Genomic DNA, 53,829 nt, shown 5'->3' on the forward strand with positions numbered 1-53,829 from the left:
AGCGCAAGCCCGGTACGCCCGGGGCGTTCTCACGGTGGATGCAGCAGAAAATGAACGCCCGGATGAACCGCAAAATCCGGCACGGCCGCGGCGGCTTCATGGGCATGGACGTGCTGATCCTGAACACGGTGGGCCGCCGAAGCGGGCAGCCGCGGGAGACGCCTGTGGCGTGGTTCGGCGACGGTGAGGACGCCTGGCTGATCGTCGCGTCGGGCGGTGGGAGCCGGCACCCGGACTGGCACGTCAACCTGATGGCGCATCCCGACCGGGCGTCGATCGAACTGCCCGGCCGCGACGCCGTGCCGGTGACGCCGCACCGGCTCGACGGCGCCGACCGTGAGCAGGCCTGGCAGCGCATCGCCGCCGCCCAGCCCCGCATCGCGAAATACCAGAGCAAATCGGAGCGCGAATACCCGGTGATCCGGCTCACCCCGCGGTGACCGCAGCGGATCTGGGGCAGTGGTCCAGCCGTGCTCGGCGTGCTGCTCACATCGCGCGTGACATGCCGGGATCGCGGCGGCTCGCGCGGTCTCAGCCGCCGGGGCCGGTGGGCTGGATCGGGGCGCCGTCGCCGTTCTCGGGAAGGTCGCCGCGCTCGACCGGGCTCGGCGGAGGAGCAGGCGTCCCCGTCCCGTCGCCGAGGGCCGGCCGGGCGCCCTCCGCGGCCTGCTTCAGCACGGCCCGGTCCACCTGCCCGGCGGGGCAGACCAGCCGGACATAATGGTCGGCACGCACCGCGACGTACTCCTGCCGGCCCTCGTGCTCGGTGTACCAGCCGTGGCCGTCCCGTTCGCACGTGCCGGCACACGTGTAGGGCCCTCGGTCGACCCGCATCTCCACCTGCCTGCCGTCAGGCGCGGTGTAGAAGGCGCCGAACCCCTCCTCGTTGACCGCGCCCACCGACTGGTCGGCCAGCTCGTATCCGGGCAGGTCCACCACGTACATCAGGTCGGGTGCCACGCCCTGCCGGGTGGCCTGGTCGATCACGGCCTGGCTCAGCGCCGAGCCGGAACCGCAGCCGGACAGCACGGTCAGCGCCAGCAGCGCGAGCAAAGGACGTGACGTCATCCTCCCAGTGTGGCGCGTGCAGACGTCGATCAGGTCACGCGCCAGATGTCGTCGGTGCGGCCTGCTCTGCCGATCGCCACAGCCGGAAAGGCCGGCGCGGGCCGATAGGGATAGGGTGGTCACCAGGTGAGCCGGGAAGCCTGGTCGGCACGTCCACTTCGCATCGAGTGAAGGATGTGCCCGTGCACCCCCGAAACCTGATGACGCCGTATCCGGGCCTGCGTCCCCGGCCATGACCGCGCATCCACTCCGCGGCGCGGCGACGCCGGTCATCGAGACCGTCCACCTCGGCAGGCGCTATCGCGACGTGCCGGCCGTCGACGACGTCACCCTGCACGTCGGGCAGGGGCAGATCTATGCCCTGCTGGGCCTCAACGGCGCCGGCAAGACGACCCTGATCCGCCTGCTGCTCGGCATGATCGCACCCACCGCCGGGACGGTGCGCGTCCTGGGCGCCGATGTCTCAGCCGGCGACCGCTCCGCCTGGGCGAAAGTGGGCTGCCTGGTGGAGGCGGCCGCCGCCTACCCCGAGCTGACCGTGCGCGAGAACCTGGATGTGGTCCGCCGGCTGCGCCGCCTGCCCGGCACCGCCGACGACATCATCGAACGGCTGGCGCTCACCCCCTACGCCGACCGCCGCGCCCGCACCCTGTCGCTCGGCAACCTGCAGCGCCTGGCCCTGGCCAAGGCCCTGCTGCACGCCCCCGGCCTGCTCATCCTCGACGAGCCCGTCAACGGCCTGGACCCCGCCGGCGTCGCCGAGATCCGCGCTCTGCTCGCCGACCTGGCCCACCAGCACGGCACCACCGTGTTCCTGTCCAGCCACCTGCTGGCCGAGGTCGCCCGCCTGGCCACCCGCATCGGCATCCTGCACGACGGCCGCTTGATCGGCGAACACGACGCCGGCGACCTGGACCGGCACCGTCGCCGCCACCTGCGCCTGGCCACCCGCGACGACGCCATCGCCCACGCGGTGCTCCGCGCCCACGGCTACCACCCCGAACCCGCCGCGCCGGCCGGCCTGCTGCTCACCGACGAGCGCGCCCTGGCCCAGCCGGAGCGGGTCGCCACCGTCCTCGTACTCGGCGGGGTGCCGCCTGCCGAGCTCCACCTGGAGGAAGAGGACCTCGAAGCCTTCTTCCTCCGCACGGTCGGACCGCGAACCGCGCCCGATGCCGACACAGAGACTGAAACACGGACTGAAACACGGGCTGAAACAGGGGCCGGGGATGCGTGAGGCGCTGTGGGCGGAGACGCTGAAGGTGCGGCGAAGCCGCCTGCCCTGGATCACCGCGCTGGCGTTCACCGTGGCCGCGCTGGTGTGCGGGATGTTCATGTTCATCCTGGCCGACCCCGCCCGCGCCCGGGCGTTCGGCCTGCTCGGCGGCAAGGCCCAGCTCTCCGGCGCCAGCGCCGACTGGCCCGGCTATCTCGCCCTGCTCGCTCAGGCCGTCGCGGTGGGCGGCCTGGGCATCTACGGGCTGATCGCCATCTGGCTGTTCGGCCGCGAGTTCAGCGACCACACCGCCACCGACCTGCTCGCCCTGCCCACTTCCCGCGCCGCCATCGTGGCCGCCAAGTTCACCGTCGCCGCGATCTGGGCGCTGCTGCTGGCCCTCCTGCTCGCCGGGCTCGGCCTGCTGATCGGCGCCTCGCTGGCCCTGCCCGGCTGGTCGGCGCCGATCGCGATCGAGGGTGCCGGACGCATCGTGGCCGCGGCCGCGCTGGCCGCGCTGACCACCACGCCGCTGGCCCTGGCCGCCAGCATCGGCCGCGGCTACCTGGCCGCCGTCGGCGTCCTGTTCGCCCTCGTGTTCGCCGCCCAGGTCATCGCGGCGCTCGGCTACGGCGTCGTCTTCCCCTGGTCGGTGCCCGGCCTGTTCGCCGGGATCGCCGGCCCCGACCAGGACCCGCCCGGCCTCGTCGGCCTTGTGCTGGTCGCGGCCACCGGCGCGGCCGGCGCCGTCACGACCGCCGTCTGGTGGAACCGCGCTGACCACACCCGATGACGCGCCGCAGCCGCGGCTGCCCACGGGAAGCGCGGCCGTCACGCCCCTCCGGGATCGCCTCGGTGGAGGCGGTGTTCTGCTTGATCGCCGCCGCTTACTCGATCATCCTTGATCATCAGGTCGTAGTTCTGCTCGATCAGCTCATCGAGGGGCCTTCGGCCGGAGTGTGAGTTCCTTCACGCGCCTCTTCACGGCGTCCTGCCGGTCGGCCCATGCGGGCTCGCGATCTATGTCAGGCCCTGGATCTGCCTGTCGTGCCGAAGATCTCGGACCAAGCCCCCTGACGATGCCTCCGCCTGCAGGCAACAGTGATCCGAGGAGGGTTTTGTCGGGACCGAACGCGATACTCCGCACATGAATCTCGTACTTTCAGGCGCCTGACGTGAATACTTTTGAGCGGTTCACCCTCCAGCCGGGCCACGAGAAGTGGCCGGGTGCGAGGATCGCTCGCGGAGAGCTCTGTGACCAGCGCTTCGCATTACCCATCGGCGTGACCGACCTCATCTTCGACCGGGCACGGCTGGTGAACGTGGACTTCACCGCGACGCGGTTCGCCGGCTTCAACGCACACGGCAGCGAGTTCGACGGATGCGACTTCTCCGGCGCCGCCTTCGATCAGCTGTTGATGGGCAGCACTGGCATCGGAGCAGAGAAGTGGGACGGTGCCACGTGGCCACAGACCGTCTTCCGCGACTGCACCTTCCGCCGCACCCGCTTCGCGGAGCGAACCTTCTTCGGCAACGTGCGGTTTGAGCGGTGCGTGTTCGACCGATCTCGGCTGCGGGAGCAGACGGCCACCTTCGAGGCCGAGTTCGTCGGCTGCGTCTTTCTCGGCCGCGTGCGGAGCATCAACTTCTGGGGCCGCCCGGCCGACCGTGACCAGGCCGTACTGGGCAGAGACCACAATGACTTCACCGGCAACGACTTCACTGCCGCCGAGCTCGACGACGTTTCCTTCCGCCACATCGATCTGCGGGTCCAGCGCTTCCCCGGCCTGCCCGGCTACGCGCTTGTCGACCGAGTCACCGAGCGGGCGAGGACGGTGCTGCCGCTGGTCGACAGTTGGCCGGACGAGCGGCACCGGGAGGAGGCCCGCTTCGCGCTGGGGTTCCTCGCCGGCACGGCCCGCGAATGGAACGACGATCAGGCCCTGGTGAGCCCGGCGCAGATGGGCCGCAAGCTGCCGCCCGCGATGCGTGAGGAACTGTTCGCCGCCTTCAGACGCACGACCAGCGATACATCCCCTGACTGAGCCGCCCCGCCTCGCGCGCCAGGTCCCGCAGGGCGGTGATGCGTTCGACCTCATACGCCTCGAGCAGCTCGTCCTCGGCATACTCGCGCAACCGCGTGTCGTCCACACCAGCCAGCGCGGCGACGACCTCCGGTGGCATCCGCTCCACCCCCGCCGCCTCGCCGTCGTCCACGACCACCTCGCTGTCGCCGAGCTCGCTGAGGTCGCGCCCGCTGAGCTCGGCGACCAGGGTGTCGAGCTCGTTGATCCACCCCTTGCAATCAACGTAAGGCAGGCGCACGGCTTCCGGCCCGTTGGACAGAGCTTGCCGGGCCAGTTGCTCGGAGTCCGCGGTGAAGTAGTCGACCAGAACGCCCATGGCCGATCACCTTATCGATCAAGCCCGGCCGCAGGGCGGTGTTGGTGAGTTCGGGAGCCACTCCGGCGGACCGGCCGGCGCAATGGCGGTCCCTGGTCGTCCTCGGCGGCTGCCGCCTATGCCGTCGACGAGGAAGACCAGAGCGGCTCCCGAACTGACCGACATGGGAGCGGTCAGAGAGACGCGGCGCGGCTCACACCGAGACCGACATCTGGCTCTCGTTTCACCGACGCAGCCGACCATGACGGCCTGGAGATCCTTGGGTCATGACGCCCGCCCGCCGAACTGCCAGTTGTGCACCTCGATGTCGGCGTACCGGTCCGGGGTCAAGGTGGCGCGTGCCGTGTCCGTGTCCGGTGCCCGGACCAGCACCGCCGTGCCCAGCCAGGTTTCGCCGTCGTCGGACAGCAGCGGCCCGTACGCGATCAGTTCGTCCTGATTGGCCGGCACGGCAAGGTCGGCGGCCTGCCCCGAACCGAGGCCGAGCACCAGATACCGGTTGCCACCGGTCCTACCGCCAGAGAAGTCCCACATGGTACGCCCCAACACGTTGCGCCACCGGCGCAGCAGCACGTCCCGGTACACGCCGGCCTGATAGTTGGGCTCGTCGAAGGCGAACGCGCGGGCAGCGGCGGGGTCGGGCAGATCGACGATATGCACGCTGCCGGTAGGCGTGTCGCCGTCACCGCCGAGGGTCGGGCCGCGAGCGATCATCTCCGCGGCGTACTGGTCCATGTAGGACCAGTGTTCTTGCAGCAACTCATGGCGTGATGCCATCGAGCCGGGCCGGTCGCGGTGGTAGCAGAAGAACTCCATGGTCCATTATCTCGATCACCATGCCCGCTCCTGATCAAGCCGGGATTCACCTACGGATATCGCCCGGCGCCGACAGCCTGGTGACCTCGGCCGTCGCTTGGGGAGGGGTTGACGTAGCGGCGCACGTTCTCGGCCTTCCCGTGACGGGACTTGGCCATGAGCGTCAGAGCCCGGGGAAAGAATTTCGCGGCAACTGTCACAAGCCCGGAAGCCGCCCTGTCTTAGCTGGCGACCGGCCGGCACGGGGGGTGCCCCGGCGAAACAGGAAGGTGTTGTCATGAAGATCGTCGTAGTCGGCGGGACCGGCCTGATCGGCTCGAAGCTGGTGGCGAAGCTGGGTGAGGACGGTCACGAAGCGGTGGCGGCGTCGCCGCGCACCGGCGTCAACACCCTCACCGGCCAAGGACTGGCCGAGGTGCTGACGGACGCGCAGGTGGTGGTCGACGTGTCGAACTCCCCGTCGTTCGAGGAAAGGGCGGTGCTGGAGTTCTTCGAGACCTCCACTCGCAACCTGCTCGCGGCGGAGGCGGCGGCCGGGGTCGGTCACCACGTCGCGATGTCGGTGGTGGGGACGGAGCGGCTGCCGGAGAACGGCTACTTCCGGGCGAAGATCGCCCAGGAGAAGCTGATCGAGAAGTCGTCGATCCCGTTCTCGCTCGTGCACGCGACCCAGTTCTTCGAGTTCGTCCGGAGCATCGCCGATGAGGCCACGGAAGGCGACACGGTGCGGATGGCGCCCGTGCTCTTCCAGCCCATCGCCGGCGATGAGGTCGCGCAGGCGGTCGGCAGAGTCTCGGTGGGCTCGCCGTTGAACGGCAGGATCGAGATCGCCGGGCCCGAGCAGTTCCGGATGGACGAGTTCTTCCGCGACGTGCTGGCCGGCTGGGGCGATCCGCGCGAGGTGGTCACCGATGTGCACGCGCGCTACTTCGGCAGCGAGGTGGGCGAGCGGACGCTGGTGCCGGGTGGCGGCGCCACCCTGGGCCGGATCCGTTACCGCGACTGGCCCGGCCGAACGGCCGCCAAGAAGTAGCGCGCCCTGGCCCGGACTTCATCACAAGGTGGCCCGCTTGTGGGCCGTCGCCTTGGACAAGGTCGGCGCCACGATGTCGCTCGAGCCGGTACAGATCAATGGCGGCCCGGCCCTGCTCATCCGGCTCAACGGGGAGATCGACGGTGTCGCGGCGGTGCGGGTCGAGAACGGCCTGGTCACTGGCCTCTACTACGTGCGCAACCCCGAGAAGCTGTCGCGTGTGGCGCGGGAGACCGCCATGAGCCGCTGACTCCGGGACTCCCTCGGAGCCGGCGAGGTGGCCCCTCCCCGAGGACACTACGGCGGCTGCTGTCGGTCAGGTGACGGATCGCGCCACCAAGGCCATGGCCTGCCGCATGGCGTTCCGTACCTCGTCGGGTCCGTCGCCGCGCTGCAGCGCGGTCAGCGCGGACGCGCTGACCGCGCCCACCATCGCGCCGACCAGGGCGGAGGCGGTGATCGTGTCGAGTCTGCCGGGGAATGCCCGCTGCAGCGCCTGGGCCAGCTCGGCCTGCGCGGTGAGGTATCGCTGCAGCAACCGGGCCTGCAACGCCGGCACCGAGGCCACCAGCCGTGCCCGAAGTGCCGCGAGCCCGCTGGGCAGGTCATGCTCCCAGGTGTTGGCGATCATGTGGTCCATCGCCCGCACCAACACCTCAGGCAGAGGTTCCTCGGCGCGGCGCTCGGCGATCGCCTGCAGTGCCAGATCGATGCGCACGTCGGTGTTGGCCAAGAGCACGTCCTCCTTGGCCTGAAAGTGGAGGAAGAAGGTGCGAGGGGACACCTCCGCGGCGTCGGCGATCTCGGCCACGGTCACGCGGTCGTAGCCCCTGTCCTCGAACAGGCGCACCGCCGCCTCGATCAGTGCCTGCCGGGTGCGCTGCTTCTTACGCTCCCGCAGTCCATGTTTCTCCACCATGCACGTCAGTTTAGTTCATCTTCCGAATTGATGCATACAATGAATAACTACAGAGACTGTAGTCGCTGAAGGGTGGTCATCATGGGAAGTCTGGACGGACGTGTCGTCCTCATCACCGGAGCAGGGCGCGGCATCGGGAGGGAGGAGGCGCTGTTCTTCGCCGCCGAGGGCGCCAAGGTCGTCGTCAACGACCCCGGTGTCGCCATCGACGGCACGGGCGGCGACGCCGGCGTGGCGGCGGAGGTCGTCGAGGAGATCGCTGCGCGCGGCGGGCAGGCCGTGGCCAACACCGACAGCGTCGCCGACTGGGACGGCGCCCGCCGCATGGTGGAGACCGCCCTGCGGTCCTTCGGCGACCTGCACGTAGTGGTCAACAACGCGACCATCGAACGGAACATGGGCCTGACCGACCTGTCGGAGGAGGACTTCGATGACGTCCTGGCCGTCAAGCTGAAGGGCACCTTCGCGGTGACGCGCTGGGCGGCCCGCCACTGGCGCGACCGGTTCTCGGCAGGCGTGCTCGCCGACCGCGCCGTCGTCAACACCTCCTCCGGCTCCGGACTGCTCAACCCGCTGCCCGCACAGGTCTCCTACGCGGCGGGCAACGCGGGGGTCGCGGCGCTGACCGTCGTGGCCGCCCTCGAGCTGGCCCGCTACGGCGTGCGGGTCAACTGCGTCTCGCCCTCGATGGCCCGCACCAGGCTCACCCTCGGCGTCCCCGGCATGAGCCAGGAACCGCCGGCGTCCCGGTTCGACCCCCTGCACCCGGCTGCCAGCGCGCCTGTTGCCGCCTACCTGGCCAGTTCAGCCTGCCCGCTCACCGGCCAGGTGCTGTCGGTGCGAGGCGGGAGGGTCGCGGTCAACCACGGCTGGTCCCTCGGCAGCCACATCCACAAGGACGGGCCATGGAGCGTGGAGGAGCTGGCCGAGAAGGTGAAAGAGCTGCCGATGGACGACCCCTTCGACAAGCTCGCCCAAGCCCTGACCGGCGCGCTCGGCACCGTGGGACGCGCCCAGCTCCAGGAAATGATCAACGCCCTGCTGGATCAGGGAGGCCAGTCCGTCACGGCCTCCGCGTGACGCGACGGCGCATGGTCGGGGTCGTCGCGCTCGTGGGCGGCGCCTTGCTCATGGTGGTGGGCACATCACTGGAGGGCATGGCTCAGCCTGCCCGCCTCAGCGCGCAGGTTTGCCCGGAAGGCGCGCACGGTTGCGGTTCTGGCAGGTCAGGGAGCAGTATCGACGGAAGATGCGGACCCGCAGACTTCAAACGCCATCCACCCAGCGGCTTGCCGTTCGCGCCCCGCGCCACGATCCCGGGCTCACCCTGGCCGACGTCAGGAGCTCGTGAGGATGACGAGTTGCCCGGTCGCTCGGGTCATGGCGACATAGCGGTCGACCGCTCCTTCGATGCCCTTGCCGAACGCCTCTGGGTCGATGAGGACGACCAGGTCGAACTCGAGCCCCTTCGACAGCTCCGGGGTCAGCGACCGGACGCGGGACGTCGTCTGGAATGTGGGATCGCCGATGACGCAGGCGATCCCGTCGGCATGTGCGGCGAGCCAGCTGTCGAGGATCGAGCTCAGATCCGAAACAGATCCGTGGACGACGGGGACGTCGCCGCTGCGGATGGAGGTCGGCACGTTGGCGTCGGGGAGCACGGCCCGGATGACCGGCTCGGCTTCCGCCATGATTTCTTCCGGCGTCCGGTAGTTGATGCTCAGGGAGGCCAGGTTGATCCGGTCGAGCCCGATCCGCTCGAGCCGTTCCTGCCACGACTCCGTGAACCCGTGCCTGGCCTGGGCACGATCCCCGACGATGGTGAAGCTCCGGGACGGGCACCGGAGCAGCAACATCTGCCACTCCGCGTCGGTCAGTTCCTGAGCCTCGTCCACGACGATGTGCGCGAACGGGCCGGCGAGCAGGTCCGGTTCGGTGCCGGGCGACGCGGATTCGTCGACCAGGGCGTCCCGTATGTCCTGTCCGCGGAGCATCGTCACCACACCTTCACCGTCGTCATCGGCCTCAAGCAGGTTGTCGACGACCCTGGCCATGCGCTCGCGTTCGGCGGCGACAGAGGCTTCACGGCGGCGCTTACGTCGCGACGCCTCCGGGTCGCCGAGCCGCTGCCGTGCTGCGTCCAGGAGCGGCAGGTCGGACACCGTCCAGGCCTGGGCGTTCTCGCGCTGCAGTTGCCGTACGTCATCAGGACTGAGCCAGGGAGCGCACAACCGCAGGTAGGCGGGCACCGACCACAGGTCTCCGACGAGGTCGGCCGCCTCGATCAGCGGCCACGCGCGGTTGACGGTCGTGAGCAGCTCCCTGTTCCGCAGCAGCGACTTGCGGAGCAGGTCAGCCGAGGCCTCGCCGTCGTGCTTGTCCACCAGGATCGTGAGCAGCTCGTCCCAGATCTGGTCGCGCGCCTCGTTGTGCGGAGTGCCGGGTTCCGGCGCTTCGAACGCCTCGGCCCAATCGTCGGCGCTCAGCCAGATGTCGGACCAGGGGGTCGTGACCGTCATCCCCTTGGTGGGCGGGTTCTCGTAGAACCTGACGGCCGGCTCGATCGCCTTCACCAGGTTCGCGGACGACTTCAGGCGGGCCACGTTCGGGTCGGCCTCGATCGCCGCCGCGGCGCCCTCGACGACGAGGTCTCGCAGGGTGCAGGTCTGCACGCCCTCCTCCCCGAGGCTGGGCAGGACGTCGGCGACGTAGGCCAGGTAGGGCTGGTGCGGCCCGACGAACAGCACGCCGCCCCGGCGGTGACCGAGGCGAGGATCGGAGTAGAGGAGGTAGGCGGAGCGGTGCAGGGCGACGACGGTCTTCCCCGTACCCGGACCGCCGTCGACGACGAGAGCACCCCGGGATCCCGCGCGGATGATGGCGTCCTGGTCGGCCTGGATGGTGCCGAGCACGTCTCGCATCCGTCCCGACCGGTTGCCGCCCAGGCTGGCGATGAAGGCGGACTGGTCGTCGAGCGCGGCGTGCCCTTCGAACCCGTCCGGGGTGAACACCTCGTCCCAGTAGTCGCTGATCCGGCCGCGGGTCCAGCGATACCTGCGGCGGCTTGCCAGACCCATCGGGTTGGCGTGGGTGGCTCCGAAGAACGGCTCGGCCGCGGGGGAGCGCCAGTCGAGCAGCAGCCGGCGACCCGCGCTGTCCGTGAGGCCAAGTCGTCCGACGTACACGGGCTCGAGGTTGTCTGCGCTGACCATGTGCCCGAGGCACAGGTCCAAACCGAAACGACGCAGGGCGCGCAGGCGAGCGGTCAGCCGGTGGACCTCCAGGTCCCGGTCCATCGCCTGCCGGCCTATGCCACCGGGCGCCTTGCGCTCGGCATCGAGGCGGTCGGACAGGTCGGCGATCGACTGCTCAAGGCTCTCCGCGATGGCCGCGAAGTGCTGCTCATCGCCGGCGATCAGCGTCGGGCCGGCCTTGGGGGAGAGGTGGTCGGGAAGGTCAAACGCGCTGGTAGTCAGCGGGTTCACGTCGTAAGCTCCGATCTGAGGTCGCTTGCGGCCATTGCGCATGGCAAGGCGTCTGGACCGACGTGACGAACCTGGTGGCCATGACGGGCAGCGCTCCGCCTGACGTGGATCCCGTGGCCGTTGTCGGTTCAGGTCGCCAGGGTTCGCAGGTTCGCGTGTTCTGGGTCCTGGCTCGACGATCCCGCGTGGTTCACGCGGACACGGGCGGCCTTTCTCGGCTGACCGCGTCGAGCAGCAGCTTCGCGGCCACCATCGTCCCATCTGTGCGGATCGTGGCGGCCACGGCGGTCGCTCGTGCGCGGGTCTCGGGGGTCAGGGCCGTTTCGAGCGCGGCTGACAGGGACTCGAAGGTCGGAGTCGGACCGTCATGTGCCGCGCCGATGCCCAGGTCGGCCACCCGGCCGGCCCAGTAGGGCTGATCCGCCGCCTGGGGTACCACCACCTGGGGCGCGCCGGCCCGGGTGGCCGTCGTCGTCGTGCCCGCGCCGCCGTGGTGCACGACGGCGGCCACCCGGCCGAACAGTGCCTGCTGGTTGACCTCGCCGACGACGAAGCAGTCGTCCCGGTCGTCGATCAGGGCCAGGTCGGCCCAGCCGCGGGCGACCAGCGCGCGGCGGCCCTGCGCTCGGATCGCCTCGATGGCCACCTGGGCGGCGTCCGTCGACGCGCGCATGGGCATGCTGCCGAAGCCCACGTACACCGGTGGTGCGCCGGCGTCCAGGAACGTCACCAACTCGGCCGGGAGCGGGCGAACGTCGGGCAGGATCCACGCGCCGGTCTGCACGACGTCGAGGCCCGGCGTCTCCCGCCACGGGTCCAGAGTCGGGTCCGTCGCCAGCCACGGCCGGTCGCCGATGACGTAGTCGCGAACGTTGACCACCGGGGGCAGGCCGATGGCCGCCCGGTTGGTGTTGAGCGCCTCACCGAACAGCGCGTTGATGCTCTGGGCGTCCAGGTCCCACAGCGTCCGGTTGTCGGTCACGTCCGGCGGGAACGGCCGGCCCTGATACGCCAGCGGCGCGTGGTGCGGCGACGGCAGGGTGAGCTGCTGGAAGGTCACGGACACGGAGCGGATGCCCAGTCTCTCGGCCACCGACCGCGCGCCGGCCGCGGCCGGCATCACGCCGGTCGCCACCAGCACGTCACAGCCCTCGGCCGCCGCGGTGACCGCGTCGAACTGGCCGGCGATCAACTCGGCCGCGCGCCGGGGCAGGTCCGCCGGCGACGGCGGCGGCGCCGCGGTCGTCAGCGCGCGCGCCGACGGGCCGAAGGGCACCATCGGCACGCCGACACCGGCCAACCGCTGCGCGAAGTCCTCGTCCGGCGGCGCGCACACCCGCACCTCCGCGCCGAGTTCCCGCAACCGCACCGCGAGCCCGACCAACGGCTCGACGTCCCCGCGCGACCCGTACGTCGACAACAACACCCGCATTTCGCATCCCCCGTTTTCGCAGGCTCTGGCCTCGGCTGACGATTCTGCGGCACGACCCGGGTCTTGCCGCAAGCCCCCCGGTGCGCTATAGGTTGAAAGTGGAAAGGAGCGGATACCCCCCTTTCCCCTCATCTCCGCTGCGGACGGACAACGCTCGAGCCTGCCCGCCATAGCGGCGAGGTTCTCCTTCAGCCTCTGGGCCGTGGCCGGCACTGTCCCGGAAGCCGTCGGGTCACCCGCGGCGCAGCCGGGCCGCTTGTTCGGCGAGATGGTCCCGCGCGGCGGTGCTACCCGCCCGGGCCGCCGCCCGCCATCCAGCGGGATCTGCACCGAGGCGAGACGGGGCTGGTGCTGGTCAGCTCCGCCTATGGCCTGGCGTTCGGTGGGCCGCTGTTGCTCGGCGGGCGGCTGGCGGACTCGCTGGGGCGTAGACGGGGGTTCGTCATCGGGCATGGTCGAAAGGGCGCACTGCCGACAGGACCAGCACGAAGACCGCGAGCGGTGCCTGGCCGTGGGCCTGCGAGGGCCTGGAAGACCAGCGTCTGCCGCTGGGCGGCGGCGAGGGTGCCGCCCAGCGGCGCGAACCGGATCCTGCGGCTCTTCCGATAAGGGCGGGCCAGCAACACCGCGCCGGGCGCTATGGCGTCGCCGGTCATGCATGTAAATAAACTTTGACACGATGTCCGGGGTGTTTTACATTGGTTGATGTCAGCTTTGTTTTACATGAGGAGCGGGCATGGCCTTCGAGGAAAAGCGCGCCTGGGTGATGATCGTGGTCTCCGTCGGCGCGTACACGATCTACGTGGTGACCATCCTGGGCCGGGTCGGCGACGGCCCGCTCGCCGACGTCGCCTACGCGGGAACTCTGCTGTGGACCATCGGTGGCGCCATCGTCGCCGCGATCGTGGCCCACATCGCGATGGCTATCGCGGGCGGCCACGGCGCCGACCGCACTGACGAGCGCGACCGTGAGATCAACCAGGTCAGTGAGCGCATCGGGCAGTCGATCGTCGTCATCGGCGCGCTCGCCGCACTGGTCATGGCCATCGCCGAGTTGCGCTACTTCTGGATCGCCAACGCCGTCTATCTGGCGTTCGTGCTGTCCTCGGGGCTCAGCTCGTTTGCCAAGATCATGGCGTACCGCAAGGGCGGCTTCCAGACGTGGTGAAGCCGACGCGGGTCACCAACGCGATCCGGGCCCTGCGGTTCGCGCACGGCGAGATGACCCAGGCCGAGCTGGCCGACCGGGTCGGCGTCACTCGCCAGACCATCATCGCGATCGAACAGGGTCGCTACTCCCCCTCGCTGGAGATGGCGTTCCGCATCGCCCGGGTGTTCCGGGTCGGACTCGACGACGTCTTCCAGTACCCCGACACCGAAGGAGACTTCTCATGAGGGCGATCGTCCAGGAGGAGTACGGCCCGCCGCACGTGCTGAGCCTCGGCGAGGTCCCGATGCCGACGCCCGGTGCCGACGATGTGCTGATCCGGGTGCACGCGGCCGGCGTCGACTACGGCGTGTGGCACGTCATGACCGGGCTGCCGCTCATCGGCCGCCTCGGCTTCGGCCTGCGCCGGCCCCGCAACCGCGTGCCGGGCATGGACGTGGCCGGCGTCGTGGAGTCCGTCGGCGCCAACGTGACCGCGTTTCGCCCCGGCGATGAGGTGTACGGCGCGGCGACCGGCGCGTACGCGCAGTTCGCGCTCGCCCGCCCGGGCAAGCTCGCCCGCAAGCCCGCCAACTTGAGCTTCACCGAAGCGGCGGCCGTACCCGTGTCAGGGGTGACCGCGTTGCGGGCCGTCGGCCAGGTCACCGCCGGCGAGAAGGTGCTGGTCATCGGCGCCGGCGGCGGAGTGGGCAGCTTCGCGACGCAACTCGCGGTCGCCGGCGGCGCCCAGGTCACCGCCGTGTGCAGCACAGCCAAGGCCGACCTTGTCCGGTCGCTGGGCGCCCGGGCCGTCATCGACTACACGCGCGAGCCGCTCACCGGGACGTACGATCTGATCATCGACATCGCGGGCATCCGGCCGCTGGCCTTGTTGCGCGGGCTGCTCACCGAGCGCGGCCGGCTCGTCATCGTCGGCGGCGAGGGCGGCGGTCGGTGGTTCGGCGGGCTCGGCCGGCTGCTGGCCGTCCGGCTGATCATCCCGTTCACGCGCCAGCGCCTGGACGCGCTGATCGCGCTGACCCGCACCGCCGACCTGGACGCGCTGCGCGACCTCATCGAGGCCGGGGCCGTGCGACCGGCCGTCGGGCGCACGTACTCCCTGGCGGAGGCCTCCACCGCGGTGGGTGACCTGGCGGCGGGCAACGCGCCCGGAAAGCTCGTCATCACGGTTGAGTGACCCCGGGGCGCCGGGATCGATGTCCTGCGGCGAGTCTTGGCAGAGAGGTGCATCCGATGACGGTCGACAGCCCCGAGGTGACTGCCGATAGTTGGTCGCGAGGGCGCCGGGAACGCACCGGTTGGTAACCCTGCCCGCGTCGGCTCGCTATCGCCACTGGCCGTTCCGTTGTCGATCAAGCCCCGCGACCTCGGCACTCAACCGAGGTCACCGGCCCGTCGCGTGCTGCTTGGGGGCAATCCAGGGGTGAGCATGAACGAGGTGCCGGACTCGGTGACCTGCGTGGGGCGCAGTGGCCGCCACCCGCCGTCGAGCTTGGCCAGCTTGGCCTCGATATCGACGTCGATCATGCCGAAGAAGTTGATGTTCTCGCTGTGGCCGGGCGCGACGAACGACAAGAGCTCGTCGGGGACGTCGCGGCCTTGAGCGCGCAGCGCGGCGATCGCCTTGGAGTAGTACTCGGTCTCCAGCAGATCACCGAGTTGGTCAGCAGGGTCAGGCACCAGGCCTGCTCGGTCTGGCCTTGCAGGTGGGGGCGGACGATGGTGCCCTGCTGGGCGTAGTGCAGGTCCCGGCGCAGCGCGTGCAGGGACTCGCCCTTGTTGAGGAACTCCAGCTTCTCCACGCTCAGCTTCACCGACGACGACGTCGCGTCCGTCGCCGGCCGCGTCAGCCATGTCAGCCGTGCCATCCCCACCGCCGGGTCGGGCACCAGCAGAGCGTCCAGGTCGCCGCACATCTGCCCAGTCAGCAGATGGTCGTTCGCAGCCCCGTGAGCCCGAGCCAGTCTGCTGGGCTGGCCCGTCGAGTGGGGCCGCTATCGGTGAATGACACGGGAATGAGGCCTCTTCAGAGGTGGTGAGTAGCGCGCCGAGCGGCGTCTTGTTGTGTCGTTCCGCCTGGCCCTCTCCAGCCGGATACAGTACCCGGGTTGGGCATAAGGCGGCACACGTGTGCCTGATGCGCCACGCGGGCGCTCATGCGGGGCGGGCGGCCGAACCCCCCGATGGCACGGAAGCGGCGGGGGCGGCGCGGGCGAGCAGGTCGTGAATGAGGGCGACCACCTCGTCGGGGGCGAACTCCATGGCGTTCTCGCCGACGCTGACCTCGAAGGCGCAACGGCCGGGATCGGACGCGGAGCGTACCCTCCCCCAGAGCTGGATGCCGTGCTCGGCGAGGATCGCCTGGCCGGCCCGCTCGACGGCGCGCCGGTCGGCGGGCAGGTGGATGTGGAACAGCGGGGTCTGCGGTGGGTCGGGGCAGGCGCGGGCGGCGCCGTCGGCGTTGATCGCGGCCGCGATGGCGATGGCGTGCTCGCGGTAGGCGGGCATCTGCTCGGCCAGGGTGTCGAGGTGGACCAGCGCGGCCAGGGCGAGCGGCCAGGCGTCGCGGATGCCGCCGCCGAGCCGTTGCCGCCACACTCTTGCCACCTCCACGGTGGCCGCATCGGAGGCGAGTACGGCGCCGCGCACACCCTGCAGGCTCTTGTAGAGGGAGACGTAGACGGTGTCGAACAGGGCGGCGATCTCGTCGAACGGCCGCCGGTAGTAGCTCTGGGCCTCCCACAGCCGGGCGCCGTCCAGGTGCGCGGCCGCGCCGGTGGCGCGCACCAGCGCGACCTGCTCGCACAGATCGTCCCATGCGGGCAGCAGGCCGCCGATGTCGCGCTGCGGCAGTTCCCACACGACCGCCGCCAGCGGCTCGCCGATCGCCGCCAGGTCTGCGGCCGTCATCAGCTCGTGCAGGTCGCCGGTGCGGCGCATCCGCAGGGCGTGGACGGCGTTGTAGCCCTGCTCCTCCCACACGTCCAGATGCGATTGCGGGTGGGCGGCGAACGTGCGCCGGCCGCGCCGGTCGGCGTGCACGCGCAATGCGGTCTGCTGGGCCATCGTGCCGCTGGGGAAGAACAGCGCGCTTTCCTTGCCGAGCAGCTCGGCCAGCCGCCGCTCCAGCACCGCGACGGGCCCTTCGGGGCCGTCGGCCGGGGTGCTGTCATCCACCAGGGCCAGCATCTGCTCCAGCATCACGCGTGGCCTGCGCCGGATCGGCGCGTGCAGGAACAGGGACCGCCGTACCGGCGGGCTGGTGTCAGGCATGAAAAACTCCTTCGTTATTGCGACCGATGCGCAACAATAGAGAGAACCTTACGGGGGTTGGGTATATCGGGAAACTGCTGGTCCGGTGGATTTGGCGATGGGCCGGTGGTGAGCGGAGCGACGGTTCAGGAAGATCAGGGCAACGTGGGGCGGAGGGAGTCATCCGTGTTCGGCGTGCTGCCCATGGTCGGTGACCTGGGCGTCGAACCAGGCGTGCAGCGCCTTGATCAGGGCCGGGTCGGAGGTGGTGTAGGTGATCTGGGCGCCGGCGGGAGCCTGCGCGTAGCGGATGTCGATCCGGTCATGGCCCGCCTCGAGTTCGCGCAGGCCGGGCATCTGGCCGCCGTGAATGGACGCGGGGTCGCCGTAGTCGCCCTTGCTGAAGCCCACGGCCTCCTCGGTCAGGTGCCGGCGGATGAGCGTGACCTGCCGGGCGTCGGCGGGGTCGTTAGAGGTGACGGTCTGCAGGCCGCCGGTGGCCGTCTTGGTGAAGCGGTGCGTGGTGCGTTCCAGGTCGAACGGCATCACCTGCCGGCTCTTGGCCGCGACCTCGGCCTGGCGGGCGGCCAGCGCCTGAGCCTCGCTCTGGCCGTTCTGGCCGCCCAGCGTGTACCCGGCCAAGGCGGCGGCGATCACCGCCAGGCTGGCCGGCAGCAGCGGGATGCGTCGCTTCTTAAGGATCATCTGTTGCCTCCGTGAGGATTTCCAGGGCGTGCAGGACACCGGCGCGTTCCCTTTCTGGGACACGGTCCAAAATCGCGGAAAAGCGGGCCGCCCTGGCCTTGGCCAGTTGCGTGGCGGCGTTGATTCCGGCGGGAGTGAGCTGGACCAGCACGCCGCGCCCGTCGTCCGGGGCCGGGGTGCGCTCGGCCCAGCCCCGGTTGACGAGCTGGCCGACCAGGCGGCTCGTGGTGCTCTTCTCCAGGCGCAGCCGCTGGGTCAGCTCGCTTTGCCGCAGCGCGCCATCCCTGGCCAGCTCACCCAGCGCGTGCGCCTCCGATACCGGTATCGGCCGCCCGCAAGGGGTCTGGTCAGGCTGATGGAGGCCGAAGGCCCGGATGAACCGGCCCACGGCTTCCTGAAGTTCACCCTCATCCGCCATGGTTCGACCCTACAACCATCTCGTTGTGCGATACAACCAGATGGCGGCGGCTGCGCGTCGATCCCCCAAGCGGAGCGGTTTGGAGGGTTCGCGCAAGGCTTGAACCGAAGGCGGGTGACCGAACTGGGCCCGGCAGCCGGCCACCGTGCCGACCCCGCTCCCGGGCCGCCGCCTGTCCCTCCAGCGACTTCCCCCGGACGTACTCCCGCTCGGACTCGGCCATCCCGGCGAAGATGGCGAACAGGGCGGCTCCGTGCCCGGACGGGTCATAGACGCCTTGCAGCGGGCCGGTCAGCAACTCCAGCTCGATGTCGTGACGACGCAGGTCCTCGGCGACGGTGAGCAGCTCGGCGGCGCCGCGGCTCAGACGCTTCGTCTCGTGCACGGTAAAGATCACCCGCTGGTGCTGCACGGCACTCTTGATGGTGCGCGCGTACTCCATCGCCTTGGCGAACTCCAGTCGCACCTTTACCCGCGTGCTGATCTTTTCAGAGGAGATCGGGTCGCAGCCCGCCTCGCGCAGCGCGTCGAGCCGGCTTTGCAGCTCCTGCTGAACTGTGCTGCACCGGGCATACCCCACCCGAATCGGCTTGGCCACGGCCGCCAGCTCCGCAGGAGCGTTCTAGCGTTTTGACACCTCCCATAGGTAACCGCTATCTATTGGCTAACCGTTAGGGGGATGGAGTGCAGGACGCAGTGCTGGCGATGCTCGCCAAGGAGCCGTCGCACGGGTACCACTTGCACGCTCGGCTGCGGCGCAGTCTTGGCCCGCTGGGCGAGTCGATGAATCGCGGTCAGATCTATGTGACGTTGGCCCGGTTGGAGCGAGCGGGGCTCGTTGTCGGTGAGCGGGCGGACGGCCTGCCCGAGCGGCCGGAGCGCAAGGTCTACGCGCTGACGTCGGCCGGGCAGCAGCGGGTGGCCGCCTGGCTGGCCGAGGTGGGCTGGCCGAAACCGGACCTGGCGGAGTTTCATCTCAAGCTCGCCGCTGCTGCCGCGGCCCGGCTGGCCGACCCGGTGGAGCTGGTGGTGGCGCAGCGCCGTGAGTTGCTGCGCCGCTTGCGTGAGGCGCAGCAGGCGGCGCTGGCCGAGCCGGCGGGGTCGGGCGCCGGCCTGCTGCTGGAAGGGGTTGTGCTGCGGTTGCAGGCGGACCTGCGCTGGCTGGATGCCTGTGAGCGGGCCTGGTCCAAGGTCGATGACGAAGTTGAGGGTCGATGAACGTGTCAAGTGCCGCGGTCCGGGCCTGCGGCCTGAAGAAGACGCATGGTCAGGGGCAGAGCCGGGTCCGCGCGGTGGACGAGGTCGATCTGGAGGTGCCTCAGGGACAGATGCTGGCGGTGATGGGTCCCAGTGGCTGCGGGAAATCCACTCTGCTGCACCTGCTGGGGGGACTGGAGCGGCCTACCGATGGAGAGGTGTGGGTGGCCGGGCGGCGCATCGACACGCTGAGCGAGCGGGCTCTGGCGCGCATGCGGCGCCGGTCGGTGGGGTTCGTCTTCCAGGCCTTCCATCTGGTGGAGGAGTTGTCGGCGGCCGAGAACGTGGAGTTGCCCGCGCTGCTGGCCGGGCGCTCGCGCCGCCAGGCCAGGCGGCGCGCGAGCCTGCTGCTGGAACGGGTCGGGCTCGCCGACCGCGCCCGGCACCTGCCGTCGCAACTGTCGGGCGGTCAACGCCAGCGGGTCGCCATCGCCCGCGCGCTGGCCAACGACCCGCTGGTCGTCCTGGCCGACGAGCCGACCGGCAACCTCGACACCGCGGCGACCCTCGATGTACTGAGGATCTTCGAGGAACTGCGTTCGGCGGGACAGACCTTCGTGATCGTCACGCATGACGAGCGGGTGGCGGCCACGGCGGACCGGCTGGTCTCGATGCGCGACGGGATGTTCGTCGACGACACCCGGCTGGCCGGCTCCCACCCGCGCGGGCTCGGCGGGCTGATCGGGCTGGAGGGCTGAACGTCATGGGCTCCATCGTGCTCGTCGTGCGCCTGGTGCTGGCCGACGTGCGCCGGCACAAGGTCCAGGCCGCGATGCTCCTGCTCGCGGTCACCGTGGCCACCGCCACGATGACCCTGGGCTTATCCCTGCGCGGCATGAGCGACGCGCTGTACGAGCAGACCCGGGCGGCCACCGCCGGGCCGGACGTGGTGGCACTCTCCGGCGACACGGGCCCCGCCGTGACCTCGGCCCTGGCCTCGCTGGCGGACGCTCCCGAAGTAGTCGCCCACCATGGCCCCTATCGCATCGTCTACGCCGACCTCACCACGCGCGATTCCACCTCGTCCCCCGTGGTGGTGCACGGCTTCGCCGAGAAGCCCGGCACGGTCAACCGGCCGCTGGTGACCTCGGGGCATTGGGTACGTCCCGGCGGCACGGTGCTCGAACGCGGCTTCGCCACCGCGCTGGGCGTCGGCGTCGGCGACCGCGTCGCCATCGCCGGCCGGTCGTACCCCGTCGTCGGGATCGCCGTCACCGCGGCCACCTCCATCTACCCCTGGGCGGCGCAGATCGGCCCGTACGGCGGGGGGAGCGACTACAGCGGCCTGGCTTGGATGACCCGATCAGATGCCCGGACACTGGCGTCGTCCCAAGATCTCCCGGTGACCTTGGCTCTGGACCTCAAGCTGCGCGACCCCGCCGCCACCGAGGCCTTCATCGACGCCCACCACCTCTCGGCCGCCACGGTGATCTTCCACTCCTGGCAGTTCAAAGCCGAACAGGACATGGTCATCCTCCAGAACAGCCAGCCGATCCTGGTCGTCGGTAGCTGGCTGCTCAGCTTCCTGGCCATCACCGGAGTGGCGGCGCTGGCCGCGGGACGCGCCGCCGAGCAGACGCGCCGAGCCGGGCTGCTCAAGGCCGTCGGCGCCACCCCGAATCTGATCGCCACCGTCCTGCTCGCCGAGTACCTGGCGCTGGCGCTGGCCGGCGACGCGCTGGGGCTGGTGATCGCCCGCCTGGCCGTGCCCGCCATCGCCAGTCCGACCGCCAGCCGGATCGGCGACGCCGCCGGGCTGACCGGCGCCACCGTCGCGGCGGCGACCGTCCTCGCCGTGGCGGTGGCGGTGCTGTCCACGCTGCGTCCCACGCTGCGGGCCATGCGTACGGCGACCGTCACGGCGCTGACCGCCACCGCGCACCAGCCCCGTCACCGACCCTGGCTCACCGCGCTGTCCGCGCTGCTGCCCACGCCGCTCCTGCTCGGGCTGCGGCTGACCGCCCGTCGGCCGGGCCGCGCCGTGCTGCAGGCGTGCTCCACCGCCACCACGGTGATCGCGATCGTCGCCCTGCTGACCCTCTACGCCCAGCAGGAGAGGGGCTACGGCCTGGATGGCTCCTCCGTCCTGCCCAACCTGCGCGGCGAGCACGACCGCCGGCTGATGCTCGCCGTCACCATCCTGGTGATCGCCCTCGCCGTCGTGAACACCCTCACGTTCACCTGGACCACTGCCATGGAGGCCCGGGCGAACATGGCCATCGCACGTACGCTCGGCGCCACCCCCGGGCAGATCACCGCGGGACTGTCCACCGCCCAGCTCCTGCCCGCGCTGGCCGGCGCCATCATCGGCGTCCCCCTGGGCATCGGCCTGCTCTCGCTCTTCGCCGCCGAGAATTCGGCGGAACCCCCCTCCTCCTGGCTGCTCGGCGCCGCACTCGCGACTCTCCTGGCGACGGCGGCACTCACCGCCCTGCCCGCATGCCTGGCGGCCCGCCGACCCGTGGCGCAGACCCTCAGCGCCGAAACAGCGTGACCGGCCCCGCTCAACAGGCGCCGGCAGCAGCGGCGCTCAGCGGACCGAGGCCCGCACAACCCCGCAGAGACCTCATCCGCCTCACCAGCGTTTGCCGACGGGCGACCGGCCCACCGGCGTCTGAATGAATCGATTTGATCGACGGAAAGGAATCACAAAGTGGCATCTCACGCCGCCGGCGCTCGGCGATTCATGGCGGACACGGGGGAGCCCCGCGGATGGGTGTCTCCCAGGACAGACCTGGTGACGGCGCGCCCCAGGCAATCGTCCAGGCGTTCTCCATGGCGCAGGACTCGGGCGCCGCGCCGCGGGGCACCGGTTCCAGCGATGGCGGCTGTCCGCATCGGAGGGTTTCCGCACGCTCGGCCGGCCAGGAGCACCAGCCGAGGCCCTGATGGGCGGGTGGCGGTCTCTCCAGAGCGCACCCGAAGTGGCCACCGTCGGAAGCCCGGATCCGGCGGCCACCGTGGACGTTTCAGGTCTAGCCGAGGGCCCGCAGCAGCTGGGCTTTGGTCATCTTGGAGCGGCCCTTGACGTTGCGCCGTTTGGCCTCTGCGTACAGCTGGTCGCGGGTGCGGCCCCCGGCTCCCGAGTGGGAGCGCAGCCCACCGCGCCGCGAAGAGGAGATGTCGTCGGTGGAGGTACGGCTGGCCGTCTTGGCCTCACCGGCCCGCGCTCGCTCCTTGTTCACCGTGCGCGCGGCGATCTCGGTGGCGCGCCGTTCACTCTCGCCGCGTTCCTTCGCGCTCTGCTTGATGTGCTCGTACTGCCGTTCCCGTTTCGGGCTCGATCCACGAGGCATGAGATGCCACCTTTCACAAATGGACTCGGTGCCCCCGCCGTGTACGCCGCCTTCCAGTCGCTGGTCGGCGGGTTCAGCAGGTCGCCGACCGGGACGTCGGGCAACGCCTCGGTGACGTGCCGGACCTGGTCGTGCTCGCCCGCGGGCAGGAGTGTCTCCAACTCGGCGGACATCTGCTCGACCTCACGGTGGCCGGTGGTGAGGATGGTGATGATGTCGTCTTCGTGATCGGCTACGGGTGCCTCCCGCGTGATGGGCGACGGCTTGGCGGGCGAATGCTTCCCCTACCCGCACCGGTCCGGGCAAACCGCCTTACTCTGCTGGCCACGACACCAGCCTGAAGACCGGTCAGCCGCACGCTTGGCGCGGTTTGACCTGCGGAATCCTGCCACTCAGGGGATCGCCTGAGACGTTGACGGGTAACAGTTCGATCTTGGGCCTGGTCCGTCCTGGTGAGCCAGGAGTTGAGCCGCCGGGCACACCGGCCGCCGGCCTACTCACCTGACCGTCACCAGGGCACCGGGCCGCCCTCGCTGAAGAACCCGCCGGTCGGTCCGTCCGCGCCGAGCGTGGCCAGGCGCACCACGACAGCGGCACCCTGCGCGGTGGTGAGGTACCCGGTGTGGTTGTTGATGTCCGTGTCGACGAAGCCGGGGTCGGCGGCGTTGACCAGGACGCCGTCCTTCCGCAACTCATTGGCGTACTGCACGGTCAGCGCGTTCAGCGCGGTCTTGGAGGGCGTGTACGCGGCCGACGTCGGCAGCCCCGCCAGCGGGCCGTCCGGGTCGGCGGCGATGGTCAGCGACCCGGCGGCGCTGCTGACGTTGACGATGCGCGGCTCCGGCGATCGCCGCATCAGCGGGAGCATGGCATTGGTCACCGCGATCACCCCGAAGACGTTGGTCTCGAACACCGCCCGGACCATGTCCAGGTCGACGGAGCTCGGGACTTGATCATGGGCGTCTTGAGGCGAGACCTGCCCGGAACCGGTGATGCCGGCGTTGTTGATCAGCACGTCAAGGTGGCCGAAGCGCTCCTCGACCCACCTCGCGGCCTCCTGAACGGTGGCCGGGTCGGTGACGTCCATGGTGACCGCGTGCGCGTCGCCGCCCGCCGCGTGCACCGCCGTGGCGGCCTCCTCACCGCGCCGCGGGTCTCTGGCGCCGATCAGGACCGTCATGCCCAGCGCGGCGAGCTGCTCAGCGGCCGCGCGGCCGATCCCCTTGTTCGCCCCGGTGATCAATGCCACCTTCTGGTGTGTGGTGTGCCCGTTCATGATCAAACTCCTGTCCGAGAGTGTCTGTCCCCGCTACCCGAGACGAGACAGCCCGGCCGCCTGTGACATGGGAGGAAAGAGGGTGCGTCCGGCGCATCTCCTCAAGCGCCGCCTGCCGGCTCACTGCTCCACGAAACTGCGGGGCATCGACCAGCCGCCGTGAACGATCTTTTTCCGACCGTCCTGCCTCCCATGTCACAGGCGGCCGGGCTGTCTCGTCTCAGGTAGGGGAGACACTTACGTCGGGAAGGTGATGGTCGTGCGGGTGTTCGTGGCCGGCGGGTCCAGGGTGTTGGGGCGGCGGCTGGTGCCGCAGCTTGTGGCGCGTGGCCACGAGGTGACGGCGACGTGCGCGGCCAAGCTGGGCCTGCTGGGGCAGTTGGGGCAGTTGGGCGCGGAGGCGGTCGTGATGGACGGACTGGACGCTAGGCCGGTCGGCGAGGCGGTGTTCTACGGGCCGGGCACCCCCGGCGATCAGGCCGAGCTCGTGCGCAGGCGGCAGTACCCGGTCGTCGGGGGCGGCACCGGCTACAGCTCGTGGGCGCGTCTCGACGACGCGGCCAGCGCCACCGTCCTGGCCTGGCGCCAGGGCTTCGAGGAGGAACTGGCGTGACCCGGGCCGAGGAGTTCGAGGAGCTGCGCCCGCTGCTGTTCTCCATCGCCTACCGGATTCTCAGCAGCGTGAGCGAGGCCGAGGACGCGGTCCAGGAGAGCTGGCTGCGCTACGAGGCCTCCCCGACACAACCCGCGTCGGCCAAGGCGTTCCTGTCGGCCACGGTGTCCCGGATCGCGATCGACGTGCTGCGCTCTGCGCGCGTCCGGCGGGAGGAGTACCCCGGGCGGTGGTTCCCCGAGCCGCTGCTGGCCGATCCGTATGAGGATCCGGAGCGCTCGGCGGAGCTGGCCGACTCGGTGTCGATGGCGGCCCTGTTGCTGCTGGAGCGGCTCAGCCCGCTCGAGCGCGCGGTCTTCGTGCTGCGGGAGGTGTTCGGGTTCGGCTTCGGTGAGGTCGCGTCGGCGGTGGGGCGCTCGGAGGCGGCGTGCCGCCAGCTCGCGGTGCGGGCGCGCCGCCACATGGACGCGGGACGCGCTCGGTTCGAGGCGGATCGCCAGGAGCGAGAAGAACTCGCCGAGCGATTCTTCGACGCCTTCCGGGAAGGTGACGTCGACGGGCTGCGGGAGCTGCTCGCCGCCGACGTGCAGCTGGTCGGCGACAGTGGCGGCAAGGCCCCGACCTGGGGCAAGGGCATCTTCGGCGTCGAGAACGTGGCCCGGATGCTGGCCGCGATCGTCGCGCCGCTCGTTCGGATCGGCGGTGTCGTGGAGCCATGCGAGGTGAACGGCCAGCCGGGCGCGATCTTCCGCGACCGGGACGGCAAGGTCGTCAACGCCTTGACGTTCGACATCCTCGACGGACAGATCCAGACGATCCGCGCGGTGATCAACCCCGACAAGCTGCGGCACCTGGGCCCGGTGGCGGACGCCTGGGCGGTCATCCGCGAGGCGAACCAGGCCCGCCGGCGCACGGATTGACCGCAAGAGCCGACTGCGCTCCAAGCTGGACCATCAATGGTCAGCCGGTCGGGCGCGGTCGCCTGGCCGACCAGGCGTATTCCTCATGCGCCGACCTGCGCAGACGGGGCATTCCGCCTGTTTTTGGCGAGCGAGCCGCGCCGGCCTAGCCGCCATCCGGCCGTTGCCCAGCACATCCCCCAGAGCAGGAAGAACGGCGACCACAGCAGCAGATCCCAGAGTGCCAAGGTGCGAGCCAGCGCGGCATGCTCGACCGGCGCCGGGCGGACCCCGGTCAGCAGCAGTGCGTCGCCGGCAAACCCGAACCCCAGCACCCCGATCGACCGGGCGATCATGAAGACGCCCAGCGTCCAGACGATCGTGAGCAGCAGCCGGCGCGGGACGGTCAAACCCCAGGGCCGCACGGTGGCTAGCGCGACGATGACACCGACCACCGCGGCACCGGCCAGCAACCAGTGGCTCGCCACGAACATGGGATCACGTGCGAGCAGCAGTTCGCGCAGGTGCGGAGGCAGCGGATCCTTGTCGGCCAGCGCATTGGCCCCCAGCGCTTGGGCAAGTTTCATCGATCCGTACGCCGCGGCGCACACCGCAGCCCCGTACGCGCCCACCCGCGCCCGATCAGCCCTCGACACGTCTCGTCGCCGCCGCGTAGGACCGGATCATCTCCAGGAACAGCCCGATCACAAGGATTCCAAGGACCCCGTGGTACCACTGCCAACCCACACCCATGCCGACGAACGCGTCCACGATCATGATCCCCGCGCCGCCGCCAACGGCCAGCAGCATCCCGGCCAGCACGAGGAGCATCAACGTTCTCGGCACCCTGCGCCCCAGCGTCGTGACCGTGGCGAGGGCGACGCACGCACCCAACACGCCGGACGCGGTTGCGAACCACTGTGCGGTGGCCGCGTCCATGAAGTAGCTTCCGGTCTCGGCAGCTGACACGGGCGGGCCGCCCGGAAACCCGAGCCGGGCTTGCAGAGCGAAGGCGGCCTTCCCCACGGCGTAGCCGAGGAACAGCATCGCCACCGCGTAGGCCGGCCAGCTTCGTGGACGATCAGAATCAACCATGACTGCAACTGTAGAGGCCGCGAACCGGACATTACTCCCCATAGCGAGGGAGGCGCCTCCCCTTGTGAGGGGAGCGCCAGAGCGGTTCCCCTTGGATCGAGTCGGCGCTCGCCACAGCACCGCAGCAAGATCACTCGCGGACCTGGCGCGTGCCTCCCGCCCTTCGAGTCCGAGCCGAGCAGGGGGCTGACGAGCATCGGAACGAAAGTCCCGTCAGCGGCCAAAAGGGAGGCATTACTGCGCGGCTCGCTGCGGGCGCTGACCCAGCCCGACTGGGCGGGCAACATGTTCTTCCCCTACGACCGATGGCTCAGGCACGGCACGGTGGTGCGCGATCGCGCGGCCTCCGTGGACCCCGGCGGTGTCACCCTGTCCTCAGGCCGGCGGGTCGAGGCCGACTACCTGGTCCTGGCCACCGGCTCCAGCTACACCTACCCCGCCAAGCCCACCTCGGACTCCACGGACGAGGTCCTGGACGACCTGCGAAGGACCCACAAGGAGCTGGCCGGCTCCGAGCGGGTGCTGATCCTCGGGGCCGGGCCGGTCGGCCTGGAACTGGCCGGCGAGATCAAGGAAGTCTGGCCGCACAAGCACGTGACCATCGTCGACCCGGCCGAGCGGCTGCTGGCCGCCTTCCCCGCGGAACTGCGCGCGGAGCTGCACCGCCAGCTCGACGACTTGAGCATCCACCTGCGGCTGAGCACCGGCCTGACCGCACCGCCGCCGATCGAGCCAGGCCAGGCGGCGACCTTCACCGTCACCACGACCGGCGGGCACGAGATCACCGCCGACATCTGGTTCCGTGCGCACGGCGTGCGCGTCAACACCGACTGCCTCGCCGACGGCCGGCTGACGACTCGTACGCCGCAAGGGCAGGTGCCCGTCACCGACACCCTCAACGTCCACGGGTACGACCACGTCTACGCGATCGGCGACATCACCGACATCGCCGAGGCCAAGATGGCCGGGTACGCGATGCGGCATGCCGAGGTGGTGGCCCAGAACATCATCGCCCAGCTGCGCGGCGAGCAGCCGGCGGCCACCTACCAGCCGCTGCCCCACCCCATGATCCTGCTTCCGCTCGGCCCGCGTGGGGGGGTCGGCCAGTTGCCCACCCCTGACGGACCGGCCGTCGTCCCGGCCGAGACTGTCTCGGCGTACAAGGGGGCCGACCTCTTCACCGGCCGCTTCACCGAGCAGTTCGCCGCCTGACATGGACCGTGCGCATGAGCACGGCATCAACTTCTTCGACACGGGCCGGGCCTGATCCCGTGGTCGCCGCTGAACGGCGGAGTGCTCGGCGGCGTCCTGCGCAAGCAGAAAGAGGGTGGCGCCTCCCGCGGCGACTCCGGGCGATCGGCCCACACCTGCACGGAAAGGCAGCACATTGTCCGCACATAACGTCGTCTTCGGATTTGGCACACATCCCGGCATCGACGACATACCTGAGCTGCTGCGCATGGCCCAGCAGGCCGACCGGGACGGGCTCGACATCTTCACCCTGTCGGACCACCCCTACATCGGTGAGCGCCTGGACGCCTACGCCGCGCTCGGCTTCATCCTCGGGCGTACGCGGCATATCTCCGGCTTCGCCAACGTCACCAACCTGCCGACCCGGCCCGCTCCCATGCTGGCCAGGATGGCGACGTCGTTGTCGGCGCTGTCGGGCGGCGGCCCTCCGGTCACCTACCAGGGCAAGCACTACCAGGTGAACCAGATCCAGCCCGCTCCCGTCGCCGCGCCTCCCGTGTGGACCGCCTGCTGGGCCCAGGAGGTCGTCCCGTCCGTCCGCGAGGCGATCGCGAAGTAGTGCGACACCGGCCCGCAGGCTGCCCCCTCCTGATGTGTGAGCGTCCACGTCGACGCCGGCAGGCCGTCGTCGAACAGTCGCCGCCCAACCCCGGCGATTCGGAGACGCGCAGGTCGTCCGGCGTTCACCATCGGGCGAGCAGGGAGGTCTCGGTCAGGTGGCGCCAGACCAGCTCGGGACGCCGGGCATGGTCGGCGTGGGTGTGCTCGCGTCGAGGATGGCGACGTCGAGCCGCTTGATCGGGCGGCCCGCGTAGGAGTCCTGGCGGTAGTTCCACAGCAGGGCGCCCGCGGGCCTAGCCTCGAAAGAGGGAGTGCGTCTGGGAAGGCCGTCACACCGCCGCCACGAGGAGGGCGTCATGGCTGCCATGTCATCCGCGTCATCGATGCCGGCCCGTCTCGGGGCCGTGCGGGGATGGCAGGAGGATCTCTACCGGGACCTGCATCGGCACCCGGAGCTGTCCCACCATGAGCGGCGGACCGCCGCGAAGGTCGCCGAGCGCCTCGGCCGGGCCGGCTTTCAGGTGCACCAGGGTGTCGGCGGCACCGGCGTGGTCGGGGTGCTGCGTAACGGGGACGGTCCGACGGTGCTGCTCCGGGCGGACATGGACGCCCTGCCGGTGCGTGAGGCGACCGGCCTGCCGTACGCCAGCACCGTCACGACCGCCGACCCCGGCGGGCGCGAGATACCGGTCGCGCACGCTTGCGGACACGACGTGCACGTCACCTGCCTGCTCGGCGCCGCCCAGGTGCTCGCCGAGGGGAGCGACCGGTGGGGAGGCACGGTGGTGGCGCTGTTCCAGCCGGCCGAGGAGACCGGCGACGGCGCGCGGGCCATGCTCGACGACGGCCTCGCCGGACTGATTCCGCCCCCGGACGTGGCGCTGGCACAGCACGTGCTGCCGGCACCGGCCGGACGCGTCGGCACTCATGCCGGTCCGGTGCTCTCCGCCGCCGACAGCGCGCGCGTCACCGTGCATGGGCGCGGAGCCCACGGCTCGATGCCGCAGGCGGCCGTCGACCCCGTGGTCCTCGCGGCGATGATCGTGATCCGGCTGCAGACCATCGTCTCCCGTGAGACCCCGCCGGGGGAGTCCTCGGTGGTCACGGTCGGCAGCGTCCAGGCCGGCACGAAGAGTAACGTCATCCCCGATCACGCCGTGCTGGAGCTCAACATCCGCACCTACGGCGAACGGACCAGAAGAGCGATTCTGGACGCGGTGCGCCGCATCGTCATCGCGGAGTGCCAGGCGTCGGGCTGCCCGAAGGCTCCGGAGATCGAGCTGTTCGACCGCTTCCCGCTGACCGACAACGATCCCGCAACCACCGGCCGGGTGGCCGCCGCGTTCGGCGAGTTCTTCGGCGACCGAGCCGGGCCGATGGGCCGGCAGACCGCCAGCGAGGACTTCAGCGACATTCCGAACGCTCTGGGAATTCCCTACACCTACTGGGGCATCGGCGGCATCGACCCTGAGATCTATCGCAGGGCCGAGGCCGCCGGCCGCGTGGCGCAGGACATCCCGGTGAACCACTCCGCCGCATTCGCCCCGGTCCCGCAGCCCACCTTGGACACCGGCACCCAGGCATTGGTCGTCGCCGCTCTCGCGTGGCTCGCTCGCTGACTCACCGTCGGTCCGCGCCACCGGGGCCGCCGTCCTGTGCGCCCGGCAGGCCAGGAGCGTTGAGGCCGAAGCGGACGCCCACCATCCGGACGACGAAGCAGGCGGTGGCGGCCCCGATCGCGGCGGGGATCCCGTAGACGCCGGTGCGGACGGTGACCGCTGTGATCGCGGCCGCGATCAGGGCGGGGATGGCGTACAGCTCGCTGTACAGCACCGTGGGTATCCGCCGGATGAGCACGTCGCGCAGCGTGCCGCCGCCCACGGCTGTGATCGCGCCGAGGATGATCGCCTGTCCGATGCCGAGCCGGAAGTCCAGCGCCTTGCTCGCCCCGGTCACCGCGAACAGGCTCAACCCGACGGCGTCAAGCACGATGATCGGCCCAGCCAGCCGCTCCAGCCGCCGCCCGAAGCCGTACGCGACCAGGCCGCTCGCGGCCGCGACCGCCAGGTAGCGCCAGTCGCTGAACGTGGCGGGCGGCAAGGAGTCGATCAGGATGTCGCGGATGATCCCACCGCCCAACGCGGTGACCATGCCGAGGGTGACCACGCCGACGATGTCGAGCCGGGCGGCGCGCACCGCGGTCAGCGCGCCGTTGAGCCCGAACGCGAAGGTGCCCGCCAGGTCGAGCGCGAGCAGCAGCGGCGGTTCGGCGTTCACCTGGCATGGATACCCGTCATGGGTGCGTTTTCGCTGATGAGACGCCCCGGGTTTGAGCTTCACTCGAGGCCCCACTCGGGTCCGCCAGCCGCTTCACGGTGAACTCGCCGATCACCGGACGCCGGGCCGCGGAGTGTTCCGCGCCGTCCATGCCGAGCATCAACGGCGGCCGGCTGCGGAGCTGCCGCAGGGTCGCCGGATCGACGTTGAAGAGCGGGAAGCCGTCCTTGCACCCGCTGATCACCCCGCCCGGAGTCGGTGCCCCTTTCGCGCTTACTTGGTCTGCCCCAGACCGCTCGGTCCCTTGGAAATGCGGTCAGTCACGGTAAGCCCTGTCGAGACCGCATTCAAGACGTGTCCGCCCCGCAGGAGTCCGGCTTCTCAGCTCCGTCTCAGCCTCTCAGCTCTATCTCAGAGGTGGCCTGCCATGCTGGCGCCTGGTCTTGAACACGTTCGGGGGAAACCGTGACAGTCATGGAGCAAAATGCGCAGGTCACCGGCCTGCGCGGCGCAGCGGCGAAGAGGGTCCGCATCAGCATCGTGCTGGGTGTGTGGGGCCTGTTCTACTGCTGTTATCGGGCCTACTACGCGCTGGGCGGGACCTTCGGCATGTTCGGCACACCCGTGTCGCATGAGCAGTGGCTAATGGTCAACGCGTTCGGGGCGGGCATCCTGCTGGTCGCCGCGGTGCTGCCGGTGGCGACGCTGCCGCTGTGGCGCCGGTCCCATGGGCGACGCGTTCTGCAGGCCCTGTGCTGGGCGGTGACGGTGGGATGCGTCATGCACGCCCTGATCAACGGCATCCAGCGGGTGCTGAGCCTGGCCGGCGTGATGCATCTGGATCTGCCGTTCTGGACGACGATCGACCATCGCACGGCCGATCTTCAGGATCTCCTGTTCAACGAGCCGTGGTTCCTGGTGGAAGGGCTCCTGTGGGCCTGGCTCGCCATGGCGAGCCTGAGCGCCGGCAGGGCGAGGCGCCGATGGCTGATCAGCGCCGGGGTCGCGATCGCGGTCCTCACCGCGGTCGGCATGCTGAGCGCAACCGGGGTGATCGGCACTTTCATCGTGGGATGAGCCACGTCCGCTACTCGGACATCCCGGGAAGCACCCGCTACCTCGGAACGTCCCTAACTACGGATCAGGAAATTTCGATGAGATCGACCTTGCTGGGGTCGTCGTACTTCGCGGGGGCTTGGAGCCGGCGGGATACGGCACCGACCGCGCCGACCCTGCCGACCCTGCCGGAGACAGCCCCCACCCTTTCGAGCCACAACTGCGCGCTCAGCCGACGGCAGCGCCGAACCACTTGGGCAGCCGGCTGAGCAGCCCCTGCTGATCTTCACCGACCCACGCCACGTGTCCGTCCGGCCGCAGCAGCACCGCGGGCACGTCCAGTTCCTCGCTGCCGTCGACGACGTGGCCGACCCGATCTGCCCAGCCCGCCACCGAAAGCCGGCCGGTCTGGAGGTTGAACGCGTCCTGGATGCCGAGGTTGAGCCCCTGCCCGACGTGGGAATTCCTTCCGTGAGGACTACGAGACGCTGTGATCAGCGGATCCCGGTGAGCTTGTCCGGATTGGTGACCGAGTAGATGCCGGCGATCCGGTCACCGTCAGGCGTGAGATCCACGACTACCGCGGCGAGCGGGCTGTCGCCGGAGAAGACGAGCGCGCATGGGTCACCGGCCACGCGCCTGTAGCGGATGTCCAGCCCGTCGGTGGGCAGCGTCGCGGCGACGGACATGAACAGCGCGGCGACCTGGTCGCGGCCGTGTACGGGCTGCAGGCTGGTGGCTGGCCCCTTGCCTCCGCCGTCGGTCCACAGGGTCACCTCAGGCGCCAGCACCTCAAGCAGGGCCGTCAGGTCACCGCCGAGGGCGGCCGCAGCGAATCGCTCGGTGACCTGGGCGTGGATGTCCGGCTCGGTCCGATGACGTGGGCGGCGCGCGTGAACGTGCCGCCGCGCCCGGGCCGCGAGCTGGCGCACCGCCGCCGGCGAGCGGTCGAGGATGCCCGCGATCTCCGGATGGCCGAAGCCGAACACCTCATGCAGCACGAACACCGCCCGTTCCAGCGGTGACAGGGTTTCCAGCACCACCAGCACCGCCATGGACAACGATTCGGCGCGCTCGACGGCGCCGGTGACGTCGCCTTCGTCCGTGACCAGCGGCTCCGGCAGCCAGGGGCCGACGTAGGTCTCCTGCCGGCGGCTAAGGTCTGCGCGGCTGGCCAGCGCCTGGTTCACCGCGATCCGAACGAGATAGGCCCGGGGATTGTCGACCGGCTGGGTGTCCGGCTTGCGGTGGCGGGCGGACCAGGCCAGCCACACCTCCTGCAGCACATCCTCGGTGTCGGCGACGCTGCCGAGCATGTTGTAGACCACCGAGAAAAGCAGTTCGCGATAACTGAGGAACCGCTCGGTGACGGCGTCGTCCGCCGCATCCCGTGGGGTCGATGTCATGGCATGCCTCCTTGCCTGTCACGACCGAAGAGATCCATCACGTCGTGACTGTGACATGGACGGCTGATGTGTGATGTACGCCACGGTCTTCCGCGGCGATGTCACAACCGGTGGCCGGCCTCCCTCTATGGAGGGCGTCCGGGAGCGTTTCCCCGGACATCACGACCACCGAGGAGAATCCGATGCGCACACTGATCCGCGGCGTCCGCGTGTTCGACGGCGAGCGAACCGTCGCGAATGCCGACGTGGTGATCGAGGACGATCTGATCGTCACGGTCGGCACAGGCGGCGACCACCCGGCTGACGTCGAGATCGACGGGGCGGGACAGACGCTGCTGCCCGGGCTGATCGACGCGCACACGCACGTGTTCGACGGCAGCCTCGCCCAGGCGCTGCGGTACGGGGTCACCACCGAACTCGACATGTTCTGCCTCCCGCAGATCCTCGCTGGGCAGCGGCGGCTGGCCGCCGAAAACGACGACGTGGCCGATCTTCGCAGCGCGGGCACCCTGGCCGCCGCACCCGGCGGGCACCCGACCCAGTTGCTGACGGCCCTGGCCGGGACCATCCTCGACGGCCTCGACTCCGCGACGATCGACTTCGTTTCCGATCCCGCGCAGGCACCCGCCTTCGTCCAGGCCCGGCTGGCGGAGGGAGCAGACTACCTCAAGATCGTCATCGACGACGGCGCAGTGCACGGTGCCGACCTTCCGGTCATGACGCCGGAAACCGCCGTCGCCCTCGCCGAGGCGGCGCACGAGGCCGGGTTGCGGGTGATCGCCCATGCGATCACCACAGCCGAAGTGAAGGTCGCGCTCGATGCCGGTGTCGATGGTCTGGCCCACGTGTGGACCGACCTCGCCCCGAACGACCCGGCCTCACAGCAGTTGGCCGAGCGGGTCCGCGCCCAAGGGGTCTTCGTCGTGACCACGCTCGCGTATTTCGAGGCGATCACCGCCCAACACGTCGAGACCGCCGACTGCGCCCGCCCCGGCAGCTCCGGCAACGCCGTCGGCGCGCTGTTGGCCCTGCGCCAAGCCGGCGTGCCCCTGCTCGCCGGGACCGATGCCACCCCGTTCGTCCCTGCCCACGGTGCCGGCATGCACCGCGAGCTGCAGCTGCTCACCGCGGCGGGGTTCAGCGCGGAAGAGGCGCTCGCCGCCGCCACCAGCCTGCCCGCCTGGCACTTCGGCCTGGCCGACCGCGGCCGCATAGCCTCGGGGCTGCGCGCCGACCTGCTGCTGGTGGACGGTGACCCGACCCGCGACATCACCGCCGTCGGCAACATCGCCGACGTGTGGCGGCGCGGCGTCCGGCAGACCGGCCACGCCCGCTCCCTGGAAAAGGCCGCCGCGCCCGCGCGGTAGACCCGAAATCCCGCTCTGCCTCTGCCGTGCACGGCAGAGGCAGAGCGAATCAGCTATCGGGTGCCGGCCGGCGCGTCTATCAGGCGTCGCAGGGATGCGGCCGGAATACGGCAGGAAAGAGCTGCGAGGGCGCAAATGTGCCGCGGGACGAAGGTCTCCCCGCTCCGCGGCAACGGGGTCGACCTCGCCGGCGCCGCCGGGGCTGGTCGCGCTATTGGGGGGTCAGCACACAGAACTCATTGCCATCAGGATCGGCCATCGCCACCCGACCGACCCCGTGCTGGCCGGTGTCGATTCGAGTCGCTCCGAGGGAGACGAGACGGTCGACCTCCGCTTGCTGATCACCGTGCATAGGCGGAGCGAGGTCGAAGTGCAGTCTGTTCTTCCCTGTCTTCGGCATCAGAGGCGGACCGCCCCACGAGATCTTCGGACCGCCGAGTGGCGAGCGGATCGCGGTCTCTTGGTCCTGGTCCCAGACCAACGGCCAGCCCAGCGCTTCGCTCCAGAAGTACCCGACCTCCTGCGAACCGTCGCACGAGAGCGCTCCGATGAATCCGCAGTCAGCGAGGAATTTGTTGCCCGGCCCGATGACGCAGAACTCGTTGCCTTCGGGGTCGGCGAGCACCACATGATCGTCCTCCGGGCTTTGCCCGATGTCGATGTGCCGCGCACCGAGCTCGAGCGACCTCGCCACCGCCTGCTGCTGGTCCTTGAGGGACGTGCTCGTCAGATCGAAGTGGATCTGGTTCTGGCCGGTCTTCTTCTCCTGGGTCGGAAGACATCGGATCCGGAACCCGGTGTCATCGTTCGGCAGGAGCGTGATGCCATCGTGGGGGTCGTCGGCCGTCTCCCAGCCCAGGACTCCCGCCCAGAAGCGCGCGAGACGGAGCGGGTCGTTCGCATCGAAGCAGAGCGCGACGAGCTGAGAAGTCATCCCGCATCTCCAATCTATTGACTCACAGGCGCAGACAGGGCACGTCATCCTGCGCATGACGGAGGCCAACGCTAGCCCGCTCGCGGACGCGACGCCAACGCATATAAGTCAGAGGGGACGCTTCCGGCGCACGGTCCGCGATCAGGACAATCGAGATCGAGCTTCTGGATCCGCCGGTCAGGGACTTGCCCCGCACGACGTCCCGCGCGCGGCCGCGACGAACTGCACGCCCGGGCGCAGCGACTGCTCAAGGCGGCCAAGGCCGGCCAGGCTCCCGGAGGACTGTTTGATCGCATTCCTGGCCCGATCCCCTGCGACCCGGCGCTCGCCGGGGCCCAGCACGAGTCGTGCGCATGGCTTGGTGGTCCTGGTGCGGAACGGCGCGTCTGGCCGAATGAGGGCCTCTGGCGTCGCTGATCAGCTCCCCGGGAGACAAATCCAGACTCATATGCTGCGATCACTGTCTGGGTTCGGTCGCGCACGCCGAGTTTTGGCCAGCACGTTGCCGACATGTGTCTTCACCGTCTCCACTGCGACCACGAGCTCGGCCGCTTTCTCCCCGTTGGACAGGCCGGTGGCCATCAGGCACAGCACCTCGGCTTCCCGCTCGGTCAGCCTGGCCATACGCCGGTCGCCACCTCGGCCCTCGGCCTCCCCGTACGACGCCGCGAGCCGGCGGATCGCCGAGGGAAAGAGCGGCGACTCGCCTCGTGCCACCACTCGGATCGCCTCGGCCATCTCCGCCGGGCGCGTGCGGCGCCGTAGATGACGCTGATCAGACCGAACGTGATCAGACCACCCGTGATCAGGTGAAGCGAGATCCACAGGGCCGAACGCAGCCGGGTCTCCGGGTCGATGCGGCTGCCAGGCACCGGCTCAGGGAGGTCGACGTCGAGCAAGGCACGCGCGGCGGCGATTTCCAGTGCCCGGCTGCCGGATACGAAGACCGGTACGGCGACGATCACGGCCGCGACGGCCCCGAACAGCAGGACGAGTGCCCGCGGCACAACGGAGCCGGTCAGCATCTGCGTGAACATCACCGCGAGCAATGAGTACGGCAGTAGGAGGACGCCGCCGAGCAGCAGGAAGACACCGCGGCGACAGGTGCTCCCGCGTGCCAGGGGACCGAGGACCACGCGTACCGCCGTCCCCATCGACCCGTCGTACGGGCGTTTCCGCCGCTCCGACTTCCCCACGTGGACGATCCCTATCCGAGCTGATCGGCGAGCTGAATGTTGCCTACGCAACACTTCGTGACCATTCTGCCCGAGAAAGGACGACCAGCAGCCGGTGCCGTCTGGGCCCAGGTCACGGTGAGGTTGTGGATGACTGATTCTCTGGGGAGGTGATGCGGAAGACGGGGTAGCGGTCCACGATGCGCTCGAACTCCTCCAGCGCGGCGTGGCGGTCGATGGGGAAGTGGGGGCGCGCCCCCGGCGCCACCTGCAGGTAGCGGCGGAGGATCGCGGCGCGCTGGTCGGAGAGCTCCTCCACCAGCCGGATCTCCTCGCGACGCCCGTGGCGCAGCACCGCCCGCCCGTCGCCGGCCCGCGCGTTGAGCACCCAGTTCGTCTTTTCGCCGAGCATCGCGACGAGATAGCGCTCACCGCCGTGGCCGGCGATGGCGACTGGGAAGGAGATGAGACGGCCCGACTTGCGGCCGCGGATCTCGAGCGTGGCCGCTCTGTCCGGCATGATGCCTGCGGCGAAGGCGAGGGCCCACAGCCGGTTCTCGATCCGGGCCCACGTCCGCGGCCGGCCCCCGCGGTACTGCCAACTCTTGAAGGCCCTGATGGTCTGATTGAGCATTGATGTCGAACCCCACTGATTCTTACAACGTATATTTGCACGCTATTCTTACATCATAAGAATCGTCAAGCAGGGGGCGTTGTGACAGCGAAACGAGGGCGGGGGCAACGGGCTGGGCTGACCCGGCAGGCCATCCTCCAGGCGGCGGTACGCCTTGCCGACCAGGAGGGCCTCGCGGCCCTGTCGATGCGCCGGATCGCCGCCGAGCTCGGCGTGGAGGCCATGACGCTGTACCACCATGTCCCGAACAAGAACGCGCTCTTGGATGGGATGGTCGAACAGCTCCTATCCGAAACCGTCCCGCCACTGGGCGTCTCGTCATGGCAGGAGAGCCTCCGCGAGTACGCCCATTCGTTCCTGGCCGTACTCTCCGCCCACCCGAACCTGATCCCTCTGGCCGCCTCCCGGCCCGCGATGACCCCGCAGAACCTGCGGACAATGGAGACCGTGCTGGAATCGCTCCGCTCGTCGGGGTTCGAGCTGACACAGGCCTACGACGTGGTGCGCTCCCTGGCCGCATTCGTCCTGGGACACGTCGCCGCTCACCTGGACCCCATTCCAGCCTGCCCGCCCGATCAGCCGCGGGGCCGGTCAATCGACGTCGACGCCTACCCGCTCTTCTTCGAGGCCCTCAAGAAGTCCGACCCGATATCCCGTTTCGACTTCGCCCTCGAAGCCCTGCTTCACGGCTTCGACGCCTCCCGAACCGCTTCCCCGTCCAGCGGCCCCCAGGCCGCCGGCGAGGTCGGCCCGGACGAACGGTAGACGTTCACCGGGCCAGCGTGCCATCCCTCGCTACCGACATGCCGTGTCATCGGCTCCACCGAGCGCTAGGGCTCCGACCCCCGCCGGCGCCGCGCAGACCGCCAACGCCGCGCTGCAGAAGCTGACCGGCAAGCCGCTCAAGCCCGAGGTGCTCGACAGCGCGTTCAAGAACATCACCTTCACCAACGACCCGATCGCCTCTTCCCTCGTCGCCACCGCCGGGCACGCCACCAAGGTCGGCCTGCTTGGGGCCCGGGATCGCGGAAACGCTTCTTGGCTAAGGCTTTCCCATAGCCTTAGGGCGGCACGGGCTAGCCCTACTAGCTTGAAAATGTGGGTATTTTCTCTAAGTTGCGCCCACGGTCGATTCGCGGGCGACTCACGCTGCTGAGCGTGGTCTCCATGCTGCTCGTCCTCATCCCCATGGCATTGGTGGTGAGCACGGTCATCTCGCACATGATCGCCGATATGGTGTGGCAGGACACGGAGCAACAGGCGATCGTGGTGGCGGCGGCCGTTCGCGGGGGCTACCTGCCCCGCGCGACAGCACCGACCGTGCCGGGAGTCGACGTGGTGCAGGTCGTAGGACGGAATGGGCGTGTCATCGCCACATCTTCGGCGGCCAAGAACCAGTCGCCGATCAGCACGGCCCGGCCCACGCCGAACAATCCGCTGCAGAATCTGCAAACCTGCTCCAACATCGGACCGGGGTGTCTTCGCCTTACGGCGCTTCGGGTCGATTCCAGGGCTGATTCTCCGGTCATCTACGCCGCCCGTCACACCACGGCCCTGACGTCCACCGGCTTCGTGGACGCCATCGTGGCCGGGCAGGCTGTGGTTCTGGTCGCGTGCATGGGCTGGATCTCGTGGAAGGTCACGGGGCGCATCCTGCAACCGGTGGACGCGATTCAGTCGGAGCTTGCCAAGATCACCTTCAGTGATCTGAGTAATCGCATTGCCGAACCGGTGGGAGACGATGAGATCGCCCGGTTGATCCATACCCTCAACCAGACCCTGGTGCGGCTGGAGCGGGCCACGCATGAGCAGCGGCGGTTCGTCGCCGATGCCTCGCACGAGTTGCGCACCCCGGTGGCGGGGTTGCGGGTCAAGTTGGAAGAAGCGCAGATGTACCCGCATGACGTGGATGTGGACACGCTGCTGGACCATACTCTGGGCGATATCGACCGCCTACAGGCGATTCTGACAGACCTGCTGTTGCTGGCCGGTCTGGAGCAAGGTGCGAGGTGTGTGCGTGAGCGGGTCGACCTGGCGGAGGTGACGCGTTCGGAGCTGAACCGACGGACCGATCGCGTGCTCGTTCGGTCGAGTCTGGAGGACGGCGTCGCAGTGGAGGGTGTGCCCGGTCAGCTCAACCGGGTGCTGACCAACCTGCTGGACAACGCGCAGCGGCACGCCCGGCACCAGGTCGACATCGAGGTACGCCGAGACGGGGACGATGCGTTGGTGGCGGTCTGCGATGACGGCCCCGGAATCGCCAATGCCGATCGCGAGCGGATCTTCGAACGGTTCGCCCGGCTGGATTCGGCCCGCAGCCGCAACCACGGCGGCACCGGCTTGGGCTTGGCGATCGCCAGGGACGTGGTGCACGCCCACTCGGGAACCATTGTCGTCGGGGATTCCGTCACCGGCGGCGCCCGCTTCGAAGTGCGACTCCCGCTCTTCCCCGAACCCGTAGCCAATTCTCCGCACTAGCCAGGCCGCAGCGAACACCGTCCCCGCCTTGTCGTTCTCCCACATCGCCCTCAACTGGCGCGGCAGGCCGCCTGGCAGCCACCTCAGAGGCCCACTCGACACCCGAGACGCCAGCCGCCTAAGATCAGCCCGCGGCACGTACCTCGTTGAGCCTTTTACACCGCTCCGAGGATGCGACCGATGACTCGGCGATCGAGGATGGCCTTGACGTATGACGGGCTGCAAGGAGGAGGCAGAATGCCGGAAGTCACATCGGGAAGGGCTTCGTTGGGACCGCACCCTGCTGGGCGGACGTGGCAGTGCACCTGATCCCGTCGCTGGCACTGAAATCGGGGTTGTCCACGCTGCCCGTCAGGCGCGGTGAGCCGCAATGAGGCCGGTTCGCTTTGCACTCCTGTGTTTCCTGCTGTCCCTGCTGCAGGGCACTAGCGTCGTTCTGCTGGTCATGTTCACTCACCAGCCGTGGACGGCGCTCGTCGGCGCATGGCTGGCCAGCTGCGCCGCCGCGATCCTGATCGCGAAATGGCGGGCCCTGCGGTCACACGAGCCGCCCCGGGTGCGGCCCTTGTTCGCCGCGGCGCGCCTGGTCGCCTTCAGCACGGCCATCTCCTTGGGCCTGTTCCTGTGGCCGGGATTCCCACCGGACACCCCCTCGGGCAGCCGCGCCACGCGTCTGCAGGTGGCAGGAGGTGAGCTCGCCGTCCGCACGACTCGGGGGACTGCTCAGGACGGACCACCCCTGGTAGCCGTACACGGCGGGCCCGGGGTGCCCTTCACGGACGCCGAGGTGCGCGCGCTGGATAGCTTGGCGGTGGGCCGCGACGTCGTGATTTATGATCAGATCGGAACGGGTGACTCCAGCAGAATCGCCGAACCGCGCAACTACTCTCTGAGGCGAGCCGTGGACGACCTCGGCGCGGTGATCAAGGCAACCGGCATGCCGAAGGTCTCGATTCTCGGCTATTCGTGGGGGGCGCAGGTCGCGACCGTCTACGCCGCCGAGCACCCGGAACGAGTCGAGGGCCTTGTGCTCGTGTCGCCGGGCTTCTTTCCCTGGAAGGGCCGCCCCTTACAGAGCGGACTGCCCCAGACCCGGTTGACCCTCACCCAGAAGGCACACACCTACGGGCTGGCCCTCAAACCCCGCAACCTGTTCACCTACGCGCTTACCGCCGCGGATCCGGACGTGGCCCGATGGTTCGCCTCGGACGCTGAGATGGACGCCCGATTCGCCGAGCTGTTCACCGCCTCGGAACCGGCAATGTACTGTGGCCGGCACGAGGAGTTCGCGAGCGCGTCCCGCCTGGGCTTCTACGCCGCCCAGGTGCCGCAGCTACATCCGGACCGCGACGGTGTCGCCAAAGCGGAGCTGCCCAACCTCGTGCCAGTAAGGGCCCTGATACTCCGGGGCAGATGCGACTACATACCGCGGTCGGCGGCGAACAGCTACCACGAGGTGATGCCCAATTCGGGCTTGGTAGATGTCGCCGAGGCCGGACACGCACTCCTGCAGGAGGCCGGCCCCTCGGCGGTCGCGACGGTGCGCGCATTTCTGTCGGCCACGGCAAGGTGATTCTGACCTACCCCAGCAGGCTGGGCTGGTCGATCACCCACAACCACGTGCCGTCGGATTGGCGGTGAGCCACCTCGACGGTGACACCGCCATCTGCGATCGGCACCCTGCTGGGTGCGCTCGCCGTCGCCGTGGTGACGCTCGCGGTCACGGCCTGACCGGCCGGTACCGCACACTCAACTCGGCCGTGGGGTCGCCGGCGCCGACCCGGTGGAGGTAGTGCGGCCGGCCACCGGGGAGGTCCAGCAGCCGGATGCCCTCGCCGAGCAGCACGGGCGCGATGTGCAGGTTGATCTCGTCGAGCAGCCCGCGTTCGAGAAGCTGGCCACCGATCGTCGGCGAATGCACCTCGACGTTCCTGCCGCCGGCCGCGGCCAGCGCGATCCGTACCGCCTCGGCCACGTCACAGTCCAGGAATGTGACGCCGTCGGCGGGCTTGGCGTCCTCCGGATGGTGGGTGAGCACAAAGATGGGTCCGGTCCAGGCGCCGCCGTAGACGCTGCGGGGATCCGGGAAGTGGTCCCAGCCGCGCCGGCCGCCCAGGATCGCGCCGGTGGTCTCGACGTACTCCTCGATCAGGCCCGGCTGGGGCGAGATGCCGGTCATCATCCAGTCCATCTCATGGTTCGGCCCGGCCACGAACCCGTCCAGGGACATGGTGAAGTGCCAGAGCACCTTGCCGTTCGCGGTCTGCGGTTCGATGTCGTTCACTGCTGTCTCCTCTGCCGGCTGATTGCCTCGTGCGGTATTGAGACGGCATCCACCGCGGAACCTCATCGGTCCAGGGTGGGTGGGAGGTTGAACGACGGGAACAGGGCCGGCTCGTGGAACGCGACGATCTCGGTTATCCGGCCGTCGCGGACCCGCAGCACGCCGATGCCGAACGGCTCGTACGCGTGCCCGCCCGGCGGACACCGGTACGTCGCCGCGGCCAACTGGCCGTTGGCGCTCGCCGGCAGCATGCGCAGCGTTCCGATGTAGTCGGGTGAGCCGGCGTCCCAGCTCGCCGACAGCGCTGCCAGCACGCCGTCGCGGTCGGCGAACCACTCCGGGTACGGCGGCATCGTCGCCCGCACGTCCCGCGCCAGCAGCTCGGCGACCTCGGTCAGGTCGCCGCGCTCCACCGCGGACATGTAGCGGCGCAGGATCCTGCGGTCCTCGTCGGTGGGCGGGGCTGACGGGGCCCAGTCCGACCGGCCGGGCGGCAGGTGGGTGCGCAGGGTGGCTCTGGCCCGCTGCAGTGCGCTGTTGACCGAGGCGACACTGCCGTCGAGGGCCTCGGCCGTCTGGCGGACCGGCCAGCCCAGCACGTCGCACAGGATCGTCGCGGCGCGCTGCCTCGGCGGCAGGTGCTGGATGGCGGCCAGGAACGCCAGCTCCAGGGTCTCCTTCGCGACCACCGCGGCCTCCGGGTCGTCGGCGCTCGGTGCCACCGGCTCCCACAGGTGGCCGGGGAACGGCTGCAACCACGGGCCGGCCGGCGAATCGGCCTGGTCGGGCAGCGTCCGGCGGCTCCGGCCGTCGAGGAAGTCCAGGCAGGCGTTGGTGGCGATCCGGTACAACCAGGCGCGCAGTGAGGAACGGCCCTCGAAGCCGTCCCGGCCGCGCCACGCCCGCAGGAACACCTCCTGGACCAGGTCCTCGGCCTCGTCGAACGACCCGAGCATCCGGTAGCAGTGCACCCGCAGCTCGCCCCGGTGCCGCTCGGCACGTTCGGCGAAGTCGCTCACACCGTCGCTGCTCATTACCTGTGACTCCCATCAGATCAGGCCACGTTGTCCCTGACGGCGAGCGATCATGCCAGGCGGGTACGACAAACCAGTCCCACAGGAGACCCTGGGCACTGATCGACTTCCGCAACAGGCCCTCTAGCTCTACGAGTTCTGGACCAACGCCCCCGGCGCACAGGGGCCCGGGGCGAGCTTCCGCCGCCCCGGGCCCCTGTGCCGGTCTGTCCTCACCGGCCGATTGTCAGCCGCCGGCATTCATCTGGAGTGATTCACCGCTCTGCGCCTGCCGGTTCAAGAATCTCCCGCGTCCGCACGACCCCTTCGGGCCACCGGGAGTCGAACTCGTCGAGCAGTGGTTGAAGCTTCGGCGACCCGACCATCTGCACCAGAGAGTCGAGGTCGTCGAACTCGTACTCGGCGAAGTGGACTCCGGGACTGGTCACGCTCCAACAGCGCCGTCCCGACTTGGCCCCGAGTGTCTTGATCACCAGCGGGAGGTGGTCGGTCTCGTACCAGTGGTCGAAGTCGTCACGCAGATCGTCACGAACCTCGGCTCGCACCAGAAACACTCCCGGCTTCGCGTTGCTGGTCTCAGACATTGTTCAGGTCCTCCTCCTCGTGGGACAGCCCACGACGCGTGAACAGGATGGTGAAGAACGCGATCATCGAGATGCATGCGGCGAACACCGAGATCGGGATCGTGCTGTCGTAGCGGCCCATCAGCGCGACGGCCAGCGCCGGCGTGATGCCTCCACCGATGACGGCTGCGATGGTGTACCCGAACGAGATGCCGGTGTAGCGGACCTGTGTTCCGAACAGCTCGGCAAGCCAGGTGCTCATCGGGCCGTAGAGCAACCCGAGGAAGATCAGGCCGACCGAAAAGCCCAGGCCCGCCAGCAGGGCGTTACCGGTAGCGATCAGCGGGAACAGTGCGAAGACCCAGACAGCGAAGCCGATGACGCCGACGAGCATCGGAGCCTTGCGGCCTACCTTGTCCGAAATGTGTCCCGAAACCAGGATCGCGAAGAAGTAGAAGACGGACGCGATCAGGACCATCACCAGGCCGGACGTCGCACTGAAGCCCACGTCGTTACGGGCGTATGCCAGGGCGAAGATGATGGACAGGTAGTAGCCGGCGTGGATGCCGAGAGCGGCACCGACGGAGGAGAACACGCTGCGCGGGTAGCGCCTGAACATCTCCACGAAGGGGATCTTGACGACCTCCGGGGTCTCCGACTGCTCGACGACCTCCTTGAACGCCTGCGACTCCTCAAGCGACATGCGGATGTACAGGCCGACGATGACCATGACGGCGCTCAGCAGGAACGGGACACGCCAGCCCCACGAGTTGAAGGCGTCCTCCGGCATGAACGTCGACGTGATGGCGATGAGTCCCGCGGCGAGGATGTACCCGATCGGCGAGGCGCTGCCCATCCAGGCTCCGAAGAAGCCGCGACGCTTGGCCGCCCCCTCGTGCTCGACCACCATCAGCACTGCGCCGCCGTACTCGCCGCCCAGTGCCAGGCCCTGAAGCAGACGGAGGGTGACGAGGAGGATCGGCGCCGCGATGCCGATTGAGGCATAGGTGGGGAGCAGGCCGATGGCGAACGTGCCGACACCCATCATGAGCAGCGCGAGGACCAGCGCCTTCTTGCGACCGTACTTGTCGCCGAAGTGACCGAACACGACGCCACCGAAGGGGCGCGCGACGAACGCGACGCCGAACGTCGCCAGGGAGAGCAGCGTGCTGGTGAGGGGGTTGTCCGTGGGGAAGAAGAGCGGCCCGAGAACTAGCGCCGCCATGGCACCGAAGAGATTGAAGTCGAACCACTCGATCACGGTGCCGACCATGGAGGCGACGGTGACTTTGCGGATGGAGTCCTTGCTGGCAAGGGGGGCGCCCGTGTTGGTGGCGGCGACAGCGTTTTGTGTCATACCGGATTCCTAATGTTCGACATTCGACCTGATGGACGGACGATACCGGTGGGTCGTGATGAAGGCAATAGTCTTGTTTCGCGGTGCCAACCAGCCCGCCCCAGCCGAGGTGAAGGAGTCGGCCGCGTTCGCCGTGATGGAGTGGGCGACCCTGCTCGAGCACCGCAGCCGGGGAATCGGCCGTACCCCCATGCGGGCCTTGGTGAACGAACGTGGCCGACGGGCGCCCTGGCGGAGCCGGGCTGCCCGCCGGGAACAACCAGGGCGAGGAGCCGTGATCGCCGAGGGCGGTGTGCCCCTGGGTGTGTGACGGTCAGTCCGCGGACCAGGCCGGCCGGCGGCTCGGGAAGCACGAGGGCCCACGGCTCAGCCGCAGTCGTGCCTGATCGTCGTCGATCTGGAGGTGATGGCGCTCTGTGAGTTTAGCCGGGGTTGCTCTGTGAGAGTTTCCAGGTCACCGGACTTCAAGGCATGACTTGGTCGATGTTCGTCACGGATTGTGACGGCGGTCGACATAGGCCGCGGCGGTCGCGGATGAGGAGATCGGCGCAGCCTTGGAACTGCTGTGGGGCACCGCGGCGGTCAACACCTGGAACGCGCGCCGCGCGTCGGTGCTCTCCTGGCTGGGGTGGTGCCGCGAGCGTGGCCACGAGGCGCCGGTGATCCCGGCGTGGACCAAGCGGCTGACGGTTCCAGACTCCGACACCCCGGTCCGCTCGCGCATGGCCATCGACCGGTTGATCGCCCGCCGGGAGGTGCATCTGAGGGAGAAGACCGCCTGCTCAAAGGTCGCACCCGCGGTCCGGTGTTTGTCACCCATCGCCGCCCCGGGCCTGGGAAGGTGGTCAGCGCGCGGGACGTGTGCCCCGACACCGGCTTGGCCCGCCTGTCGTATGGGCAGGCCCGTGCCCTGCTAGATGAGCACACCGCCACCGGCGGATCGGGCACGGGCTGGGACCTGCATGAGTTCCGTCACTCGGCCCTGACGCACCTTGGGGAGGCCGGAGCGGGCCTGTTGATGCTGATGGCCAAGTCGCGGCATAAGAAGCCGGAGAACCTGCGTCGCTACTTCAAGCCCTCCCCGGAGGCCATCGCCGAGCTCACCAGCCTGCTCGCCCCTGGCGACAGCAGGCGCTGATAGGCGGGGTACGCGCAGCTGGTCGGCCGGAGCGTTGAACGAGGGCCACTGGCGCCGTCCTTGATCTCAAGGGTACCTCTCGCCTGTGCTGAGGACTCTCTAGAACGCGGCAGAGGTCAGAAGGCGTAAGGGCCGAAGCGGCCCCAGGCGATGACAACGGCCAGGGCGAGCAGTACCACGTTGACGGCGATGGCCGACGGTTCTTTGCGGCGGGCGTGGGTGGTGGCGGCGCCGAGCATGGTGATGGCCAGGCCGGTGGCGGCCAGGGGGGTGAGGGTCGGGGCGACGCCGGTGATGGCGGGCAGGATCAGGCCGAGGGCGGCGAGAAGTTCGACCACGCCGATCAGGCGGACCTGGGTGGGGGTGAAGTCCTGCACCCAGGGCATCGTGGGGCGCAGCTTCTCCTTGGGCTGGGTGGACTTCATGACCCCGAGCAGACCGAAGGCCGTGGCCAGGACGGCTTGCAGTATCCACAGAAATACGTTCATGTCAGTTGCTCTCTCCGTTGGGCGATGCAGAGGTGCTCGACCTGGCCCCGACCGGTCCACAGTCGCCCGGCAGTTGCGGGCGATGGGTGTCATCTACGAGAGGCCATGGCCCTGCGGACCAGGTTGATCACTTGGATGGGCGACGGCGGGCCGTCGATCGGAACCTCAGTAGTAGGGGCTCATGAGTTCGGTGGCCCAGGCTGGCTGGGTGACCGGATGGCGGGGGGCGAACTCGATCAGGTACGGCTTGATATCCAGGATGGGTGTACCTGACAGCGCGTCCAGGTCGGCGACGTGCAGGTTCAGGCCGTCCACGGCGAGTAGCCGGCAGCGGGAGACGCCAAGACGGTTGGGCCGGTACGGCCCTCGATGGGCGAAGATCCCCACCGGGGCCGCGTTCGGATTTCCCCGTGGGGGACGGGGATCGGTGCGCACCTCGGCCGGGTCGATCCGGTCGAAGAGGAAGACGACCTCCAGGTGGGAGAAGTCCACCAGGCCGAGCACCGCCGAGGCGGTGAAGGTCGCGCCGTCCAACCGGATCACGGCTCGAACGTCGTGCCAGTCGTCTTCGACCATCTCGCTGCGCCCGCCCACCACCCGGCCGACTGGTCGCAGGGTCACGGTGCCGGTTGTCATGGTGATCTCCACGTTCTAGTAGCGACCGAGGGTGCCGCGGCGTTTGGCGAGGTGTTCGAGCCGGTTGAAAAGGATCACCCCAGCGGCGACGATGAGCAGCGGCTGGGCCAGCAGCCACCCCAGGCCCCAGCCGGTCGGGAGGGTGGCCAGAGAGTGGCCGCCGAGCAGGATGTCGCGCATAGCTTCGATGCCGGGCGCGATGGGGACCAGCAGCCGGCTGAGGAAGGCGATCAGGTCGGGCATGGCGGCCAGCGGGACCAGGGTGCCGCCGGCGATGGCATAGACGGCCACCGACAGTTGGGTGATGATCTCGATGCGTTTGAACACCAGGGTCAGGCCGCACAGGATGAGGGCCAGTCCGCAGGTGCCCAGCGCGATGGCGGCCAGCGGCACGATCACCTGCGCGTCGAAGGGCAAGTGTCCGCCCTGGACGGTGATGGCGACGGCGCCTGTGGCCAGGACGGCCAGCGCGGTGGGCAGGGCCGAGATCACGGCGGCGACCTGGCGGCCGAGGATGCTCGTGGCCGAGGGCAGCGGGGTCAGGTAGGTCTGTTCCAGCACGCCGGACTGGATGTCGCCCAGGTAGCTCCAGAACATCCGGTTGACCTGCTCGTGGATGAAGGTCAGAGCCACCATGCCCAGCAGTACCGGCAGCAGCAGGTCCGCACGTAGCTGCCCGCGTCCCATGAACAGCACGATGAGTAGGTAGAACAGCGGGAATGTGATCATCTGGATGAGGCCTTCGCGCCATCCGGCGGCGAGGTTGAGCAGTCCCTTGCGGACTTCTGCGGCGAAGCCGCGGGCGAAGGTCATGAGGACTCCTGCAAGGCTCGGCGGTGGTTGCGGACGAACAGCAGGCCGCTGACGGCGGTGAGCACCAAGGTGTGGAGGAGCAGCCAGGGCAGGGTGCCGTCGCTCCAGATCTCGCCCAGGGTGCGGCCCTCGAACAGGGGCTGGGTGATCGCCTCGATGCCCAGCGTGGTGGGCAGGACTCTGGCCAGGACGGCCAGCCAGTCAGGATAGAAGGCCAGTGGCAGGAACGAGCCGTTGAGCAGCAGCACCAGCGAGGTGAACAGCGACTGCAGCGCGCCGATCATCGGGGAGGCCAGCGCGAGGGCGGCGAGCAGGAAGGTGAAGGCCAGCACGTTGACCCCCAACAGCAGGGCGGGCAGGAGCGCCGCCCAGCGCAGCGGGATCGAGATCCCGGCCACCAGCATCGGGACGAGAGAGGCGACCGCGGCCACCACCAGGCCGAACACCGCTGCGGTGATCAGCCTACCGAGCATCGGCAGCCACGGCGGCGCCGTGGTCATCTGCGCCTGGGCGAAGGTGCCGGCACGTTTCTCCTCGATGAGGTCGGCCACCATCACCAGAGCGGCGTACTGCAGGAACCAGTAGCCGCCGATCGCGACCAGGGTCTGCGGCAGCAGATCTTGCCGCAGTTCGCCCTGGCCCAGCACGAACTGCAGGCCGAGGTACATCATGGTGCTGATCAGCAGCGTGATGACATGGCCGATCGGGTGGGCCAGCTGAACGCGCAGGCCCTTGCCGATCTCCGCACCCAGAACATTAAGCATGGGACGGCTCGTTCACCAGGGCGAGGAACACATCCTCCAGATCGGGCTGAACCTGGGTCAGCGACTCCAAGACGACCCCCTGCGCGCGCAGACGCTCCACCACGTCATAGACCTCACTCGGTTCGCCGACTCGCACGCTGATCGTGGTGACGCCTTCGCGGGTGACGCCCTCGAACCCCCGTGGCGGCGCTCCTTCGACGCGGATCTCATACCTGTCCCGTTCGCGGAAGCCGGCCAGCAGCTCATGCGTGGGCAGGTCGGCCACGAGCCGCCCCTGGCGCATCACGGCCACCCGGTTGCACAGCTCCTGGGCCACGTCCAACTGGTGCGTGGTGATCAGGATGGTGGTGCCCAGTTCGCGGGCCTGCTCGGTGATCCAGTTCTTGACCGTGCGGGTGGCCTCGACGTCCAGGCCGAGCGTCGGCTCATCCAGCAGCACGATCGGTGGGCCGGCGATCAGGGCCACGGCGATCGCGACCTTCTGCTGCATGCCGCGGGAGAAGCCGCCGACCTTGTCGCCGCGCCGCTCCCACAACCCCAGCCCGGTCAGCAGACCCTGGGCGCGGTCGGCGACCTGGGCCTTGCGCAGGCCCTTGAGCCGTCCGAAGTACATCAGGTTCTGCCAAGCCGACAGGCTCCAGTACACGTTGCGCGAGCCTTCCAGCACGGCCCCGAACTGCGCCATCGCGGCCGAACGCTGCCGGGCCACGTCGTATCCGCCCAGCCGGACCTGGCCCGAGGTCGGGGTTAGCAGTCCGGCCAACATCTTGATGGTCGTGGTCTTGCCGGCACCGTTCGGTCCCAGGAAGCCGAAGACCGTCCCAGCGGGTACGGCGAGCGACACCCGGTCGACGGCAGGGGTCTGGGCCGAGCCGTATACCTTGGTCAGTTCGTTGATTTCGATCATGTCATTTCCTCGATTCGAGGGAGCCCGGCCCCGGGTTCCGGGGCCGGGTCAGGCGGTCAGAGTTCGTCGAGGACTTCGATGTCGTCCGCGATGACGTCGCGGGCCACGGCGAACGCCGCGGCTGCCGCGGGGGTGGCGGATGCAGCCTGGCGGGCAGCCTGCAGGCTGGCGGCCGACTCCCAGCGCCAGACGCCGACCCACGTCTCGTCGTTGAGCCGGCCGAGGCGCGCCTCGGTGAGGCCGGACTGCGCGGACCTGATCGCGGTGACCAGCGCGGCGTGCCGTTCCCGGACCTTCTCGGCGTCGGCGGGATCGGCCTGGAAACGGGTGACACTGATGACAGTCATTGTTAGATCTCTTCTCTAGAGCTGACTTCTAGCGACTTAATCTAGAGATAGACTCTAACCATGAGCGATGTCAAGAGGCCGAACAAACGAGCACAGAAAGCCAACGAGACGCGCCAGCGCATCCTGGCGGCGGCGTTGGAGCTGTTCGTGCGGGACGGATACGGTGCGACGAACCTGCAGGACGTCGCCGACAAGGCCGGGGTCGCGGTGCAGACGATCTACTTCGTCTTCGGCAACAAACGCGCCCTGCTGAAGGAACTGGTCGACGTCACGATCGCGGGCGACGACGAGCCCGTGGCCACGATGGACCGACGGTGGTACAGAGACGCGCTGGCCGCAGACACCGCCCACGACATGGTCCGCGCCTACGTCACAGGCACGACCTCCGTCCTGGAACGAGTCGCGCCGATCGGCAAAGTCCTGGAAGGAGCGGTCGCGAGCGACCCCGAGGTTGCCGCCCTGTGGCCGCACTCGGTCAATCCGCGCTACGTCGTGCAGCGAGAAGCCGCCGAAGCACTGGTCGCCAAACCGGACGCACGGGCACAACTGTCGGCGCAGGAAGCGGCCGATCTACTGTTCGGCCTGCTCAGCCCCGAGCTGTACCTGCTGTTCGTGCAGGAGCGGGGCTGGCCGCGTGAGCGCTGGGAGCAGTGGGTCGGCCAGACACTTCGCACCCAGCTTTGTTCAGGCTAGGTCTGCCGGTGGGGCTTGGTAGACGGCGAACTTCGCGCCAGCCGTACAAGCCTCGCCGCCCGAGCGGTAAGTCAGCAGCATCCGCCGCAGCTACGGCCCCGAAAGAGCGGTCCTTGGCGTCCTGACCTTCCGCCACCGCTGACGCCCGACAACCTCAATCCGACAACGGTGCGATGGAATGAGAGCAGCGGCCCGGGCCCCTGAAGGGTTCCGACGGCCCATCCCTAGGCCGCTTCGGTCAGGGCGGTGAAGTCGATGTCGGGTAGGTCGGGGTCGAAGTCGGCGGGGCGCAGGCGCAGGACGTCGGTGGCATACAGGCCGAATTGGCTGATGTGCGCGGTCAGGTAGGGCGACAGTTGCGCGATGTCTTCGGCGGTGATGTCCTTGCCCGGCTCGGGTTGCCAGCCCTCGGCCAGCAGTTGGCGCAGCACCTCGGTCATGTCCAGCGCGGTGTGGAAGATCACGCAGTTGGCCAGCAGCGAGTTGTTTGATCATCTTCTCCTGCTCGGCGGGATCGTTGTCGGCGATGACGCCGTCGTTGCCGAAGCGCAGCCAGCCGGAGAAGCCGTTGAAGCCCTCGACTTTGTTGGTAACTGCGGTGATGCGCCGTCGCAGGGCGGGATCGGCCAGGAAGCGAAGCAGCGCCACGGTGCGCACACTGCGCCCGACCTCGCGAAAGGCCCGGTAGATCTGGTCGGGCCACATCTTCTCGACCAGCTCCCTCGTTCTTGCGCGAGTGGGAGCCCAGCCTGCGTAGCAGAGAAGAGGTACAGCTCACGCGTCATCATCAACCGCGGGAACACCCGGTAGGCGGTCCGCTCCACCGACGTCACCGCACACGCCTCCCGGCTCGCCCCGCCAACGGACGAGGCACACCGTAGCGAGACGAACACGCACGCAACAGGCGAAGAAGATCACAGCTTCATCAACCCCGCCGCTCAACCCTTCAAGATCATCCCAATGTGGGTTTTGGGCTTATGTGGGCTGATCCCCTAGGAGAGCCCCGGAGTCGGGGCATCGGGCGTGTCCCGACGTCGCTGCTGACCGCCCCGACAGGAAGGACACGTGACCGGGACCGAACATGGCGCGACAGCGCTATCGCTAGGCCCCCGCGGAACGCAGGTGATCCGCAAAGAGTGCAGGCTGGGGGGCCGAATGGCCGCCGTACTGATCCGCGTGACGCTGCACATGCATCAGCGGAGCGGACAGGAACCCGCCATCGACCACCAGCTCCTGACCATTGACGAACGCGGCGGCGTCACTCGCCAGATAGGCCACCACGCTCGCGATGTCGGACGCGGCGCCGATGCGACGCACAGGGGTGAGCTGGGTGCGCAACGCAAGCAGATCAGGGTCGGCGTAGTGAGCCGCCGACATCTCCGTGCGCACGAACCCGGGACTGACCGCGTTCGCCCTTACCCCCAGCGGGCCCCACTCCACGGCGGTGTGTCGCGTCAGCGCGACCAAACCCGCCTTGGAGACGCCATAGGTGGGGGAGGTGTTCGGCGAATGCGCACCCACCGAGGCAATGTTCACGACGGCGCCGTGGCCGTTGTCAATCATGAGGCGGCCCAGCTCGCGAGTGCAGAGCATCGCAGCCGTCAGATTCACCGCGATCGTCTCGTTCCACGCCGCCGTCGAGAGCGACGCCAACGGCCCGGGAGCGCCCAAGATGCCGGCGTTGTTCACCAGCACGTCGCAAGTCCCGAACCTGTCGGCCGTCGCCTCCGCGAGGCCGATGACGTCATCCTCGTCGGTCAGATCCCCGGCGTAGACCATGACCCGGTCGGGGAAGCCGAGTCGCGTGGAAACCTCCCTCAGACGGCCGGCTTCCAGGTCCACGAGCACCACACTCGCGCCGGCTTCGAGGAACTCGCCTGCGATCGAGCGCCCCAGACCTCCTGCCGCGCCGGTCACGACCACTGTCTGTCCCTCGAAACCCACCATGCACTCCCTGCATCGACCACCTAAGGACTATCCGATTATTGTCGGACAGTTTAAGTCGTGGCAAGGGGTGGGTCAGCACGACGTGTTGCGGGCGGTGCGGGCCGGGGCGAGAGCCGCAGACTCAGAGACGCTCCGCCGCGGCCGCGCGGTGAGCCTGCAGGTAGCGAAGGTGCGTCACCATGGCGTCCTGGGCCGCGTCCTCGTCACCCGCCTCGATCGCCTTCACGATCTGCAGGTGCTGAAGCACGGTCTCGGCGCCGACCTGCTCGGAGAGATCGAGAAACCGCACGGGCATCGTCTGCTCATGCAGGGCCTGGACGAACGACCCCAGCACTCGATTGCCGGACGCGCGGGCAACCGCCGAATGGAAGTCGACGTCGAGCTGGGGCACGGACGGGTCCGTCACGCGGACCGACTTCTGGCGCTCGATGATCTCGTGCAGCTGGGCCAGGTCCTCCGCGCTGCGGTGACCGGCGGCCAGTCGGACTGCCGGGACCTCGAGGTACTCACGCACTGACTGCACCTCGTCGGCTCCGATGCTGCCGAGGCTGAGCAGGTTCTTCATGGACTCGGACAGCATCTCGCTGAGCGCTTCGTGGTCCACGGCCCGGACGAAACTGCCGCCGCCCGCTCCCGGGACTTTCTCGATGAAGTTCTGCGTCGACAGCGAGCGCAGCGCTTCGCGCACCGTCGTTCTGCTCACCTCGAACTGGCGCGCGAGTTCGGTCTCCGAAGGAAGGCGTTCACCACGCTTGAGCTCGCCATCAAGGATTGCCCGACGTATGCGGTCCTCCACCTGCTGACGCGGGCGCACAACGGCTTGCCCGAGAGTGCGGGCCTCACCAAAGGTCTCCAATGCGGGCCTCTCGTTTCTGGGGGGCTGACAAGTGTCCTACATCAGTCAACCGCCGAATCAGAAGTCTACTGGCTCCCTCCCGACGGCGGTGTGTCGAAGCTGCTACTGGATGGTACTTGCCCATCTGATGAATGTTCGACATTATGTGTACTCGTCTCCGCGTCGCGGATGTGGTCGACTCGTTCCCGAGAGGGCGTCGGAGACGCACTGCGCGATGAGGAGCAACACCATGTCGGGTTTCCCGGATCTGGCCGGCCGAAGGGCCATCGTCACAGGTGCCAGCAGGGGGATAGGTCGAGCAATCGCGCAAGCGCTGGCAGCGGCCGGCGCAACGGTCGCAGTCGGCGGCCGGGACTCCGCAGCGCTGAGCGTGGTAGCCGATGACATCGCCACTACGGGTGGCACCGCCCACCCGCATGTCGTCGACGTCTTGGATCACGACTCCATCGAGCGCTTCGTTGCGGAGGCGGTGGACGACCTCGGCGGATTGGACCTCTTGGTCAACTGCGCGG

General features: G+C 69.2%; 61 protein-coding genes and 3 pseudogenes (1 of these 64 only partly in view). 26 read left to right on the forward strand and 38 right to left on the reverse strand.

The window, feature by feature from the left end:
* On the forward strand, window positions 1-440 hold a 440-nt coding region (locus AB0C16_RS32450; protein WP_357688550.1), incomplete at its 5' end, for a nitroreductase family deazaflavin-dependent oxidoreductase.
* A 91-nt stretch (window positions 441-531) separates the two neighbouring features.
* Here the strand turns inward: AB0C16_RS32450 and AB0C16_RS32455 are convergent.
* Complete coding sequence (locus AB0C16_RS32455) at window positions 532-1,068, reverse strand: hypothetical protein (protein WP_357688552.1); 537 nt, start codon at window positions 1,066-1,068, stop codon at window positions 532-534.
* A gap of 232 nt (window positions 1,069-1,300) precedes the next feature.
* Between AB0C16_RS32455 and AB0C16_RS32460 the strand changes: the two genes are divergently transcribed.
* The 3 genes from AB0C16_RS32460 to AB0C16_RS32470 all read left to right on the forward strand — a co-directional run bounded on the left by AB0C16_RS32460 (window position 1,301) and on the right by AB0C16_RS32470 (window position 4,329).
* A complete protein-coding gene (locus tag AB0C16_RS32460; protein WP_357688554.1) occupies window positions 1,301-2,305 on the forward strand; it encodes an ABC transporter ATP-binding protein in 1,005 nt (334 codons plus the stop codon).
* Window positions 2,298-3,077 carry an ABC transporter permease gene (locus AB0C16_RS32465; protein WP_357688556.1) on the forward strand — a complete coding sequence of 260 codons (780 nt, stop codon included), beginning with the start codon at window positions 2,298-2,300 and terminating at the stop codon, window positions 3,075-3,077. Before AB0C16_RS32460 ends, AB0C16_RS32465 begins: the two co-directional genes overlap by 8 nt.
* Window positions 3,078-3,567: 490 nt before the next feature.
* Window positions 3,568-4,329 carry a pentapeptide repeat-containing protein gene (locus AB0C16_RS32470; RefSeq protein WP_357688558.1) on the forward strand — a complete coding sequence of 254 codons (762 nt, stop codon included), beginning with the start codon at window positions 3,568-3,570 and terminating at the stop codon, window positions 4,327-4,329.
* Here AB0C16_RS32470 and AB0C16_RS32475 read toward each other — a convergent pair.
* Together AB0C16_RS32475 and AB0C16_RS32480 are read right to left on the reverse strand one after the other, a co-directional pair.
* A complete protein-coding gene (locus AB0C16_RS32475) occupies window positions 4,295-4,687 on the reverse strand; it encodes a hypothetical protein (RefSeq protein WP_357688560.1) in 393 nt (130 codons plus the stop codon). The genes AB0C16_RS32470 and AB0C16_RS32475 overlap by 35 nt on opposite strands.
* 264 nt (window positions 4,688-4,951) lie before the next feature.
* Window positions 4,952-5,503: a YciI family protein gene (locus tag AB0C16_RS32480; RefSeq protein WP_357688562.1), complete on the reverse strand. Its 552-nt coding sequence runs from the start codon at window positions 5,501-5,503 to the stop codon at window positions 4,952-4,954.
* Between the two features lie 277 nt (window positions 5,504-5,780).
* Here AB0C16_RS32480 and AB0C16_RS32485 point away from each other — a divergent pair, with 277 nt between their 5' ends.
* Both AB0C16_RS32485 and AB0C16_RS32490 read left to right on the forward strand, forming a co-directional pair.
* Complete coding sequence (locus AB0C16_RS32485; protein WP_357688564.1) at window positions 5,781-6,536, forward strand: SDR family oxidoreductase; 756 nt, start codon at window positions 5,781-5,783, stop codon at window positions 6,534-6,536.
* A 37-nt stretch (window positions 6,537-6,573) separates the two neighbouring features.
* The gene (locus AB0C16_RS32490; RefSeq protein WP_357688566.1) at window positions 6,574-6,786 is read left to right on the forward strand and encodes a hypothetical protein; all 213 of its coding nucleotides are present in this window, start codon (window positions 6,574-6,576) and stop codon (window positions 6,784-6,786) included.
* A gap of 66 nt (window positions 6,787-6,852) precedes the next feature.
* Here the strand turns inward: AB0C16_RS32490 and AB0C16_RS32495 are convergent, their stop codons facing one another.
* The gene (locus tag AB0C16_RS32495; RefSeq protein WP_357688568.1) at window positions 6,853-7,455 is read right to left on the reverse strand and encodes a helix-turn-helix domain-containing protein; all 603 of its coding nucleotides are present in this window, start codon (window positions 7,453-7,455) and stop codon (window positions 6,853-6,855) included.
* 81 nt (window positions 7,456-7,536) lie between these two features.
* Here AB0C16_RS32495 and AB0C16_RS32500 point away from each other — a divergent pair, with 81 nt between their 5' ends.
* A complete protein-coding gene (locus AB0C16_RS32500; protein WP_357688570.1) occupies window positions 7,537-8,535 on the forward strand; it encodes an SDR family NAD(P)-dependent oxidoreductase in 999 nt (332 codons plus the stop codon).
* Window positions 8,536-8,792: 257 nt separating this feature from the next.
* Here AB0C16_RS32500 and helR read toward each other — a convergent pair whose 3' ends face one another.
* The gene (gene helR / locus AB0C16_RS32505; RefSeq protein ID WP_357688572.1) at window positions 8,793-10,940 is read right to left on the reverse strand and encodes an RNA polymerase recycling motor ATPase HelR; all 2,148 of its coding nucleotides are present in this window, start codon (window positions 10,938-10,940) and stop codon (window positions 8,793-8,795) included.
* Between the two features lie 190 nt (window positions 10,941-11,130).
* Window positions 11,131-12,372 carry a glycosyltransferase gene (locus AB0C16_RS32510; protein ID WP_357688574.1) on the reverse strand — a complete coding sequence of 414 codons (1,242 nt, stop codon included), beginning with the start codon at window positions 12,370-12,372 and terminating at the stop codon, window positions 11,131-11,133.
* 736 nt (window positions 12,373-13,108) lie between these two features.
* Here AB0C16_RS32510 and AB0C16_RS32515 point away from each other — a divergent pair.
* From AB0C16_RS32515 to AB0C16_RS32525, 3 genes are read left to right on the forward strand one after another with little or no spacing between them, the layout of a single operon-like run.
* The gene (locus tag AB0C16_RS32515; protein ID WP_357688576.1) at window positions 13,109-13,540 is read left to right on the forward strand and encodes a hypothetical protein; all 432 of its coding nucleotides are present in this window, start codon (window positions 13,109-13,111) and stop codon (window positions 13,538-13,540) included.
* 23 nt (window positions 13,541-13,563) lie between these two features.
* Window positions 13,564-13,767, forward strand: a complete 204-nt coding sequence (locus tag AB0C16_RS32520; RefSeq protein WP_357688695.1) for a helix-turn-helix transcriptional regulator — start codon at window positions 13,564-13,566, stop codon at window positions 13,765-13,767.
* Window positions 13,764-14,717, forward strand: a complete 954-nt coding sequence (locus tag AB0C16_RS32525; protein WP_357688578.1) for an NAD(P)-dependent alcohol dehydrogenase — start codon at window positions 13,764-13,766, stop codon at window positions 14,715-14,717. Before AB0C16_RS32520 ends, AB0C16_RS32525 begins: the two co-directional genes overlap by 4 nt.
* A gap of 197 nt (window positions 14,718-14,914) precedes the next feature.
* Here the strand turns inward: AB0C16_RS32525 and AB0C16_RS32530 are convergent, their stop codons facing one another.
* The 6 genes and pseudogenes from AB0C16_RS32530 to AB0C16_RS32555 all read right to left on the reverse strand — a co-directional run bounded on the left by AB0C16_RS32530 (window position 14,915) and on the right by AB0C16_RS32555 (window position 18,513).
* Window positions 14,915-15,220, reverse strand: a complete 306-nt coding sequence (locus AB0C16_RS32530; protein ID WP_357688697.1) for a hypothetical protein — start codon at window positions 15,218-15,220, stop codon at window positions 14,915-14,917.
* Window positions 15,221-15,243: 23 nt separating this feature from the next.
* Window positions 15,244-15,456: pseudogene (locus AB0C16_RS32535) on the reverse strand (hypothetical protein); the annotation flags it as partial.
* Window positions 15,457-15,694: 238 nt separating this feature from the next.
* Window positions 15,695-16,813: a beta-eliminating lyase-related protein gene (locus AB0C16_RS32540; RefSeq protein ID WP_357688580.1), complete on the reverse strand. Its 1,119-nt coding sequence runs from the start codon at window positions 16,811-16,813 to the stop codon at window positions 15,695-15,697.
* Between the two features lie 159 nt (window positions 16,814-16,972).
* The gene (locus AB0C16_RS32545) at window positions 16,973-17,497 is read right to left on the reverse strand and encodes a hypothetical protein (protein WP_357688582.1); all 525 of its coding nucleotides are present in this window, start codon (window positions 17,495-17,497) and stop codon (window positions 16,973-16,975) included.
* Complete coding sequence (locus tag AB0C16_RS32550) at window positions 17,487-17,915, reverse strand: MarR family transcriptional regulator (protein WP_357688584.1); 429 nt, start codon at window positions 17,913-17,915, stop codon at window positions 17,487-17,489. The genes AB0C16_RS32545 and AB0C16_RS32550 overlap by 11 nt, the downstream gene beginning before the upstream one ends.
* Window positions 17,905-18,513, reverse strand: a complete 609-nt coding sequence (locus AB0C16_RS32555; RefSeq protein ID WP_357688586.1) for a recombinase family protein — start codon at window positions 18,511-18,513, stop codon at window positions 17,905-17,907. The genes AB0C16_RS32550 and AB0C16_RS32555 overlap by 11 nt, the downstream gene beginning before the upstream one ends.
* Before the next feature lie 86 nt (window positions 18,514-18,599).
* Between AB0C16_RS32555 and AB0C16_RS32560 the strand changes: the two genes are divergently transcribed.
* The 3 genes from AB0C16_RS32560 to AB0C16_RS32570 are packed head-to-tail and all read left to right on the forward strand — an operon-like array spanning window position 18,600 to window position 21,666.
* Window positions 18,600-19,133, forward strand: a complete 534-nt coding sequence (locus AB0C16_RS32560) for a PadR family transcriptional regulator (RefSeq protein WP_357688588.1) — start codon at window positions 18,600-18,602, stop codon at window positions 19,131-19,133.
* On the forward strand, window positions 19,130-19,870 hold the full coding sequence (locus AB0C16_RS32565; protein ID WP_357688590.1) for an ABC transporter ATP-binding protein: 741 nt from the start codon (window positions 19,130-19,132) through the stop codon (window positions 19,868-19,870). Before AB0C16_RS32560 ends, AB0C16_RS32565 begins: the two co-directional genes overlap by 4 nt.
* 5 nt (window positions 19,871-19,875) lie before the next feature.
* A complete protein-coding gene (locus AB0C16_RS32570) occupies window positions 19,876-21,666 on the forward strand; it encodes an FtsX-like permease family protein (protein ID WP_357688592.1) in 1,791 nt (596 codons plus the stop codon).
* Between the two features lie 481 nt (window positions 21,667-22,147).
* Here the strand turns inward: AB0C16_RS32570 and AB0C16_RS32575 are convergent, their stop codons facing one another.
* Window positions 22,148-22,468 (reverse strand): plasmid stabilization protein, encoded by a 321-nt coding sequence (locus AB0C16_RS32575; RefSeq protein ID WP_357688594.1) that lies wholly within the window; start codon window positions 22,466-22,468, stop codon window positions 22,148-22,150.
* A 508-nt stretch (window positions 22,469-22,976) separates the two neighbouring features.
* Entirely contained in the window at window positions 22,977-23,744 is a 768-nt protein-coding gene (locus AB0C16_RS32580; RefSeq protein ID WP_357688595.1) for an SDR family oxidoreductase, read from the reverse strand.
* A 259-nt stretch (window positions 23,745-24,003) separates the two neighbouring features.
* On the opposite strand from AB0C16_RS32580, the gene AB0C16_RS32585 reads away from it, so the two are divergent.
* Together AB0C16_RS32585 and AB0C16_RS32590 are read left to right on the forward strand one after the other, a co-directional pair.
* Window positions 24,004-24,357 (forward strand): hypothetical protein, encoded by a 354-nt coding sequence (locus tag AB0C16_RS32585; RefSeq protein ID WP_357688597.1) that lies wholly within the window; start codon window positions 24,004-24,006, stop codon window positions 24,355-24,357.
* The gene (locus AB0C16_RS32590; protein WP_357688599.1) at window positions 24,354-25,277 is read left to right on the forward strand and encodes an RNA polymerase sigma-70 factor; all 924 of its coding nucleotides are present in this window, start codon (window positions 24,354-24,356) and stop codon (window positions 25,275-25,277) included. Before AB0C16_RS32585 ends, AB0C16_RS32590 begins: the two co-directional genes overlap by 4 nt.
* A gap of 83 nt (window positions 25,278-25,360) precedes the next feature.
* Here the strand turns inward: AB0C16_RS32590 and AB0C16_RS32595 are convergent, their stop codons facing one another.
* On the reverse strand, window positions 25,361-25,843 hold the full coding sequence (locus tag AB0C16_RS32595) for a DUF3995 domain-containing protein (protein ID WP_357688601.1): 483 nt from the start codon (window positions 25,841-25,843) through the stop codon (window positions 25,361-25,363).
* A 55-nt stretch (window positions 25,844-25,898) separates the two neighbouring features.
* On the reverse strand, window positions 25,899-26,351 hold the full coding sequence (locus AB0C16_RS32600; RefSeq protein WP_357688603.1) for a hypothetical protein: 453 nt from the start codon (window positions 26,349-26,351) through the stop codon (window positions 25,899-25,901).
* A gap of 285 nt (window positions 26,352-26,636) precedes the next feature.
* Here AB0C16_RS32600 and AB0C16_RS32605 point away from each other — a divergent pair, with 285 nt between their 5' ends.
* Together AB0C16_RS32605 and AB0C16_RS32610 are read left to right on the forward strand one after the other, a co-directional pair.
* Entirely contained in the window at window positions 26,637-27,563 is a 927-nt protein-coding gene (locus AB0C16_RS32605; protein ID WP_357688605.1) for an FAD-dependent oxidoreductase, read from the forward strand.
* A 175-nt stretch (window positions 27,564-27,738) separates the two neighbouring features.
* On the forward strand, window positions 27,739-28,161 hold the full coding sequence (locus AB0C16_RS32610) for an LLM class flavin-dependent oxidoreductase (RefSeq protein WP_357688607.1): 423 nt from the start codon (window positions 27,739-27,741) through the stop codon (window positions 28,159-28,161).
* 153 nt (window positions 28,162-28,314) lie between these two features.
* On the opposite strand, the gene AB0C16_RS32615 is transcribed toward AB0C16_RS32610, so the two are convergent.
* The gene (locus tag AB0C16_RS32615) at window positions 28,315-28,521 is read right to left on the reverse strand and encodes a hypothetical protein (protein ID WP_357688609.1); all 207 of its coding nucleotides are present in this window, start codon (window positions 28,519-28,521) and stop codon (window positions 28,315-28,317) included.
* Here AB0C16_RS32615 and AB0C16_RS32620 point away from each other — a divergent pair.
* Entirely contained in the window at window positions 28,520-29,782 is a 1,263-nt protein-coding gene (locus AB0C16_RS32620; RefSeq protein ID WP_357688611.1) for an amidohydrolase, read from the forward strand. The genes AB0C16_RS32615 and AB0C16_RS32620 overlap by 2 nt on opposite strands.
* A gap of 1 nt (window position 29,783) precedes the next feature.
* Here the strand turns inward: AB0C16_RS32620 and AB0C16_RS32625 are convergent, their stop codons facing one another.
* On the reverse strand, window positions 29,784-30,440 hold the full coding sequence (locus AB0C16_RS32625; RefSeq protein ID WP_357688613.1) for a TRIC cation channel family protein: 657 nt from the start codon (window positions 30,438-30,440) through the stop codon (window positions 29,784-29,786).
* Between the two features lie 474 nt (window positions 30,441-30,914).
* Between AB0C16_RS32625 and AB0C16_RS32630 the strand changes: the two genes are divergently transcribed.
* Window positions 30,915-31,517, forward strand: coding sequence for a DUF3995 domain-containing protein (locus tag AB0C16_RS32630; protein ID WP_357688615.1), 603 nt, complete (start codon window positions 30,915-30,917; stop codon window positions 31,515-31,517).
* Window positions 31,518-31,724: 207 nt separating this feature from the next.
* Here the strand turns inward: AB0C16_RS32630 and AB0C16_RS32635 are convergent.
* A pseudogene (locus tag AB0C16_RS32635) lies at window positions 31,725-31,907 on the reverse strand (FAD-dependent oxidoreductase); the annotation flags it as partial.
* A gap of 83 nt (window positions 31,908-31,990) precedes the next feature.
* Entirely contained in the window at window positions 31,991-32,902 is a 912-nt protein-coding gene (gene sigJ, locus AB0C16_RS32640) for an RNA polymerase sigma factor SigJ (protein WP_357688617.1), read from the reverse strand.
* A 182-nt stretch (window positions 32,903-33,084) separates the two neighbouring features.
* On the opposite strand from sigJ, the gene AB0C16_RS32645 reads away from it, so the two are divergent.
* Complete coding sequence (locus tag AB0C16_RS32645) at window positions 33,085-34,269, forward strand: amidohydrolase family protein (RefSeq protein WP_357688619.1); 1,185 nt, start codon at window positions 33,085-33,087, stop codon at window positions 34,267-34,269.
* A 211-nt stretch (window positions 34,270-34,480) separates the two neighbouring features.
* On the opposite strand, the gene AB0C16_RS32650 is transcribed toward AB0C16_RS32645, so the two are convergent.
* The 4 genes from AB0C16_RS32650 to AB0C16_RS32665 all read right to left on the reverse strand — a co-directional run bounded on the left by AB0C16_RS32650 (window position 34,481) and on the right by AB0C16_RS32665 (window position 37,012).
* Entirely contained in the window at window positions 34,481-35,203 is a 723-nt protein-coding gene (locus AB0C16_RS32650) for a VOC family protein (RefSeq protein ID WP_357688621.1), read from the reverse strand.
* A gap of 444 nt (window positions 35,204-35,647) precedes the next feature.
* Window positions 35,648-35,827 (reverse strand): helix-turn-helix transcriptional regulator, encoded by a 180-nt coding sequence (locus AB0C16_RS32655; protein WP_357688623.1) that lies wholly within the window; start codon window positions 35,825-35,827, stop codon window positions 35,648-35,650.
* Complete coding sequence (locus tag AB0C16_RS32660) at window positions 35,815-36,399, reverse strand: hypothetical protein (RefSeq protein ID WP_357688625.1); 585 nt, start codon at window positions 36,397-36,399, stop codon at window positions 35,815-35,817. Before AB0C16_RS32660 ends, AB0C16_RS32655 begins: the two co-directional genes overlap by 13 nt.
* A gap of 112 nt (window positions 36,400-36,511) precedes the next feature.
* Entirely contained in the window at window positions 36,512-37,012 is a 501-nt protein-coding gene (locus tag AB0C16_RS32665; protein WP_357688627.1) for a nitroreductase/quinone reductase family protein, read from the reverse strand.
* Between the two features lie 81 nt (window positions 37,013-37,093).
* Here AB0C16_RS32665 and AB0C16_RS32670 point away from each other — a divergent pair, with 81 nt between their 5' ends.
* The 3 genes from AB0C16_RS32670 to AB0C16_RS32680 all read left to right on the forward strand — a co-directional run bounded on the left by AB0C16_RS32670 (window position 37,094) and on the right by AB0C16_RS32680 (window position 41,063).
* Window positions 37,094-37,777 (forward strand): TetR/AcrR family transcriptional regulator C-terminal domain-containing protein, encoded by a 684-nt coding sequence (locus tag AB0C16_RS32670; protein WP_357688629.1) that lies wholly within the window; start codon window positions 37,094-37,096, stop codon window positions 37,775-37,777.
* Window positions 37,778-38,179: 402 nt separating this feature from the next.
* Complete coding sequence (locus tag AB0C16_RS32675) at window positions 38,180-39,490, forward strand: HAMP domain-containing sensor histidine kinase (protein ID WP_357688630.1); 1,311 nt, start codon at window positions 38,180-38,182, stop codon at window positions 39,488-39,490.
* Window positions 39,491-39,935: 445 nt separating this feature from the next.
* The gene (locus AB0C16_RS32680; protein WP_357688632.1) at window positions 39,936-41,063 is read left to right on the forward strand and encodes an alpha/beta hydrolase; all 1,128 of its coding nucleotides are present in this window, start codon (window positions 39,936-39,938) and stop codon (window positions 41,061-41,063) included.
* A gap of 147 nt (window positions 41,064-41,210) precedes the next feature.
* Here AB0C16_RS32680 and AB0C16_RS32685 read toward each other — a convergent pair whose 3' ends face one another.
* From AB0C16_RS32685 to AB0C16_RS32705, 5 genes are all read right to left on the reverse strand, one after another.
* Entirely contained in the window at window positions 41,211-41,774 is a 564-nt protein-coding gene (locus AB0C16_RS32685) for a dihydrofolate reductase family protein (protein WP_357688634.1), read from the reverse strand.
* 62 nt (window positions 41,775-41,836) lie between these two features.
* Window positions 41,837-42,808: an RNA polymerase subunit sigma-70 gene (locus tag AB0C16_RS32690; protein WP_357688636.1), complete on the reverse strand. Its 972-nt coding sequence runs from the start codon at window positions 42,806-42,808 to the stop codon at window positions 41,837-41,839.
* Window positions 42,809-43,062: 254 nt separating this feature from the next.
* A complete protein-coding gene (locus tag AB0C16_RS32695) occupies window positions 43,063-43,392 on the reverse strand; it encodes a hypothetical protein (RefSeq protein ID WP_357688638.1) in 330 nt (109 codons plus the stop codon).
* The gene (locus AB0C16_RS32700; RefSeq protein ID WP_357688640.1) at window positions 43,385-44,728 is read right to left on the reverse strand and encodes an MFS transporter; all 1,344 of its coding nucleotides are present in this window, start codon (window positions 44,726-44,728) and stop codon (window positions 43,385-43,387) included. The genes AB0C16_RS32695 and AB0C16_RS32700 overlap by 8 nt, the downstream gene beginning before the upstream one ends.
* Window positions 44,729-45,218: 490 nt before the next feature.
* The gene (locus AB0C16_RS32705; protein WP_357688642.1) at window positions 45,219-45,548 is read right to left on the reverse strand and encodes a hypothetical protein; all 330 of its coding nucleotides are present in this window, start codon (window positions 45,546-45,548) and stop codon (window positions 45,219-45,221) included.
* 21 nt (window positions 45,549-45,569) lie between these two features.
* Between AB0C16_RS32705 and AB0C16_RS32710 the strand changes: the two genes are divergently transcribed.
* On the forward strand, window positions 45,570-45,866 hold the full coding sequence (locus AB0C16_RS32710) for a hypothetical protein (RefSeq protein ID WP_357688644.1): 297 nt from the start codon (window positions 45,570-45,572) through the stop codon (window positions 45,864-45,866).
* Window positions 45,867-45,982: 116 nt separating this feature from the next.
* Here the strand turns inward: AB0C16_RS32710 and AB0C16_RS32715 are convergent, their stop codons facing one another.
* From AB0C16_RS32715 to AB0C16_RS32740, 6 genes are all read right to left on the reverse strand, one after another.
* Complete coding sequence (locus AB0C16_RS32715; RefSeq protein WP_357688646.1) at window positions 45,983-46,354, reverse strand: DoxX family protein; 372 nt, start codon at window positions 46,352-46,354, stop codon at window positions 45,983-45,985.
* 165 nt (window positions 46,355-46,519) lie between these two features.
* Window positions 46,520-46,990 (reverse strand): SAM-dependent methyltransferase, encoded by a 471-nt coding sequence (locus AB0C16_RS32720; protein ID WP_357688648.1) that lies wholly within the window; start codon window positions 46,988-46,990, stop codon window positions 46,520-46,522.
* Window positions 46,991-47,005: 15 nt separating this feature from the next.
* A complete protein-coding gene (locus AB0C16_RS32725) occupies window positions 47,006-47,803 on the reverse strand; it encodes an ABC transporter permease (protein ID WP_357688650.1) in 798 nt (265 codons plus the stop codon).
* On the reverse strand, window positions 47,800-48,567 hold the full coding sequence (locus AB0C16_RS32730; RefSeq protein ID WP_357688652.1) for an ABC transporter permease: 768 nt from the start codon (window positions 48,565-48,567) through the stop codon (window positions 47,800-47,802). Before AB0C16_RS32730 ends, AB0C16_RS32725 begins: the two co-directional genes overlap by 4 nt.
* Window positions 48,560-49,474, reverse strand: coding sequence for an ABC transporter ATP-binding protein (locus AB0C16_RS32735; RefSeq protein ID WP_357688654.1), 915 nt, complete (start codon window positions 49,472-49,474; stop codon window positions 48,560-48,562). Before AB0C16_RS32735 ends, AB0C16_RS32730 begins: the two co-directional genes overlap by 8 nt.
* 56 nt (window positions 49,475-49,530) lie before the next feature.
* Window positions 49,531-49,821, reverse strand: a complete 291-nt coding sequence (locus tag AB0C16_RS32740) for an antibiotic biosynthesis monooxygenase (RefSeq protein WP_357688656.1) — start codon at window positions 49,819-49,821, stop codon at window positions 49,531-49,533.
* Window positions 49,822-49,881: 60 nt separating this feature from the next.
* On the opposite strand from AB0C16_RS32740, the gene AB0C16_RS32745 reads away from it, so the two are divergent.
* Window positions 49,882-50,514 carry a helix-turn-helix domain-containing protein gene (locus tag AB0C16_RS32745; RefSeq protein ID WP_357688658.1) on the forward strand — a complete coding sequence of 211 codons (633 nt, stop codon included), beginning with the start codon at window positions 49,882-49,884 and terminating at the stop codon, window positions 50,512-50,514.
* 224 nt (window positions 50,515-50,738) lie between these two features.
* Here the strand turns inward: AB0C16_RS32745 and AB0C16_RS32750 are convergent.
* From AB0C16_RS32750 to AB0C16_RS32760, 3 genes and pseudogenes are all read right to left on the reverse strand, one after another.
* Window positions 50,739-51,219 (reverse strand): annotated as a pseudogene (locus AB0C16_RS32750) (Tn3 family transposase).
* Window positions 51,220-51,615: 396 nt separating this feature from the next.
* Window positions 51,616-52,461: an SDR family oxidoreductase gene (locus AB0C16_RS32755; RefSeq protein WP_357688660.1), complete on the reverse strand. Its 846-nt coding sequence runs from the start codon at window positions 52,459-52,461 to the stop codon at window positions 51,616-51,618.
* A gap of 121 nt (window positions 52,462-52,582) precedes the next feature.
* The gene (locus AB0C16_RS32760) at window positions 52,583-53,257 is read right to left on the reverse strand and encodes a FadR/GntR family transcriptional regulator (RefSeq protein WP_357688662.1); all 675 of its coding nucleotides are present in this window, start codon (window positions 53,255-53,257) and stop codon (window positions 52,583-52,585) included.
* Between the two features lie 289 nt (window positions 53,258-53,546).
* On the opposite strand from AB0C16_RS32760, the gene AB0C16_RS32765 reads away from it, so the two are divergent.
* Window positions 53,547-53,829 carry the 5' portion of an SDR family oxidoreductase gene (locus AB0C16_RS32765; protein ID WP_357688663.1) on the forward strand. It continues 479 nt past the right edge of the window, so only the first 283 of its 762 coding nucleotides appear in the window; its start codon is at window positions 53,547-53,549; its stop codon lies off the right edge, out of view.

The sequence above is a fragment of the Nonomuraea sp. NPDC048916 genome, assembly GCF_040649575.1.
Classification (GTDB): Bacteria; Actinomycetota; Actinomycetes; order Streptosporangiales; family Streptosporangiaceae; genus Nonomuraea.

Coding starts and splice junctions, on each gene's coding strand:
- AB0C16_RS32455 (WP_357688552.1), bottom strand. CDS start 1,068: ATGACGTCACGTCCTTTGCTCGCGCTGCTGGCGCTGACCGTGCTGTCC.
- AB0C16_RS32460 (WP_357688554.1), top strand. CDS start 1,301: ATGACCGCGCATCCACTCCGCGGCGCGGCGACGCCGGTCATCGAGACC.
- AB0C16_RS32465 (WP_357688556.1), top strand. CDS start 2,298: ATGCGTGAGGCGCTGTGGGCGGAGACGCTGAAGGTGCGGCGAAGCCGC.
- AB0C16_RS32475 (WP_357688560.1), bottom strand. CDS start 4,687: ATGGGCGTTCTGGTCGACTACTTCACCGCGGACTCCGAGCAACTGGCC.
- AB0C16_RS32480 (WP_357688562.1), bottom strand. CDS start 5,503: ATGGAGTTCTTCTGCTACCACCGCGACCGGCCCGGCTCGATGGCATCA.
- AB0C16_RS32485 (WP_357688564.1), top strand. CDS start 5,781: ATGAAGATCGTCGTAGTCGGCGGGACCGGCCTGATCGGCTCGAAGCTG.
- AB0C16_RS32495 (WP_357688568.1), bottom strand. CDS start 7,455: ATGGTGGAGAAACATGGACTGCGGGAGCGTAAGAAGCAGCGCACCCGG.
- AB0C16_RS32500 (WP_357688570.1), top strand. CDS start 7,537: ATGGGAAGTCTGGACGGACGTGTCGTCCTCATCACCGGAGCAGGGCGC.
- AB0C16_RS32510 (WP_357688574.1), bottom strand. CDS start 12,372: ATGCGGGTGTTGTTGTCGACGTACGGGTCGCGCGGGGACGTCGAGCCG.
- AB0C16_RS32515 (WP_357688576.1), top strand. CDS start 13,109: ATGGCCTTCGAGGAAAAGCGCGCCTGGGTGATGATCGTGGTCTCCGTC.
- AB0C16_RS32525 (WP_357688578.1), top strand. CDS start 13,764: ATGAGGGCGATCGTCCAGGAGGAGTACGGCCCGCCGCACGTGCTGAGC.
- AB0C16_RS32540 (WP_357688580.1), bottom strand. CDS start 16,813: ATGCCTGACACCAGCCCGCCGGTACGGCGGTCCCTGTTCCTGCACGCG.
- AB0C16_RS32545 (WP_357688582.1), bottom strand. CDS start 17,497: ATGATCCTTAAGAAGCGACGCATCCCGCTGCTGCCGGCCAGCCTGGCG.
- AB0C16_RS32550 (WP_357688584.1), bottom strand. CDS start 17,915: ATGGCGGATGAGGGTGAACTTCAGGAAGCCGTGGGCCGGTTCATCCGG.
- AB0C16_RS32565 (WP_357688590.1), top strand. CDS start 19,130: ATGAACGTGTCAAGTGCCGCGGTCCGGGCCTGCGGCCTGAAGAAGACG.
- AB0C16_RS32570 (WP_357688592.1), top strand. CDS start 19,876: ATGGGCTCCATCGTGCTCGTCGTGCGCCTGGTGCTGGCCGACGTGCGC.
- AB0C16_RS32575 (WP_357688594.1), bottom strand. CDS start 22,468: ATGCCTCGTGGATCGAGCCCGAAACGGGAACGGCAGTACGAGCACATC.
- AB0C16_RS32580 (WP_357688595.1), bottom strand. CDS start 23,744: ATGAACGGGCACACCACACACCAGAAGGTGGCATTGATCACCGGGGCG.
- AB0C16_RS32595 (WP_357688601.1), bottom strand. CDS start 25,843: ATGAAACTTGCCCAAGCGCTGGGGGCCAATGCGCTGGCCGACAAGGAT.
- AB0C16_RS32600 (WP_357688603.1), bottom strand. CDS start 26,351: ATGGTTGATTCTGATCGTCCACGAAGCTGGCCGGCCTACGCGGTGGCG.
- AB0C16_RS32605 (WP_357688605.1), top strand. CDS start 26,637: ATGTTCTTCCCCTACGACCGATGGCTCAGGCACGGCACGGTGGTGCGC.
- AB0C16_RS32620 (WP_357688611.1), top strand. CDS start 28,520: ATGGCTGCCATGTCATCCGCGTCATCGATGCCGGCCCGTCTCGGGGCC.
- AB0C16_RS32615 (WP_357688609.1), bottom strand. CDS start 28,521: ATGACGCCCTCCTCGTGGCGGCGGTGTGACGGCCTTCCCAGACGCACT.
- AB0C16_RS32630 (WP_357688615.1), top strand. CDS start 30,915: ATGGAGCAAAATGCGCAGGTCACCGGCCTGCGCGGCGCAGCGGCGAAG.
- sigJ (WP_357688617.1), bottom strand. CDS start 32,902: ATGACATCGACCCCACGGGATGCGGCGGACGACGCCGTCACCGAGCGG.
- AB0C16_RS32645 (WP_357688619.1), top strand. CDS start 33,085: ATGCGCACACTGATCCGCGGCGTCCGCGTGTTCGACGGCGAGCGAACC.
- AB0C16_RS32650 (WP_357688621.1), bottom strand. CDS start 35,203: ATGACTTCTCAGCTCGTCGCGCTCTGCTTCGATGCGAACGACCCGCTC.
- AB0C16_RS32655 (WP_357688623.1), bottom strand. CDS start 35,827: ATGGCCAGGCTGACCGAGCGGGAAGCCGAGGTGCTGTGCCTGATGGCC.
- AB0C16_RS32665 (WP_357688627.1), bottom strand. CDS start 37,012: ATGCTCAATCAGACCATCAGGGCCTTCAAGAGTTGGCAGTACCGCGGG.
- AB0C16_RS32675 (WP_357688630.1), top strand. CDS start 38,180: ATGCTGCTCGTCCTCATCCCCATGGCATTGGTGGTGAGCACGGTCATC.
- AB0C16_RS32680 (WP_357688632.1), top strand. CDS start 39,936: ATGTTCACTCACCAGCCGTGGACGGCGCTCGTCGGCGCATGGCTGGCC.
- AB0C16_RS32690 (WP_357688636.1), bottom strand. CDS start 42,808: ATGAGCAGCGACGGTGTGAGCGACTTCGCCGAACGTGCCGAGCGGCAC.
- AB0C16_RS32695 (WP_357688638.1), bottom strand. CDS start 43,392: ATGTCTGAGACCAGCAACGCGAAGCCGGGAGTGTTTCTGGTGCGAGCC.
- AB0C16_RS32700 (WP_357688640.1), bottom strand. CDS start 44,728: ATGACACAAAACGCTGTCGCCGCCACCAACACGGGCGCCCCCCTTGCC.
- AB0C16_RS32705 (WP_357688642.1), bottom strand. CDS start 45,548: ATGGGTGACAAACACCGGACCGCGGGTGCGACCTTTGAGCAGGCGGTC.
- AB0C16_RS32715 (WP_357688646.1), bottom strand. CDS start 46,354: ATGAACGTATTTCTGTGGATACTGCAAGCCGTCCTGGCCACGGCCTTC.
- AB0C16_RS32720 (WP_357688648.1), bottom strand. CDS start 46,990: ATGACAACCGGCACCGTGACCCTGCGACCAGTCGGCCGGGTGGTGGGC.
- AB0C16_RS32725 (WP_357688650.1), bottom strand. CDS start 47,803: ATGACCTTCGCCCGCGGCTTCGCCGCAGAAGTCCGCAAGGGACTGCTC.
- AB0C16_RS32730 (WP_357688652.1), bottom strand. CDS start 48,567: ATGCTTAATGTTCTGGGTGCGGAGATCGGCAAGGGCCTGCGCGTTCAG.
- AB0C16_RS32735 (WP_357688654.1), bottom strand. CDS start 49,474: ATGATCGAAATCAACGAACTGACCAAGGTATACGGCTCGGCCCAGACC.
- AB0C16_RS32740 (WP_357688656.1), bottom strand. CDS start 49,821: ATGACTGTCATCAGTGTCACCCGTTTCCAGGCCGATCCCGCCGACGCC.
- AB0C16_RS32745 (WP_357688658.1), top strand. CDS start 49,882: ATGAGCGATGTCAAGAGGCCGAACAAACGAGCACAGAAAGCCAACGAG.
- AB0C16_RS32755 (WP_357688660.1), bottom strand. CDS start 52,461: ATGGTGGGTTTCGAGGGACAGACAGTGGTCGTGACCGGCGCGGCAGGA.